The following is a 57,671-nucleotide window of genomic DNA, read 5'->3' on the forward strand; positions in this document are numbered from 1 at the left end:
GATTATTCCCGAAGACGACATCCCGGCATTGAAAGAAGCCGGTGTGGCTGAAGTGTTTGGACCCGGCACACCACTTGAAAACGTGGTTAAGTACATTCAGGAACACGTATAGATTACTATTTTGTGTCAAAAATAAAACGCGGGTCGGCCGGCGATATGCCGGCCGCCGGACCCGTGGAGAATTGGGAGTGAGATAGAGGGGATAGGAAATCCACTAAAATTTGGAGGGATCTCGATGATAAAAAAAATAGACCATATCGGGATTGCAGTTAAGGACCTTGCAGCAACGTTAGCATTTTACGAAGGCATGCTTGGCCTTAAATCAGTCGAAACTGAGGTGGTGGAAGATCAAAAGGTGAAGGTAGCCTTTTTACCCACCGGCGACAGTGAGGTCGAGTTACTGGAATCAACGTCCCCCGACGGCGCCATCGCCAAGTTCATCGAAAAGAACGGTGAAGGTATCCAGCACATAGCTTTCCGGGTGGAAAACCTGGAGCAAAGATTGGCTGAACTAAAAGAAAAAGGCGTCCGGCTGATTGATCAGAAACCGAGGCGCGGCGCGGGCGGGGCAAATATAGCGTTCCTGCACCCAAAATCCACCTTCGGTGTCCTTATCGAACTGTGTGAGCGCGACTAGATTGGAGGTAATCACATGAGTATGCAGGATAAACTGGATCTGCTTAATAAACTAAGGGCAGACGTCGAAGCTGGCGGTGGCCAGAAAAGGATCGACAAGCAGCATGAAGGGGGCAAAAAGACCGCCCGCGAGCGGATCAATGAATTGTTTGACCCGGGCTCCTTTAAAGAAATCGACGTATTTGCCAACACAGAGATTGAATACAAAAAGGTGAAGAACCCCGGTGAAGGTGTTGTCGGCGGCTACGGGACCATCGGCGGCCGCAGGGTTTATATCTTCGCCCAGGACTTTACCGTAGTAGGGGGCTCACTTGGACGCGTTCACGCCGCGAAAATTTGCAAGGTACTCGATATGGCCATGACAGTAGGGGCGCCGGTAATCGGCATCTGTGATTCCGGCGGCGCCAGGATCCAGGAAGGTGTCGACGCTCTTGACGGGTATGGCCAGATCTTCTTCCGCAACACCGTCGCTTCCGGTGTAATCCCCCAGATTTCCGTGATCATGGGACCCTGCGCAGGGGGCGCTGTGTACTCCCCGGCTCTGACCGACTTCATTATGATGGTTTCCGGAACCAGCCAGATGTTTATTACCGGCCCGCTGGTGATCAAAGCAACAACCGGTGAGGATGTAAGCCAGGAGGCCTTGGGCGGAGCCTCCACGCACAACCAGGTTAGCGGTGTGGCGCACTTCCTGGCCAACAGTGAAGAGGAATGCTTAGCCCAAATCAAATCCCTAATCAGTTACCTTCCCTTAAACAACCTGGAAGACCCGCCGGTATTCCCGGCAACTGAACCCGCCTTGGACAAAGAGACTTTGCTTAGCGTTATTCCTGATGACGCAAACAAAGGTTATGATGTCCGCAATCTGATCAATGCCGTGGTGGACGCCGGCTCTTTACTGGAAGTACACCAATTCTATGCAATAAACGGTGTCGTAGGCTTCGCCAGGATCAACGGTCAATCGGTAGGAATTATAGCCAACCAGCCGAGGGTCCTGGCAGGCTGCCTAGACATCAACGTTTCAGACAAAATCGCGCGTCAGATTCGTTTCTGCGACTGCTTCAACATTCCCATTATTACTTTCATGGATGTCCCGGGCTTCCTCCCCGGCGTGCAACAGGAATACGGCGGGATTATCCGGCACGGCGCCAAGATGCTGTACGCCTACTCTGAGGCGACGGTTCCCAAGATCACGATTATTACCCGTAAGGCTTATGGGGGAGCTTATCTGGCCATGTGCGCAGCCTCACTGCGGGCTGACTCCACATTTGCCTGGCCCAGCGCTGAAATTGCCGTGATGGGCCCGGAAGGGGCGGTTAACGTCATTAACCGCAAGGAAATTGCCGCGGCTGAAAACCCGGTTGAAACGCGCAAACAGCTGGTGCAGGATTACCGTGACCGCTTTGCCAACCCCTATATTGCCAGTGCCAGAGGCTTCATTCAGGATGTTATCGACCCGCGTGAAACCAGAGCCAACATTATTGAAGCCCTGCATAACCTGTCAACCAAACGTGAGAGCAGGCCCCGGAAGAAACACGGTAACATTCCCATGTAGTGTTGGAGTACCGGCAAGGAGGAGGAATAACACATGTCTGCAGCCACTAAAACAAAGGCCGGTATCAAACCCGAAGTACTGGCCGCTATAACAGCGGCAATTGCCCTTTACGGCTTCTCAGCGCAAGAAGGTTATCAGGTCAGGAAAGTCACCAAGGGCATGAGCCCCTGGAGAAAAGCCGGCATAACTGAGATTATGCTAGGTCGTGATTTAAACAGGGACTATATGTAATTAATACGGCAGCTAGAACAGGCCTACCATTTAGGAGGGAAACTGTATGCAAAAGTTTAAGATTACGGTAAATGGCGAAGTTTATGAAGTTGAAGTTGAAGCAATTGGTGGAAGCGCAGCAGCAGCGCCAGCCCCGGTAGCTCCGCCGCCGGCTCCTGTTGCGGCTCCCCCGGCGGCGCCGGCCCCGGCCGCTCCCGCGGCAGCCCCGGCTCCAACCGCGGCCCCCAAACCTGCCGCAGGTGGTGGCGGTGGCGGCGCTTTATGCGCCCCTATGCCCGGCACCATTCTTGATGTTAGAGTCAAAGTGGGCGATGCTGTTAAGGTTGGCGATGTGTTACTGATCCTGGAAGCCATGAAGATGGAAAATGAGCTCCAGGCCGACAAAGCCGGAACAATTAAAGAAGTCAAGGTAACCAAGGGACAGGCTGTTAACGGTGGAGATCAACTGATCATAATCGGCTAAAACTTAAAGGTCGGAGGCGCTGCTATGGCGCCTCTGCCGGAGCATCACCGGCAAGACAAATGTAATACTATTTATTTTAGGTTGGGAGGGATATTTTATGATGAAAAGAAAAAAGATTACCGTCGTTGGCGCAGGTAACGTCGGCGCAACATGTGCTCACTGGGCAGCGGCAAGGGAACTGGGCGATGTTGTTCTGGTTGACGTTGTCGAAGGGGTTCCCCAGGGTAAAGCCCTCGACCTGATGCAAGCTGCTCCAATTTATCGCTATGACAGCATCATTACCGGGACCAATAACTATGAGGACACAGCTGATTCAGACGTGGCCATCATTACCGCCGGTATTGCCCGTAAGCCCGGGATGAGCCGGGACGACCTCTTGAATATCAACTACAAGATTGTCGTCTCGTGTGCGGAGAACATTGCCCGCTATTCACCGAACTGCACGATTATTGTCGTATCCAACCCGCTCGATGTCATGGTCTATGCTGCCTATAAGGCTACCGGCTTCCCGGCCAACCGCGTTTTTGGCCAGGCCGGCGTGCTCGATTCGGCCCGTTTCCGCACCTTCCTGGCGCTGGAACTTGGTGTTTCTTTTGAAGATGTCAGCGCCATGGTGCTTGGCGGACACGGGGATACCATGGTGCCCGTACTAAGCCATTCCTTTGCGGGGGGTATCCCTATTACACAATTAATACCAGCCGAACGGCTTGCTGAGATCGTCAAGAGAACCGCCCACGGCGGCGCGGAGATTGTGAGCTTCCTTAAGACCGGCAGCGCTTACTATGCTCCTTCTGCTGCCTGCGTGCAGATGGCTGAAGCGGTGCTTAAAGATAAAAAACGTATTATGCCCGTAGCCTGCTATCTGAATGGTGAATATGGCGCCAAAGACCTTTATACCGGTGTGCCTGCATTGATCGGCGGCAATGGTGTAGAAAAGATATATGAACTTGATTTGACTGCGGAAGAAAAAGCCGCCCTGGATAATTCCATCCAGGCCGTTCGCGACCTGATGAAGGTAGTTGGGCTGTAGTACCTTGACTAAAGTCCAGCCAGCGAGAAAAGGGGAGGATAATAAGATGGCAACTAAAGGCCCAAAAGCTGCTTTGATAACCGATACAACATTCCGGGATGCCCACCAGTCGCTGTTGGCGACCCGGATGAAAACCGAGCACATGATTCCCATCGCGGAAAAACACGATGAAATCGGCTTCTATTCCATGGAAATGTGGGGTGGGGCCACCTTCGATACCTGTATGCGCTTTTGTGGTGATGATCCCTGGGAACGTCTACGTGTAATCAGGCGTCACCTTAAAAAGACCAAGACTCAAATGCTTTTGAGAGGGCAGAACATCGTCGGTTACCGGAACTATGCTGATGACGTTCTAATTGAATTCATCAAAAAAGCCGTTTTTAACGGCATGGATATATTCCGCTGCTTCGACGCATTAAACGACTACCGCAACCTGGAAGTAGCAATCAAAACTGTTATTGATGAGGGCGCACACGCGCAGGGCACCATTTGTTACGCCATCAGCCCGGTGCATACAGTTGAATATTATGTAAAATTGGCTAAAGAACTGGAATCGATGGGGGTCCATTCAATTGCGATCAAGGATATGGCCGGCATTATTGCACCTTATATAACTTACAATATTGTAAAAGGGATGAGGGATGCCGGAATAACCGTACCGATCCAAATTCACTGCCACTATACCAGCGGCATGGGCGCCATGGCCTATATGAAAGGTATAGAAGCAGGCGCCAATATCATTGACTGTGCCATATCGCCTATGTCTGTACAGACTTCGCAGCCATCCATTGAAGTCATGTGTGCAGCTTTTGAAGGTACTGAGTATGATCCTGGTTTAGACCTTAAACCCATGATTGAACTTGCAGATTATTGGAAGAACATCCGGCCGCTTTACGCTGCGTTCGATCTGGCGCAGAAATATCCGGACGCCGGCATCCTGGTATCCCAGGTCCCAGGCGGCATGATGTCCAACTTCCTCTCCCAGCTGCAGCAGGCTAACGCTCTGCACCGGCTGCCCGAGGTGCTTGAGGAAATGCCGAGAGTGCAGGAAGACTTCGGTTGGCCGCCTCTGGTAACCCCGTCCAGCCAGATCGTTGGCTCTCAGGCGGTGCTGAACGTCCTTATGGGCCGCTATAAGATGTGCACCAACGAAGTCAAACAGTACATGCGCGGTTATTACGGCCGTCCTCCGGCTCCCATCAATGAAGAAGCACGCAAGATGATCATTGGTGATGAACAGCCGATTACCTGCCGCCCGGCCGACATGCTGGAACCGGAACTGCCCAAGGCCAAGGAAATGATCGCTCCGGTCATGGAGAAAGAGGAAGATATCATTTCCTGCGCCATTTACCCGCAGGTAGCGCCCAAGTTCCTGGAAGAAAGGATGTCCAAGAAGCTCAACGTTGATGTTGAACTAGCCAAGAAAAGCTCTGAGTTCTATCCCGTTTAGTTTGAATTTCGTGAATATATACAATAGACTGACGGGAGGTTGACGGACCGCCAGTATAGCGGTCCGCAAAAACTTTTTCAAAATAACGAATAAACGAACTGTTTAAAATTTATAGTGTTCCAACAGCCTTGACATGTGGTAAGATACTAAATGTATTAATTCTATGCCGAAATTGCAAAAGTTTTATTTTCCTGGGCTTATATTGGCTTGAACCCGGAACTCAAAGGAGGTTAACTAATTAATGGCAAAAGACAAGATGAAGACGATGGACGGGACTAAGGCGGCGGCATATGTGTCCTATGCATTTACCGAATGCGCCTGCATTTTCCCCATCACTCCATCCTCTCCAATGGCAGAATATGTTGACGAGTGGAGCGCACAGGGGCTGAAAAATATTTTCGGTCAAACGGTGGACGTTACGGAAATGCAATCTGAAGCAGGCGCTTCCGCAGCCATGCACGGCGCTTTATGCGCGGGCGCGTTAACAACAAGCTATACAGCGTCACAAGGCTTGCTCTTGATGATCCCCAGCATGTACAAAATAGCCGGCGAACTTCTCCCCGGCGTGCTGCACGTGACAGCCCGCAGCATCGCAACCCATGCGTTGAACATTTTCGGTGACCACTCCGATGTAATGTCAACTGTCCAAACGGGCTTTGCTTTACTGTGCTCCAACAGTGTTCAGGAAGTAATTGATATCGGTGGCGTCGCCCACCTGGCCGCCATCAAGTCCAGGGTACCTTTCCTGCACTTCTATGATGGTTTCAGAACCTCCCACGAGCAGCAGAAGGTAGAGGTCATCGATTATGATGATTTTGCCAAACTGGTTGACATGGATGCTGTCAAGGCATTCCGGGACAACAGTTTGAATCCGGACCGCCCGGTTATCAGGGGCTCCAACCAGAACCCGGATATTTTCTTCCAGGCCCGAGAGGCTTGCAGCCCGTTCTTCGAGCCAGTCCCCGATATCGTAGCAGAATACATGAGGGAAATAGGCAAGATTACCGGCCGGGAATACAAACCGTTTGATTATTACGGCGCGCCTGATGCGGAAAACATCATCGTGGCAATGGGATCTGTCTGTGATACCGCTGAAGAGACCATCAACTACCTGATGGCCAAGGGAGAAAAGGTTGGTATGATCAAAGTACACCTGTACAGACCTTTCTCGGCGAAATACTTCTTTGACGTATACCCGAAGACTGTAAAGAGAATTGCCGTACTTGACCGGATTAAGACCCCTGGATCTCCTGGAGAGCCGTTATATAATGACATTTGCAACTTATTCTTCAACTCAAATCTTAAACCTCTCGTTGTCGGCGGACGTTACGGTCTGGGCTCTAAAGACACCCTGCCCTCCGATATCGTAGCTGTATATGAAAACCTGAAAGCGGATGAACCAAAGAATAATTTCACCATCAGCATTATCGACGACGTATCCTTTACATCCCTTGACAGGGGAGAGGATATCGACGTTGCTCCGGAAGGGACCATCCAGTGCAAGTTCTGGGGGTTAGGTTCTGACGGTACAGTCGGCGCCAACAAACAGGCTGTCGAAATCATCGGTGATCACACCGACCTTTTTGCGCAAGCCTATTTTGCCTATGACTCCAAAAAATCAGGAGGCATCACCGTTTCCCACCTGCGCTTTGGCAAAAAGCCCATTAAGGCGCCTTACCTGATTAACACAGCTGACTTCATTTCCTGCAGCAACCAGTCTTATGTTAACGTTTATGATTTAACTGCAGGTCTCAAACCTGGCGGCGCCTTCCTGCTCAACTGTGTCTGGTCACCGGAAGAGTTGGAAGAAAAACTGCCGGCAAAGATTAAGAGATATCTTGCTAAAAACAAAATTAACTTCTTTACAATCAACGCTGTGGAAATCGCCAGGGAACTTGGCTTGGGCAACCGTACCAATATGATCATGCAGGCGGCTTTCTTCAAACTGGCAAGAGTCATTCCTATTGACGAAGCTGTTGGTTACATGAAAGACCAAATCATGAAAGCTTACGGCAAAAAAGGCGATAAGATCGTCAACATGAACAATGCTTCTGTTGATGCCGGTATCAGCAGCCTGGTGAAAATTAATATACCTGACTCATGGGCTGACGCTCCTGATGAGCCGGTTGTAGAAAAAGACGAGCCCGATTTCATTAAGAACGTCTTGCGGATCATGGCCAGGAACGAGGGAGATACGCTTCCCGTCAGCGCCTTTAAAGGTGTGGAAGACGGCACCTTCCCGCCCGGCACTGCCGCATATGAAAAACGCGGTGTGGCAGCGTTTGTACCCAGGTGGATCAAAGAGAACTGCATTCAGTGCAACCAGTGTTCGTTTGTCTGCCCGCATGCAGCCATCAGGCCGATCCTGTTGACCGAGGAAGAAGCCAAGAACGCTCCGGCTACGTTTGAAACCAAACCAGCCATCGGCAAACAGCTCTCCGGGTTAGCTTATCGCATGCAGGTCACACCGTTGGATTGCATGGGCTGTGAAGTCTGCGTGAATACCTGCCCGTCGAAGGAAAAAGCCCTCGTTATGGAACCCATTGACAGCCAAAAAGAAGTTGAAGCAGCCAACTGGGAATTTGCCATGACGATTCCTGTAAAAGACAAACTCTGGAACAAATTCAGCGTAAAAGGCAGCCAGTTCTGCCAGCCCCTGCTGGAGTTCTCCGGCGCCTGCGCCGGCTGCGGCGAAACTCCGTACGTAAAACTTCTCACCCAGCTCTTTGGAGACAGGATGATGATGTCGAACGCCACGGGCTGCACATCCATCTGGGCTGCCGCCGCTCCTTCCATGCCTTACACCACAAATGCGGAAGGCAAGGGCCCGGCCTGGTCCAACTCCCTGTTTGAGGACAGCGCGGAATTCGGCTTCGGTCTGTATCTTGGTGTTAAGAAGATCAGAAATAAGGTTGCCGAGCTGATGCAAGAAGCCATATCTCTTGATATTCCACAGGAACTTAAAGAGGCGTTCCAGGAATGGCTGGAAGGCATGTACAATGCTGAGGCGTCCAAAGCTGCTACAGCCAAGATCCTGCCTCTCTTGGAAGGGCAGACCCATCCTGTAATTCAAGGGATTATCGACAGAAAAGACTTCCTGATCAAGAAGTCCAACTGGGCCTTCGGTGGAGACGGTTGGGGCTATGACATCGGTTACGGCGGCTTGGACCACGTGGTGGCATCTGGTGAAGATATCAACATCCTGGTCTTAGACACCGAAGTTTATTCCAATACCGGCGGCCAGTCCTCCAAATCAACACCGGCTGCGGCTATCGCCAAGTTTGCCGCCGCAGGTAAGAAGACGAAGAAGAAAGACCTCGGCGCCATGGCTATGACCTATGGCTATGTATATGTGGCGCAGGTTGCCATGGGCGCCGACCAGGCCCAATGCGTTAAAGCCTTCAAGGAAGCTGAAGAGTATCCCGGGCCGTCCCTGATCATCTGCTATTCCTCCTGCATCAACCACGGCATCAATATGACCAAGAGCCAGCAAGAAATGGCCAAGGCAGTTAAAGCCGGTTACTGGCACCTGTACAGGTACAATCCTCTACTCAAGCAAGAGGGCAAGAATCCGTTTATCCTCGATTCTAAAGAGCCGGATCTGGATTCCTTCAGAGACTTCATTATGAGTGAAACTCGTTACAGCTCACTTGCGAAACTGTTCCCGGGCCAAGCAGAAGCTCTCTTCCAAAAAACACAAGCAGATGCCAAGGAAAGATACGAATTCTACAAAAAACTCGCAGAAGGTTAAAAGTTTGCTGATGGCCTGAATAAAAAAAGGAGGACAATGTGTCCTCCTTTTTTTTCTTAGTTAAAGAATGTTATTCAGTTTGTTCTGTACAAAATTAAAACTTGCATGCCAGGTTAAATGCAGGTGCAAATTTACTCGCACCTGCATCTTAGTATTTTAATAGTCTCTTTTGGCTCCCCAAAGACATATGGAGCCTTGGTTTATGGCCGATTTATGTTTTGGGCCGTTTCAAAACCGATTTTAAATGCCTTCTGGTTTAATTCTAATGCTTTTTGTGGTACTACTTTAGTAATAATTTCCTCAAATGTTTCATGGGGGATGGGCAAGTACCCGGAGCCTGCCAGCGCGCCAACCATGATGATATTTTGCACAACTGGATCTCCTGCCTGCGCCGCTAGTACTGTGCTCTCTATAGCCAGCGTCTGAGCTGTTATCTCTTTAATTTTTTCCAACAAATCTTCTACATGTGGGTATTCGCATTTGCCCATGAGAACGTGAACGGGGAAGACCGGGCGAGGGTTGACAATTATTTTTACTTTCGGGCTGCCCAGTTCGATAGCAATCCTAGCCGCTTCTACAGGTTCAAAACCGACAATAATATCGACATGGCCCGCCGGTATAATCGGTCCGTAAAGGCAGTTGCGTGAAAGACGAATATGGGAGGATACGGAACCGCCACGCTGAGACATACCGTAAGATTCACCGACCGTAACCCTGAAGCCTTCTACTGAGGCAGCCTTCGCCAGGATTTCAGAAACCAGTATGTTGCCCTGGCCGCCAACTCCAGTTATGACCAGATTGATAGGATCTTTCATTATTTATCAACCTCCCCGGCAATGATAGCCCCGGCAGGACACAAAGTTGCGCAGACGCCGCATCCGGCACAGACCGCTTCGTCTATGGATGCCTTTCCCGCAACAGGATCCCAGATATTGCCCGGACAGCCCCACACTGAAGTGCAAAAGCGTCCACAACCGCAAGACTCACCCCTGCAAAGTGACTGATCGACATAAACACGCTTCTTTCGTTGGCTCTTGCGTGCTGCTACCAAGGCACACTCCTGGCGTAGAATCAATACTTTCACGTCGGGTTCTCTTAGCAGGGAGTTGATGGTTTCAGCTGTTTTGTCGTTTTCAAAAGGATCTGCAATGGTGCAAGGTATACCCAGTCCACGGACGATTTCTTCGATTGGGATGGCAGTAGTAGGCCTGCCGTGGTTACTTATACCTGACCCGGGATGTGGCTGGTGGCCAGTCATTGCCGTTACGTTGTTGTCGAGGACAATACAAAGAAAATTAGAACCGCTGTAACGACCATTGATAAGGCCAGGTATTACCGCATGATAAAATGTTGAATCTCCTACAATAGTTAGGGTAGGTCTCTGAAGGCCGAATTTCTCCAACTTGCTTAAACCGCTGGCAATACCCGGTCCGGCGCCCATGCAGTGCAGAGTATCAAACAGGTTATAGCCTGTATCCCATGCGCCAAGACAGTAGCAGCCTATATCCCCCGCGACTATACAATTCCTGTTGTCTACGGCAATAGCCGTTTTAACAGCCCAAAAAGAAGCACGGTGCGGGCAACCAGGACACATAGCGTATTCTCTCGGAGGCAGCAGGTTGGTAAATTCAACTATTGTTTCTGGAGAATAGCCCGGCGCTTCGTATAGAATACCCTTGACTTTGGCAAGTGCTTTTATAATGATATCAGGGTTCATCTCACCGCAGTAGGGTCCACGTACTCCAGAAATATCACCTGATGCTTTACCATAGAATCGGATATTACCAATATTGTGCCTGGCATAGATGAGCATTACGCCTTCCTCTATAAAAGACCGTGTTTCTTCGGCAAAAATAACATTTTTAACTCCCTGCAGGTTGTACAGGATAAATCTTTCCGGCAGGGGAAAGGTAGTCCCTATCTTTACAAGTTTTATTTTACCTTGAAGACCAAGAATGTTAATGGCCTCACGGGCGTACAACAGGCTGGTGCCACAACAAAATATTGCAGTATCTGCACGATCCGGACCTTCGGTATAATTAAACTTGCATTCTTCGAAAATAATGGCAGCCTGCGTCAACCTGTCCCTGGCCTTCATATGGAATAAGGTTTTAGTCAAAAAACGTTGGCCGACAGGAAATTCCGCCTTTCTCTTTTGATGCGCCAGTAAGCCAAGCCTGACCAAACCTCGTGAGTGTGAAACTCTGGTAACGGAACGGAGTAGGACTGGTCCTTTTATTTGCTCAGATATGTCAAATGCCTTGATAGCCATCTCTCTGGCTTCCTTAACAGTAGACGGTTCCAGTACCGGAACCATAGCCGACTTCGCCAAATATCGTGAATCATACTCTTTCACGCTGGAATGACCCTGTGGGTCATCTGCGACGGTAAGTACCAGCCCGCCTTTACAGCCGCCTAAATTCATACTGGTAAGGAAATCATAGGCTACATTTAAACCATCAGCTTTCATGGTACACAGAGCCCTCAGTCCGGCAAAAGAAGCTGCCGTAGCTCCTTCGAGTGATACTATCTCATTTGCCGACCACTCCGCATAAAGATCGGATGCCGGGACTCTGGAAAGGGTTTCGGTAATTTCCGAAGAAGGTGAGCCAGGGTAGGAAGAAGCGTAGCGTACCCCTGCTTCGAGGGCGCCTCGTGCGATGGCTTCGTTTCCATTTAATAAAACCAAATCTCCCGGTTTGCCTTCTATAGCGTCTTTCCAACCCATTTAGTCGTCATCTCCCGTAGACAGAAAATATTCTCTTTCCTGCGCAGAAAGGTTTAGGTAAGTGAAGTCCGGACGTTCAAGAACTCTCTTTTTTCTACGAAAAACAGCTTTTCTTAAAATTGGCAATAACTCTGGGGGGTAAGGTTTGATCTCGATATAACCGCTGGCGCACGCTTGTTCGACTAACTCAGAGCCCTTTGTAGTACGTAAAATCAGGGCATTCCAATCAGGGTCATATTCAGTTGAACCAACCGATATATCAGCCAGTTCCGAGAGTGGATCATAGCAGGAGAGGCATGCATTGCGGATAAACTGGCGCATCTCTTCAAAAGGTATAATTATTTCTTGACCGGAACCACGGAAATGAACATCTTTTGGAATATCCATACGGTCGTAGCTACCCAAATCCTTCATATTGATAAAAGTATAGAACTCAGGTGAAAACGAACCCATGCAAAACAGTCCAATCACGAGCGATATACACTGCCCATTAATCTCTGAAGCCTGCTGCATCTTACGTGATGCAGTAACCTGGCAAGGCCGGCCAACAACGCCAATCTTTTGATATCCTTTCCTTACAGCATCCTGGAAAAGGCGGAGGGTAGGGGCGGCAGTATATTTTGAGCCGGCGCACTCAGTTACACCGCTGGCAGATGAAACCAGAACCGGTTTTGTCCCTTTCACATTGCCACCTGTCATCAGAATGCTTTCAATAAACCCCTCTTTAAGAGCAAAGACAGAAAGCGCTGAGACGACTCCTCCGTATTGGCCGCACGATCTTATTTTTTCTTCAGCGGCACGGGCAAAGTATATCTCTTTATGGGCTCCCAGCACAGGATCAAAGTCAGCTGCTCCAAAAACCTCCCGTCGTAAAGACATGTATTGTGTAAAACCACGAGGGCAGATCCGGTAGCAAATACCCTCACAGATCTGGCAATTATGGATAATAGCAACTCGCTCGTTATAAGACTTTATATACGGGCAAAAACCGACACATGCGCCACAACCGCTGCAAAGGCCGGGATCAAGCACACCTTCCTTTAACCTAGCCGCTGCCCCATACTCAAGCTCACAGTTTTCCATAATACCCCTCTTCCATATTTTGATATGTTTTATTTTATTTCTTTTTAAGAGATGGTAATTCCTTTCAGATTGGTATTTTTTTTATTTTTTTTGATCTAATTTGCATTTTTGCATGTTAATAAGTAATATTTAAGCAAGGTGTGGGATATATTACCATCATTGTTCAGGATCATTAATAACTGTTTATAGGTAAATATGAAAAAAATTGAGGGGGGATAATAATGGGGCCAACCTCATGGAATGCAGTAAAACTGTTTCTAGCTGCGGGAACACCAATTCAAAAGCTTGTTTCCGGCAAAGGCGATACCCATCTTTTTTGCATCAACCAAGCTTTGCTTATACTAAAAAACGACGGGGCTATACAATACGCCCGTAATATAAGCAATTACATAGAATTCTTAAAGCAGGGAGTACTGTGGGCAGACAAAGGATGGAAGAACTTTTCGCATTACTTTGATCCAGTTGTCAACCAAGGACTGGGACCCTGGCCTGATGCAAGACTGGAATTTGATAATTGTTTTAACAAAGCCATAACCAATTGGGAACGCGGTGATAAGGGGAGGTACTACTTTTATTTAGGAGCAGCTTCACATCTGATCCAGGACCTGTGTGTTCCGCACCATGCTAAAGGTGCAGCTTTTTCAGGCCATAAGGAATACGAAAACTGGGTATTGAAAAATTATAATAATTTTGTTGTAGAGGCAGGAGGTATATACAACAAAATTTTCACCCCGAGCGACTGGCTATTGTTTAACGCCAGATTATCAAGATGCTATTTCCCATATGTTTCTAATATAGGTACTGATAGCTCATATAAGCTTGCTACCAGTGTACTGTTACCACTGGCCCAACGTTCGACAGCAGGATTTCTAAAGTTTGCCATTGACTTTACCAGAAAACACGCAAATAAATGATTGACATGAACTTAAGACATTTTGCCGCTCTATTTACGCATTAAGGATTATTTATAATCATTTTAAGAACAAAATAATGCATTATAAGTTGGAACGTTATAGAATATAACTATGTTTCACAATTACATTTAACTTACTGACAAGGATGATTAGCAATGCATAAAGGTGGCTATGTAAATTCTGACGTATTATCTATTAAATGTATTTTAGAGGAGGATAAGATTTGCGATAATTGTTGTGAATGTTTTGTATGTGATCTGGATCCTGGAAAGATTTGCGACAATTGTGCTAAGTGTCTCAAAATACCGGATTACAAAGCTATTATTATAGATGATATCCTAATGTTAGAGGAGAGTAGAGTCAAGAAAAAAAAGAAAAAATCAGGAAAGAACCCTGCAGACCGGTAAAAGCCGGCCTTTTAATTGCCTAAATAGTGCAAAAACATGAAGACAAGCGGGGAGGATAATCTTTTTGACAACAGAGGTGATTTGTTAATTTTTGGCGTTACAAAAAATATATTAAAAAAAGTAAACTAAACATATAATGAATTTTTTGTATTACTGGTTGAGCATAAAATTATAGGCCCTTCTTATTTATAATTCAAAATATAATTTTTGGTGGTAACGCTAACACAAAACCCCTTTTCGGGGTCCATATTTTTGTTCCGATAATATATATTATGTAAACTTACCCTGATCTGAAGTGGCCCCCGGTACGCTTTGTACCATCCAGTTAGGCGGATTTTTCTTTTACTGGCATTAACGTTTTTGTTATCGCCGCCCGCAAGGCTAGTCTTCGACGGCATCCTACCTTAGCGGGTTTACAAAATAGATATCTCTATGTAAAACTCTTAAAACTCCCAAAATATATTTCCATTCATACCAGCCTTAACTTTTTCGTGTCTTAAAACGTCTCCTATGGCCTTCTATGATCAGATTGTTAAGTTGGTGTTGCCCGCCAGTATTCAGCCACATTAAGAAAGGTGATTTTTTTTTTGCACTTATATTATCCGCTTACTTGGATAAAATAAGCGTAAATGGAAGGGGAATGAATAATTAATGGAAGAAAAAAACAAAAGTAGGCGTCTAAAATCTGATGATGATAAATCTTTTGATTCAAACATAGTTGTATCATCTGAATGTACCGGATTAATTCCAACCCCGCCACTATCAGTGGCTGAAACAGAATCATATACTGAGATTTATCACATTCCACAAACTAAAATCAAAGCAGATAAAGATCTACAACATAAGTAATTTTTAGACTCCTTGTTATAGGTGTTTTTTTGCTGCGAAGTACCCGATATGGGGTGCTTTTTTCTTATATTTTTTGTAACTGATAAACTAAAAAAGGACAGCTTTGTTTTTCTTCTATAATCTTGATCTTGGCCATTTGGCCGTCACCGAGAGGCTGTTAATTGACGCTGATGTACAATAAATGTTCCTTTTATCCCACTGTTAGGTAGCCGGGTTTGTTCCTTTCTTCTCCATTTCTGCGGTTTCTGCGGTGTTGTAGACAGGTTATGTAAACAGATTAAGCTTATCTTGGTTAAGCTTATCTTTAGGTTATCCCATTGCTTCACGTACAACGGCTAGGAACACCAAAGGCGCCCTCCGGTGCGGGCGCCTTGAAGTGGTTCATTTGTGTTTTGCTATTCCTGCGACAGGCTGTTGCCTGACAATCGCTTTGTTTTTGCAAAGCCCGGGCCTTACAGATTTACGATCAACTATATCGATTAGCGGCAAAGTCATTGTGTACATCAGCCTGCGATGGGTTGTTCATAGATCAGCCCTTCGACCTGCAGTCTATGGAATATCCACCAATCGCCCACCAGGGATATCTTAATCCCCTCCGGAACACTAACGGCCTCCTTAAAAATATAAACCTTAATCCCGTCAACAATAACTTCGTCAAATTTTTCGGGCGCATGCGGTTTACCTGCCGACACGGCAGGCTCATTAACTACGCCCCCTCACCCGCCTAACATTAACAGGTCCACAGTAATGGCATCAGTCGTTTTGAGAATATAGTCTCTGGCTTCTTTACAAATCTCGACCTTGATCATTTTATTAAGCCTCCAGACGTTTTTAATTTTTAATTACCCATAATTACCCACATTTGACGTCAACGGTATGTAGCGTTTCAGTGATACTGTTGTATCATGGTGATATTCTATCATATTTACAATCCCTTTTACTACTAAATTCTACAAAATAACGTATGTTGCGTCATTTTTTACGAATATCATAAGCTACCTTATCAACTATTTTAATGTTGTTTACCCGGAACACTTGGACATGGCATCAGGCCATAAATGCCGCTGATCGAATGTTTTGAGGGAAGTGAGAAATCGAGCCTTAAAATCAGGGAAACGTTTGACCATGTCTGCAAGAAATTTCTTCACTACCTCCCTGTTTGTAAAACCATTGGCAGGACATGTATTTTGGATAAATGGCAATTTCTCTGATTCCACATAAGAAACGATTTCCTCTACGTGATGGTATACCAGAGGCCTGATCATGGTCAAACCGGTTCGGTCAAGAAAGGTAACCGGTGAAAAAACGCGCATCTGCCCGGTATAGATCATGCTCATAAAAAATGTTTCCATTACATCGTCCAGGTGATGGCCTAAGGCAATTTTGCTACAGTCAAGTTCAAGCGCTTTACTGTGTAAAGCTCCACGGCGCAAGTGTGAGCAAATAGCGCAGGGATTGTCATCCTCCCTGTCCTCAAACACGATCTTGGCTATTTCCGTTTCCACAACGTGGAAAGATATATTTAGAGATTGGCAGAAGTCTTCTAATACCGGTATATCCATCGGCCAACCGGTTTTAATAAAAACTGCTTCCAGTTCAAACTTGACAGGAAGCGAACGTCTTAGCAGGTGAAGAGCATGCAGAAGGGTGACGCTATCCTTGCCGCCGGAGAACCCCACCGCTATCCTGTCTCCGTTTTCAATCATGCCGTAATCATAGATAGCTCGTTTGACTTTTTTTAAAAACTTCTGTTGAAAGTTTTTGGTCACGTTGAAACCCCTTTTATTGGAACATGTTCTACGAATTTGTCAAGTATATAATAATAGGGTTTGATTGTTTAAACAAGTCCCGGCTTAAGCTGCAGTACATGAGACGAAAAAAGGCCATTGCCGGCCTTTTTAAAAATAAATTCAATTTTAATTATCGGGCGTTGGTATTCTAATTGTCCAAGCAACTGTTAAATCCGGGTCAGTAACAACTTCACCGGTTTTTTTATTACGATACTCGCCTTTTGCAGCCTCCGCAAAAGCTTCAACAACAGGGGGCAAAGTCATTTCATTACCTGTACTCTTTATTTTGACAACGCAAACTCTCTCATTAAAATTAATAATAGCGCCAAATAATTGTTCCTGATCGATCAAATTATCATCTTTATCAATGTAGGAAAAACCAATGACTACACTTTTTCCGATAAGCGATTTAGCTTTCGCTGCATCAAATTCCGATTTCATTTAATCAACTCTTTCAATTTTTTGAATATCATTTTCCATAATTAACCTGAAATAGCTTATTATCTTTGCTCCTTTATTGTATCCAAACTGACCGAAGTCATTCTCCTACAGTCTATACTACCAAAAAAATTAGCAAGAAACAAACGTTAAATTGTGTAGAGAAACGGTGATATGAAGAGATTTATTGTATATAATTTCATTAAATAGCAGCAGTAGTATATTGTTCTAAGAAACAAATTTTTAATATATTGATCTTCCCTTTAGCGCAGTATCATTGCTTCTTACAAACCAAACCATACCCCTTAAAATATATTTTATTAATGGTAGTATGAACTAAATATTACATGAGCCACTAGCGTCTGCTGTATCCTCCAATAAACACGCTGTACTTTTTTGAGACTAACGATCTCGAAACTGCGGCTAATAATTTCTTTTAATATTCCACAAACTGCTCAATGTTTGACACATAATTCCATCATTATTATCAAGCATTTAAAAATGCTCAAGGTTAATTTTTTAAAAGACACCTAAGGGTTGTCTTTTTATATTTACATTATAGAGGTTTGTCCTACATTCATTGACTTATGAAGGATAGCATGTTATAATTATTTGGTTCTAATGGTTAGGTTATGAATTTTCCCTCTCTCGTTAAATTGGTTAGGGAATAAATTTTATTTTTTCCTATACCAATGGAGCTAAAAAAATCGAGGGAGTGTTTTCATGTATCAAGATCGCTATCTGACATGTCGTGACTGCGGCTGTGAATTCGTCTTCTCTGCATCGGAACAAGAATTCTTTGCGGAGAAAGGATTTACGAATGACCCGGGACGTTGCCCGGATTGTCGCGCAGCACGCAAAAATCAGAATCGTCGGACTGATAATCGCCAAAACCGCCAGATGTATCCGGCGATATGTGCGAACTGCAATAAGGAAACCCAGGTTCCCTTTCAACCAAGCGGAGACCGGCCTGTTTATTGCAGCGATTGCTTCCGGCAAATATCAAACCGCTAATACAAGAAGAAGGGGTAGTTTAACTGCTCCTTCTTCTTTTACATGTATTTGCCTCATTTGATTTTTTATTCTTTTTCCGATGAGTTTTCCTTCGCTAATGCCGCCTTCAATAAATCGCCCAAATTATTTCCAATAGAGCCATGGTCACTGTAGCGGGCAATTAATTTTTGGTTGGCTCTACTGGCTCCTTTTGAGCTCTTATAACCGAATTCATCCTGTTTTTCAGGCTGCCGGTGACCACAGGCCCGGTCCTGACAGATCAGCATTTTTCCCCTTTTACCATTCACAAGCAGCATAAACTTACCACAAACCGGACATTTTGTTTTCGAAATATTGTCAGCCTTATACACGGCTGTGTCTGCAACGACGCTTTTAACCAGTTCCTTAGCGCTTTGACGGATGTCAACCATGAATTCTGCTTTGCTGCCCTTACCCCTGGCAATATTAGAAAGCCTTTGCTCCCACTGGGCAGTTAATTCAGGGGTTTTGAGTTCCGGCGCTACCAGCTTGATCAGCTGTTTTCCTTTTGAAGTAGGGACTAATTCTTTACCCTGTCGTTCGATATAATTGTTATAAAGCAATTTTTCTATTATATCAGCTCTGGTTGCCGGTGTTCCCAACCCGCTTCCCTTCATAATTTCACGTAATTCCTCGTCTTCAATAAACTTGCCGGGGCTTTCCATAGCCGTTAATAGGGTGGCTTCGTTATAACGGGCCGGTGGTTTTGTTTTTGAACTATTTATTTTACAACTTTTAACCTGTTTATGCTCGCCTTTTTGTTGCAGGGTCAAGGTCTGCTCCGGCAGCACATCCTCATTCAACTCATTTTTTTCTGGCGGCTTGGAGGTCACTGCCCGCCAACCCTTATCTTTTACAACTTTGCCCCGGGAGTGAAAGTTCTCACCGTTAATTACTGTAATCAAGGTAATTTGTTCATAGCGGTAAGGAGGGTACAACACAGCGATAAACCTTCTGACTATTAAGTCATACAAGTTTTTTTCCTCTACAGACAAGGACGCTAATCTGAGCGGTTGTTCCGTGGGGATGATGGCATGGTGGTCGGTAACCTTACTGTTATCAACAAAACGTTTTGTCGGCGTTATTGGTTTCTGTAATAGCGGTTTTACCAGCTCCACATAGGGCGCCACGGCGATGCTTTTCAACCGGCCCGGAAGAGTAGGGACAATATCAGAAGGAATATAGCGGGAGTCGGTTCGCGGATATGTTACCAGCTTGTGCTGCTCATATAAATCTTGCAGGATAGACAGGGTTTTTTGCGCTGAAAGCCCGTATCGTTTATTGGCGTCTCTTTGTAATTCGGTTAAATCGTAGGCCAGTGGCGCCGGCTCACTCTTGCCCTCAGTACGGACCTCTTTGATAACCCCCGGATGACCATTAATTTTAGAGATAATTTCTTCTGCCTGGGTGCGGTTAAATATCCGGCTGTTTCCGGCCTGGTTCCGCCAATCACCAAAGTAGTCCCCGAAATCCGCCCGAATGGTCCAAAAATCTACCGGAACAAATTGCTTAATTTCATCCTCCCTGTTTACTATCATGGCCAGCGTGGGAGTCTGAACCCTGCCCGCTGTTAACTGGGCATTAAACTTACAGGTCAACGCCCGGGTAACGTTCAGCCCGATCAGCCAATCCGCTTCGGCCCGGCAAACTGCCGCATCATATAGATTATTATAGGCGGCGCCACTCTTTAAATTTGCAAAACCCTCCAATATTGCATTATCAGTCTGGGATGAGATCCACAAGCGTTTAAAGGGCTTCTTCCAATTGGCGAGGGTCATAATCCAGCGAGCTACCAATTCTCCTTCCCTACCGGCGTCGGTGGCTATGACCAGTTCCTTAAGATCTGACCGTTTCATTAAATTTCTGACTACTTGGAACTGATGAGAAGTTTGCCTGATTACTTTTAATTTCATATTGGACGGCAGCATTGGCAAATCTTCCAGACGCCACTCCTTGTATTTCTGATCGTAATCATCCGGTTCGGCCAGGGTAACCAGATGCCCCAGCGCCCAGGTCACCACGAATTGTGGCCCCTCCAGGAATCCCTTGTTTCTGATATTGCATTCTAACACCCTGGCAATTTCCCGTGCCACGCTGGGCTTTTCAGCCAGTACAAGCGCTTTCACTATATCTCCTCGATTCCTATTAGCTATACCTAATATTGTAAATACTTTTTCGACTGCACTATTATTATAACATATTAAAAATACCTCTCATTCTCTTTCAGGGTTTTCCCCGGTCTTCCCTCGTCCGGAAAGAAGCTCAAATCACCAGTAAAAGGAAGAGAACCAAACCACACTAATGGTTTGGTTCTCTTCCTTTTACTGGTCGCTGGGTTGAAGAATTAAGCAACTATATTGCACTCAGATTTTCTATTATATAAACCGCTATATAAAACCGCCCCAGAAACCTACACCGAAGATTATCAGAATAAAGATTAAGAAGATGATAAATGCCCAGTTGCCAAAACCGGCGCCAACACCTTCAGCTGCAAAGTCGTCCATGCGACACTCCCCTTTCCTTTTTTACCATCATATGATGTAATGCTGCATAGTGACTCTGTAAAAAAAGTTTTGATTTTCCCTAATGAATCATTAACAAAAAATACAGCTGAGCTATATACTAATAGAAACACTTGATATGGTCTATATATGAATACAAGCGCTGTTTCCGGCGCTTAAATACATTATAAAAAGGAGCCTGTTCCATTGCTGTATCTATTATCAAGGTTTTTTCGAAATAGGGAAAATGCCGACAAGCTTGCAGAAATATATTATGAAAATGCTGAAATGCTTTTAGAACTAAAAAACCGCTTTCCTGATTGGGAGAATTATATAAACCAGTATTTGTCAGTAGAGGTCCGAACTAAACTATTAGCTAAGGGTGTTCCAATTTAGTATGTTTGATTATTTACGGTGTCGAGAAAATTTTACCGTGTTACAAAAAATATAGAGGGTATTTACCCTCTATATTTTCGCTTAATTAAGGAGATAAAATCAAGATTCAATTATTAGACAGGCTTGTTAGCCAGAGCGCTTTCACCTAGTGAAACCAGCCTCTTAGTAATGTTGCCTCCAACATACCCATTGGCCCTGCTCGGCAGGCTGCCTTTATCAATCTGGTCATAGTTGGCAAAACCAAGCTCAGATGCAATTTCAAATTTCATTTGATTTAAACTATTGCGAGCCTGTGGCACCAGAATCTGATTGTTGTTGTTGTTCGCCATATATTTTACACCTCCTTTCTTTTATCTGATATTAGAGTGACCATCTTAAATATTTTTATGTCAGGTAATAATTCGCACAATTAACATGGTTATTTTTGAGTTAAGTAAAATAATTTAATTATATACTAACTCTTTGCTTCTAATACCAAATATTTAAAGGGTTAACATAATTAACCCTTTAAATATTATAAGTAATTATTTTTAGACAAGCCTATTATTGCTGAGGTGTCTCCAAATTAACGGATTGGGTAGCAGATATTACTTGTCCACCACTATTAGCCAGTGCAGCTTCACCAAGTGAAACCAACCTTTTGGTAATATTACCTCCAACATAACCATTGGCCCTGCTGGGGAGACTACCTTTATCAATTTGGTTGTAATTTTGGAAACCAAGCTCAGATGCAATTTCATACTTCATTTGATTTAAGTTTTGACGGGACTGGGGAACCAGAATTTGGTTGTTGTTGTTATTGGCCACCGATATTCCTCCTTAATAATTATTTTTTGCAACCTGTTATTATAATGACCACATCGACTATTTTTATGTTAGGTAATAATTCGCAATATAGCTATATATAAATACCAAGCTTTTAGAATACATCTATTTCTAGTGTGATATGGTAAATATGTGATATAACTTTACATTCATGTAGAATTATATGATTTTATTGTATTCCATATAAAAAGAACCCAATGTTTTTCACGTTAGGGTTAAATGTTCACAATCAAGCCGTACTAATTTTTTTGAAATTCAAGCAATTATTTGTTCTCACTCAAATACTTATTCTCGTACATCCGCCGATCAGCAATATTCAGCAATTGGTCGGCATTATCTCCATCCTCTGGATATCCGGCTATGCCAAAACTCAAGCTAATTTTAGAGTCGCCCGGCAAATCCAAATTACATACTGCTTCCTGCAGCCTTTTAATTATTATTTTGGAACTGCTGGATTCCGTCTGCGGCATAAGAACTACAAATTCGTCTCCTCCATATCTGGCCAGGACATCAGTTGCCCGAACTGATTCAAGTAATTTCTCAGACACCTTACGCAAAACCACATCACCAATCGAATGACCCATCAGATCATTGACATTTTTAAAATTATTAAGGTCAATAAAAATTATAGAAAGGGGCAACCCGTATCTTTTTGAGCGTTTGAGTTCGTGATCTAATATGTTATGCAAAAACCTATTATTATATAATCCTGTGATTGGATCAGTATTAGCCATGCTTATCAACTGTCTAACAATCATCATAATTCCGATCGTGAAAACAGACATTCCCAAAGCCATAAAGCCATTCTTCGTATAATCAATTATAACCGGGGTCTCACTGTTAAACTCAAACATAAAATTGATGGTCGTTCCAATGGCATACAAACCTATTCCAATAAGAGAAAATGCCCAAGATCTCTCTCTTATGTAAACCCGGTAAAGTTTCCACAATGAGAAAAAAAGGATAAAGGAAGAAAGCATCAATATTGGTTTTAAAATGATACTTTCAAGATCTAAATTGCTATTGAAAGGAAATGCCATAAAGAAACCACTCCTGGTATAAATCCGCCGCATTATCTCAAATATTCAACATACTTCTTTGTGATAATTTCCCTTCTTAATTATCATTCAGATCGTGCCTTTTGAATTCAAGCAACTTGCCCATCTTTTGGGATGGTTCAAAGCTCTCTGGAGAAATGTGCTCGATCTCCGGGAAATAGATTTTAATCTGCTCCATCACTGACCTGGTCGTTGCCTGTGTATCCTTATCTCCACCTTCGCCGGCAAGATTGAGAGCCAATCCAAACAAAAGCATTTCATCGTGGGACAGATAAAGCTCATAATTATTGACTGCCAGTTCATTAATTTTAGCCATGGCCATCAGGCATACCCCTGAAACCATAGAAAAAGATTCCTGGCTTATTTCACTTCTTTTCATTTTATCCTGGTTTTGTTTAAGCACTGTAACTATGGCGTTGAAAAGTATATCACCTTTGTCCGGTTGAATATATAAATTAAATAGAGGCGAAATAACATAGCTTTCCACCCCAGTACGTAAAATTAACTCACCCCGGTCACCTACCAGACATACGATGCGACCGTCTTGGATTTCGATCTCCACCAGTGAACCGTTAATAAAGATACTCGTGGGAAAATTATTTCTTAACAGATAAGTAAATTCCTGATCTTCGGCTTCTTCCTTTAGATAATTTTTCTTAAAAAACCTACCTGCTTCTCCGGGATCATAATCCAGCTCTACCTCTTCCAGAAGTATAACGCTGGATTCCAACAATTGATCCTCAAGGTAGTGTTCCATTAATACATATTCATCAAGATTTTCTTCCAACATCTCCACTATTTCATCTACATCATAGATAATATGGCTGGTGATTAACGAGTAGTTCAACTTATACCCCTTTCCTATTCAGGTACACAAAATACCGGTTTTCTCTTCAAATTTTCAACTTCAACCTCTCACTATAAATTACCACAGCTTCCACCCTGTGGCAAATTGATTTGAGACCTTTGCAGTGGTAAACGTTCATCTTACTTCTTTCTGCTGCCCGTATCTAACAGGGAAGCCGCCAAAGCGTCATCCAATGTAAACATCTTTTTGTAATACATCATTACCAGTAAAAGGCAACCAATGGCTACCGCAGCTGTAATCATCAGCATAACTACAATTTGATACCGCACTGCCTGCTGCGGGTCAGCTCCTCCCAGGATCTGACCGGTCATCATGCCGGGAAGACTTACCAGCCCAACCACCATAAGAGAGTTTATGGTGGGAGTCATCCCTGCACGCAAAGCGACCTTGGCACAATCCCTGACAGCCTCCCAGGGTGTTGCCCCAAAGCTTAACAATGACTCCACTTCGGCAACTCTAGATCTAACTTCTGATACCAGCCGGTCCATTGCAAGTGAGATGCCGTTCATTGAGTTTCCAAGGATCATTCCAAAAATAGGGATAACGATCCTTGCAGTGTACCACGGTTTGGGGGCTATGATCAGAGCTACCACAATTGTGCCAACCAGAAAGGTGCTGGCTAAAAGGGATACAAAACCCAGTACCAGCGGGAACTTCCCCACTGAAAGCGTCTTGTTTACGGCCGTTTTGGAAGCGACACCACACATGAGGACAACAATCGTGATAATTAGGGCAAGGTTATTAAAATTAAAGATAAAATTCAGCACGTAACCAATCAGCGTTAGCTGTACAAAAGTCCTGACCGTGCCCCAAAATAGCGACTTTAGCAGCCCGAGCCTCAATACTGCCGTAATTAAACCTGTTATGAAAACCAAAATCACACTGAGGGCCAGTTGAAGATCAGTAATGGGAATAACTCCGGCATCTACTTGCCCCACCCTCATCACCTGCCTATCTCAAGAACATTTGCCGATGGGAATGTCGTGCTTTCATCAGTATGGGAAACAAGTATAATACCACGGTCAGGTTTCTGTTCCAGCCAATCCGTGAGAAGACCCAGGACTGCCTGTTTGGCCTTTTCATCAAGAGCTGCTGTTGGTTCGTCCAATAGCAGTATATTGGGGCTAAGTATGATTGACCTTAAAAGAGCTATCCGCGCGGCTTCACCACCGGATAGTGTGCCCGCGTTCTGTTCCATTATATTAAAATCCAGCATCAGTTTATCCAGTGCCCTTTGTATTGTCTCCAGGTTAAATTCTTTTGACCTGTTAATTCTAAGGGAATAGGGTCTTAGCAGGTTATCGTGAACGGTACCGGGAAAAACAGCAGGCTTTTGCGGGACGTAATGGACCTTACTGCGCCATACCTGGGGTGTGAAAGAAAACATGTTAACCCCCCGGAAAAATACCTGGCCGTCAACCAGCTCTTGCAGCCGTGACAAAACCCTGAGCAACGTGGACTTACCTGACCCGGACGGACCTCTTACAAGCAACACAGACCCCTCCCGCAGGGAAGCAGAAACTTCAACACGCCGGAAACTTGAGCCCAGGAGATAGTTTATTTTATGAAAACAAAAGAAATCTGCCAAAGCGTAATGACACCCCTGCCTGGCATAAATTTCAATACGCATCGATACTATCACGCCAGTTGCAAAAAATCAATTTTCAAACAAAAGCAGCAGGTTCATCCTGCCGCCTTAATATGATAAAAGTCGTTCACTGTCTATTCAGTTTTGTATTGCAATACTTTGGGATCCATCTTGCGGGCCAGATTATGAATCGCCCTGATAAAACGGACTGTCCCGGTCTTGACCCGCATGACCACGGAGTGGGTTTCAGCTCTGTCCCCGCCATAAAAGCGGACACCCTTCAATAGCTCTCCGTCGGTGACACCGGTAGCCGCAAAAATAGCGTCGTCGCCCTTGACCAGGTCGTCCATGGTGAGGATGCACTTTGGATCGCTAATGCCCATGCTCAGGCAGCGTTCATACTCCTGCTCATCTTCCGGATAGAGCCGCGCCTGCATTTCCCCGCCCAGGCACTTTAGTGCCGCTGCAGCAATGACACCTTCCGGCGCGCCTCCGATTCCGGCGCAGATGTCGATACCGGTATCGTCAAATGCTGTGGAAATAGCCGAACTGACGTCACCGTCCCCTATTAGTCTGACTCTTGCCCCTGCCCGGCGCACCGACTCTATTAATTCCTTATGTCTGTCACGTTCCAGGATAATTACAACACAGTCCTGCACTCTCTTGTTGTTGGCTTCTGCAACAATTCTAAGGGTCTCTTCAATGGGATCGTCAAGATGAACCTTGCCCGCTGCTCTTGGGCCTACAGCAAGCTTCTCCATGTACATATCCGGCGCGTGCAAAAGATTTCCCCTATCTGCGATGGCAATAACAGACATGGCATTGGGCAAGCCTTTTGCCAGAATATTGGTACCCTCCAATGGATCTACAGCCACATCCACCGCAGGGGTAGCAGCGCATCCCACTTTTTCTCCGATGTAGAGCATCGGCGCCTCATCCATCTCGCCTTCCCCAATAACAACAGTACCGTCGATGGATACCGTATCAAACATTCTGCGCATGGCGTTGGTAGCGGCGCCGTCGGCCTCGTTTTTTCGTCCCCGGCCCATCCATTGTGCCGAGGCTATTGCCGCCGCTTCCGTTACTCTTACCAGTTCCATGGCCAGTTCCCTATCCACAATTACCACTCTCCCAAAATAATTTCAAAAGGCGTCTGGATGCAAACTCCTTATAAACTATATTAACTTAATAATATACCTATACTGGCTGATTGAATAGGTATTACATGCAATTTGATTGTTCTTTTAAGGGAGATACCCTGCATGTCTGTGTCTAATAATATATTTTTCTTAATCATTGGGTAATTTAAGAAAGAGAAATGGGTGAGGGGGATTGGGATGGCAACAGATAATAACGCGACACAAAAACCAGCTAATAATTTTTGGGTGGCAGTGACTGCCCTTGCAGGTGTACCGCTGATCATGGTTCTTGGCAACTCAATGCTGATACCCGTCCTGCCGGATATCAAGGATGCGCTGAAGCTAACTTCAGTGCAAGTGAGCCTGTTAATAACTTTATTCTCCGTTCCGGCCGGTATAATAATACCTTTGGCAGGATTCCTTTCCGACCGTTACGGAAGGAAGCTGGTCATAATTCCATCATTGGTCATATACGGCCTGGGGGGGATAGTCGCTGCATTAGCTTCAATTTTTTTAAAGGATGCTGCATTTTTTGGTATTCTGGCTGGAAGGGTGTTGCAGGGTGCAGGGGCAGCGGGTACCGCTCCGATAGCGATGGCCTTGTGCGGAGATTTATTTTCCGGTAAACAGCGCAGCCAGTCCCTGGGAACCATTGAATCATCCAACGGTCTGGGCAAAGTGATTAGCCCGGTTCTGGGTTCCGCCGTGGGTTTAATCACCTGGTACGCTGCCTTTATCTTTTTTCCTATCATTGTAATCCCTGTAGTTATCGGCATGTGGTTCCTGGTCAAGGAACCAGATACTAAACGGAACAAGCAAAAGCTGGACATATATCTTAAAAATTTCACCAAGGTCTTCAAAAAACAGAAGGGCCTCTTGCTTTCCTCCTACCTGGCCGGGGCTATTGCCCTGATGGTCCTTTTCGGAGTTTTATTCTATCTTTCAGAATTTCTTGAGCAGCAATACGGACTGGACGGGATCAAGAAGGGTCTTGTCCTGGCCATCCCAGTCCTTTTTATGAGCGCTACATCATTTGCAACCGGATTTATAATTAAAGGAAAGGAGACTCTGATGAAAATCCTGGTTGTGTCCGGGTTGACAATAATGACCGCGGCGCTCATTTTACTGCCGCTTTCCAGAAATGTGATTTTATACTTTGTAGCGATTTCGGTGGTAGGGATCGGTACCGGTATGGTCCTACCCTGCCTGAACACCCTGATCACCAGCGCTGCTTCTACTGATGAACGAGGTCTGGTTACCTCTTTATACGGTAGTGTCAGGTTTTTTGGTGTGGCTTTTGGCCCTCCTCTTTACGGTTTTCTGGCAAACAAGGGAACCGGGCTGATGTTCTGGTCTTCCTCCGGATTGACCCTCTTGGGAGCTATCCTGAGCTATTTCTTCATAAAAGGCCGGAACCAAAAGCTTACATCCACATTCAACTTTGCACCCGCCCCAGCGAAGAAACCAAAGAACTAGAATAAAAGGCTCGAATTCCCGGCCTTTTTGTTCTTATTACTTTATATTTCTCAATTTTTCTTTTTGCTCATCCAGTACCTGCTCATACTGTAAGTTCAAGCGACTTACCACTTTATTCCATTCATCCCGGAAACCGGGCTGTTTTTCTGGATCTATCTTAAACTTTTGTCCGGTTCTTTTCTCCATTGCCCTTATTGAAGGGCTTAGCTTTTCTGTAAATTGTTGTTTAAACTGGCTGTATGTCTGAGTCAAGGCCTGCTCATAGTATTGAAAAAGGTTTTCCAACTGGCCCAGGACCTCCTTGACGGCGTCCTTGTCCTTTTTAACGAGAAGAAGTCCCTGCATTGCCCTCAGGTTGTCTTCAAGTGTGTTTTTATCTATCGGTGGAAGCAGGTTGCTTAAAAGTGTCTTCTGGATACCTTCGAGAACATATCCCTGAAATTGTTGGGGATATTTTGCAACCTCAACCATCATGTCAAAATCCTTTTCCCTTAGAAAAATGGCGGCAACGCTCTTGCCCAAAGGCTCATACTCCATCCTGTCCATTTCTGCCTGTGGTACTTCTTTTCTTTGCTTAAACCGCTCGAGGGCCATTTCATAAGCAGATTTGATTCTATCCAAAGCGAACCCCTCCTATATTACTTTAGCACCAACCGGCACAATAGAAAAATCGGCGCCGGTATTATCATTAAGGCAGTATTTACTTTCTTTTTTGCCAATATTATTATATCTTTCCATCCCGGCCCGGTCAAACATGAAAGGCAGCACAAAAATACGGCCCAATACTACCATATTGTTCCAAAATGAAGAATGTTAGGGTTCTGAGAAGAGGATTAAGCGTGGTGTTGTAGAAAAAGAAGAAGAGTAAAAAAGAAAAGGCACAAGGAGGGTTCTCCATTGAAGGTTTTTGAGCTACATAAGAGAAACGCTCCACATACACAGCGTACAGCTTTACGCTATCATGGCGAAACAATTACCTACGCTGATTTGGAGCACAATGTTGAACAGTACGCCAGGTATTTCATAAAAATGGGGTTAAAGCCCGGCGACCGGGCAGCTATCGCATTGCCCAATTGCCCTGGGTTTATATACACTTACCTGGGGATTACGCGTGCTGGCGGTATTGTTGTTCCGTTAAACCTGTTGCAAGCGCCTCGTGAGCTCGCTTTTATGCTCCAGGATTCAGGTTCCCGTTTCCTCATTGTAAATCCCGAGATAGGCCAACACATGGGGCGGCTGCCACTGCGGGGTCTTACCGTAGTGCTACTTGACGATAAGTGTAGACAGGAGATTGCTGACTCACCCCAGGTCAGCTTCCCAGATGTAACTGACTTCAGTACTTGTACCTTTCTTTATACCTCTGGGACTACCGGACAGCCCAAGGCAGCGATGCTTACTCACGCCAATCTTATAGCTAACGTTAAAGCCATGGAAGATGTCTCCGGCTTTACCAGCGAAGATAATTTTCTGGCTGTGTTGCCCATGTTCCATAGCTTTGGCTGGGCAACCAGTGTCCTGTTTCCATTATACCTCGGCGGTGCCATCACTATCCTGGATAGCTTTAAACCCAAGGAGATATTGCAGGTGTTGGTAGATGAAGGAGTTACCATATTCTGCGGAGTTCCCAGCATGTTTTCACTGCTGTTGAAGTCCCGCCGTCAGGTTGTTTTTCCTAAGCTCAGATTTGCCTTCTCAGGTGGGGATTCTATTTCCGGGGAAAACCTGGTGGAATTTGAAAAGAAATTTAATACCCCGATTGTTGAGGGTTACGGCCTCTCAGAAGCCTCTCCGATTGTGTGCCTGAATCCAATTCAAGGAACACGCAAAATCCGCTCTGTCGGTGTCCCCCTGCCAGGGGTGGAAGCAAAGGTAATAGACGACGAGGGCCGGGAGATGCCGTTTGGTGAAATCGGCGAACTGATTGCCAGAGGTCCGAACATCATGCAGGGTTACTTTAACCGGGAGGAGGAAACCTTGTCCGCCCTGCAGGGCGGATGGCTGCATACGGGCGACCTGGCCTACCAGGATCAGGACGGCTTCTTTTTTATTGTTGGACGTAAAAAAGAGTTGATTATAAATGCAGGTTTCAACGTTTACCCCAGAGAAGTAGAGCTCGCTCTCGAGGAACACCCGGGGGTGGCGGAAGCTGCCGTGATCGGGGTGCCGCATCCCCTCAAGGGACAGGTAATAAAGGCTTTCGTTATTCCCGACGAAGGACATAACCCGGACAAGCAGGAATTATTTTACTTTCTAAAAGATCGGCTGGCGGGATATAAATTACCGGAAGCATTTGTCTTCACCAGTGAACTCCCCCGCGGAGCAAGTGGGAAAATATTGAAACGACTATTGCAGTAAGACCTCCGCCATAAAGGCGCACAAAGCGCTTCTCAAAAATGTGGGTACGAAATTCAGTTGAATTTCCGAATGCTTCGCTGTGCAATTGTAATCCGCACCCACTTTGCTAAGTATATTGGCTATTATACATTGCGATACGCGGCGCTGCTGGCGACAAGCGGAACTCGCCTAAAATTACGCACAGAGCACTTGACCGGTAAATGAGGGTGCGAATGAATTCACACCCTCATTTTTTATGGTAATTATTCCAAATGATTTACTTGTTGTGTGTATTTTATCTAATGTCGTCTAGTTTGTAACTTCCGATAAGGTCCGTATAACATTTAACAAGTTGTGCGGTACAGTTGGCTGAAGATAGCTTTGTGGCATTAGACCTGGCCCTACTGCTCATCTGCTCCCGCAGGCTGTCATACTTCAGCACGTGACAGATATGTTTAGCCAGTTGTAGTGGCTCCGGTTCCGTCAGGTAGCCATCCATACCATGTTCGACCATCTCAGACACTCCATAAGCCCCAACGGCTACAACAGGAAGCCCGGCCGCTTTAGCCTCCGCAATAACGATCCCTTGGGTTTCGGAAATAGAAGAGAAGACAAATAAGTCAGACCCTGCATAGCAGTTGGCAACTTCATCCGGCGAGAGTGTACCGGTAAAGACAACCCGTTCTCCAATGCCGAGGTGGTCCGCTTCTGATCTAAGCTCCTCCTCCTCTGGCCCACCCCCGACGATTACCAGGGTTGTCTGGTTAATCTCACTGTTAACCAGGCTAAAACTCTCCAACAGAAGGCCGATATTCTTTTCCCGCCCCAATCTTCCCACGAAAAGAAGGATTTTCTCCTGTGGGCTAATGTTAAAACGTTGGCGCAGCCAAGCCCTGTCAGCAGTTTGGAACTTGTCAATTTTGATGCCGGTAGGAACCTTGCTAATATTTACCGTTACTCCGATTTTTTGCAGATAATCAGCGATAATGGCTGTGGGAACAATAACCAGGTCGCACTGGTTGCAAAAATCACGGCTGACCTTTTGGGCCATTTCTTTGGTAAAGGATCTGGCAAATGGTACATAGTGGACATACTCTTCATAAAGGGTATGGTAGGTAAAAACCAGAGGGATACCCTCTTTTCTTGCATACTTCGCGCCGAGCCGCCCCAGCAGGAAGGGGGAGTGGACGTGTATTAAATCCAGTTGCAAGCCCTGAATAATTGGCTTTAAGCGCAGTGAGAAAGGAACAGCCAAGGTGAATTCACGGTTCGTCAGGGACGGGATGGAGGCAAAACGAAATACCCTGCTTTCATGATTGCAGTTTTTGTAACTTGGCGCAAAAATAAAAACGTCATGCCCAAGGCTGGTTAGTTCCTCCTTGAAGGTCTGTATTGAACGCACGACGCCACTGGTATAGGGCAAGTAGCTATCGGTAAAAATGCCGACTTTCAAGTTCCCGGCTCCTCCTGTAGTTGCATCTGTGGCTAATTTTAACATATGAGTCATAAAGAGTACAAGTTTTCCACCAGGCTATATCATGCATCTGGATGCTGTAGCAAAGCCTTCTGCCTGAACACAGTTTATTCCTTGCATTTTTTAATCTAGGGCTTTACTGGATAAAACCCGATCCTTCTTAATATTGTAACCCTGAAAAATTTTCTTAAACAAGTGAAGCGCTCCACTTGCCTTTCGCTAGCCGGGGGCGCCAATTTGTGGTGCACTGTTACCAGATCTTGCAGGAATCAGCCTCCGAAGGAAATACCGATTTGCCTGGCCGCCCGGACCAGGTCACTGTCGGTGGGAACCACCCGCATTTCACCCACCGCCTCAGCCAGAGGCACTGATTTTATATAGGGGGTCTGCAGACAGACCATTTCACCAAATTTTCCTTCCATAACCAGGTTTACCGAAGCAACACCAAAACGTGTAGCGAGGACCCGGTCAAAGGCAGTCGGGGTACCACCCCGCTGCAGGTGGCCAAGCACCGTCACCCTGGTTTCCATTCCGGTACCTTCTTCGATTTGCCTGCCGACCAGGTTTCCAACACCCCCCAGACGCACCGGCTCAAAACTATCCGGGACCATCCTTTGGACAACCATATCCCCCCCAACAGGTTTGGCCCCTTCCGCCGCTACCACAATGCTGAACTTTTTACCGGACTCGAACCTCTCCATGATTTTGGCGTTAACTTTCTCAATGGAATAAGGTATCTCAGGAATAAGTATGACGTCGGCGCCGCCGGCCAGACCTGCCTCCAAGGCAATCCACCCGGCATAACGCCCCATTACCTCCAGGACCATCACACGGTGGTGCGATTCTGCAGTCGTGTGTAGCTTGTCAATGGCTTCAGTGGCTGTATTTAAAGCAGTATCAAAGCCAAAGGTCTGGTCGGTTGCTGATAAGTCATTGTCTATAGTTTTGGGCACACCCACCACCGGCAGGCCTTTCTCAAAAAGCTCCTTACCGATGCTGAGGCTGCCGTCCCCACCTATAATTATCAAAGCATCGATTCCGTGGATACTGATGTTCTCCATAACCCTGTCGGAAACATCCCTGAACACTTTCTCACCGTTTACTATGGTCGGATAATGAAAGGGGTTGTCTCTATTGGTAGTGCCGAGGATAGTGCCCCCTCTGGGCAGTATACCTACTACATCCTTTTCAGACAGGTCACGGGCCCGGTTCTGGAGCAGCCCGCCAAAACCGTTTTCAAACCCGACCACTCCAAGAGAATAATCCCTTACGGCTGTTTTCACAACCGCTCGGATTACTGCGTTTAAGCCGGGACAGTCACCCCCGCCAGTTAAGACTCCCAGGCGTCTAACCTTGCCAATACCCATAACCATACCCCCTATTTTTTGTTACAAAGAGCTGCCGGCATACCGCCGGCAGCTCTTTTAGCGCACATTTGATAAGGCTGGCGGGCATCTAATGCCTTGCCGGTAGATACCACTTTGTTTCAGTCCCCATCCTTTACTGGCCTGATTTATCCACCAGTTCTGATAGAGTCTGCTTCAACCTGGACAAAGCATCACCATAGCCGGTCCAATCCCCAGCCTTGAGCTTGCTTTGGGCTTCGTCATAGAGTTGGTCAGCCTTTTTGGCCAGTTCTGCGACACTTGCATCCGGCCGCTGAGTCCCGGGCTCGGTTTGCAACTCAACGGCAGGTGTACCTGCGCCCTTCCCGCTTCCAAATATTCTATCAAGAGCCAGCTCAAGGGTCGGCTCCATAACCACGGTGTCCCCGTGCGCTACTATAACCCTCCTCAGTTCAGGCATCTTGCTCTGTTCAGCCTGCAGGTACAGCGGCTCCACATATAGCAGGGCATCATTAATTGGAATTGCCAGCAGGTTGCCCCGTATAACCTTTGAGCCCCGCTGATCCCAAAGCGATATCTGCTGGGATATGACTGTATCCTGGGTTATCCTGGCTTCAACCTGCGCCGGCCCGTAAACCAACTCCTGTTTGGGGAAGCTGTAGGACAGGATTTTGCCATAATCTTCTCCATCTGAATTGGCCGCCAACCAGGCAATCATGTTCTTCTTATTTTGCGGTGTAAAGGGCAGAATTAAAACGAACTCAGGCTCATTCGAGCCAGGCAGCTCAATAATGGTGTAGTAAGGCTCCATCGGTGTTTCTGTTTGTTCCGCAACTTCAGTCGCAACATTCCATTTGTCTTCCCTGTTATAAAAAACCTGCGGTTCTTGCATGTGATAAACAGCGTACATATTGGCCTGAATCTTAAAATAATCAACAGGATAGCGGATATGCTTCCTTAGCTCCTCGGGCATATCCTCTAATGGCTTAAACATTCCTGGGAATATCTTACTGTAGGTCATAACTATGGGATCATTCTGATCGCTGATATAAAAATCCATCTCTCCGCTATATGCATCAATCACAATTTTTACCGAATTTCGGATGTAGTTGTTGACTTTATCGTAAGGTTCTGAATACGGATACCTGTCGGTGTTGGTGTAGGCGTCCCACATCCAGTAAAGCTTGCCTTCACTCAATACAATATAAGGATCGTTATCAAGTTGAAGAAACGGAGCAACTTTGGTTACCCTTTGCTTAATGGTACGGTAGTACAGCACACGGCTGTCGTTGTTAACCTCCTTGGACAGGAGCAGCTTATAATCACCGAGTGAAAAAGCAAACATAAACCGGCGCCAAAAGTTGGATATCTTTACTCCACCGTCGCCCTGGTAGGTAGAGTATTCGTTCTCGTCACCCCTGGGATAATTAAACTCCTGTGACGCCGTGTTAACAATTACATAATTATCGGTAACTTCACCGTAATAAATTTCCGGTCGATCAACTTTTAAATCTGTTTGGGTAACAGGGGGGATATCTTTAAGGAAAAAAGTAGGCAGTCCCTCACCAGACAAGGAGTTTACAGGGCTCATGGCTATCCCGTAACCATGCGTGTATATCAGCCGCTGGTTGACCCATGTTTTGGCCTGACTCAACAGGCGTTCCTGGTTCAGTTCCCTGGCCCCCAGCATAACCTGCCGGTATTGACCATCCACTACATAACGGTCAATATCTATATCCTTGAACTCATAATAAAGCCTCATTTCCTGCAGTTGAGCATAAGTCTGCATGAGCGGCGCCCAGTCCCACAACCTGACATTATCAATAGTATCCTTGTTGGCCTTGATATCGTCAGCGCTTAATATACGCCCGGCCGGAAAATCCTTTTTTTCAACAGCGTCAAGGTTGTAAGCCATCCTGGTATACTGAATATTTCTCTGCAGGTACGGGCTTTCCATGGCAATCTCATTGGGCTGCACCACAAATTTTTGCACCACGGACGGGTAAATTCCACCCAGGAGTATGGACGCCAGCAACAGCACTCCGATGCTGTACACCACCAACCGGAAGCGCTGTAGAAAAAGGTTGACCAATATGGCCAGAGCGCACAGCAGCGCAATTACCGATAATACCTTGTAAGCCACTATCGTAGCGTGAGTGGAAGTATAGCCGGGTCCCCAGACAGCGCCGTGGTGGGTATAAAGCAAAGCATATTGGTTCAACTGATATCCCAGGGCTTTAAGCCCGAAGAAAATAGCTGCCAGGAATGAAAGGTGGTAACGCGCCGAAATGCTGTTCAGAAGCTTTCCCGCTTGACCCTGGACAATATTGACCAGGAGGTATACCATAGAAACCCAGAAGGCTATGATTATTATAGCCCAACTGGCTAAATTATATAGAAACTCGTAAAATGGGAGCTTGAAAACATAAAAACCTACATCTTTTTGAAAAACAGGTTCAATGCTCCCAAAGGAGGTGGGATGGAGAAACTTTTGCAAAGTTACCCAGTCGCCTACCACACTAAAGCTAAATAGAAATGCCATAACAAGGCTTAAGGCAAAAAACGCTACAAGTAAGAGTTTTTTTGTAAGGAAGTGGCTCCAGGGAGAACTTTGGATGGTAAGAACATTCTCTTCCTTATATACGGCAGCATTTTGTGCAGCCTTCAGCAGCGGCCCAAGAGTAAAAAGAAGATTAAAGAATAAAAGCAGGAAAAAAGTCACACCGACAATAATCCGAAGTCCAATATCCGAGACAACTATGGTCATAAAAACGCTCTGGTAATTCAGAGACTGGAACCACAGCCAATCAGTATAAAGACGGGCTCCGGAAATTGCAACAATGACCAGCACAACCACCAACGCTAAAACAACATTAAACACACGTCGAAAATTATGTTGCAAGCAACTAACCTCCCAAGTTATCCATACATCAGTACGTAATTATATCCCGCGTTTACATCGGCCTTGGTATCTTTTGCGAATCGTCCGCTTCATGTTTGAGCTTGGCCTGGCACATCAGGCAAACTGACAGTGGTTTCTTTTGGGGTAGATCGTCATCATAATCGTCGTCTAAAGGATCAGGATTGGACACAAGCTCTTCCTCCATAATCTTGCCACAGAGCATACACCGCAATTTCATATCCGGCACCCCCAATTAAAATAGTTGAGCGATAACCTAGATATTTCGTTGCGGCTTAATCTAATTCCTGCCCAATAAAAAAAATAGGGACACAATTCAAGCTAATTCCAATATTTAAGACATATTAATAGTTTAACCTCAATTCATAATAATTTACATTTATCACATTAGACTTTTAACATTGATATAAAAAAACCTGGCTATTAACCAGGCTGTATGTCAATTAAATGAGAATGCTCTAATAATATGGACGCGCCGGAACTGGTGCCAAGGCGGTTAGCGCCTGCTTTGATCATGTTTAAAGCAGCCTGGAGATTACGAATCCCCCCGGCTGCCTTAACCCCGAACGATGGTCCCACTGCCCGTCTCAAAAGGGCCACATCCTGAATTGTCGCGCCTCCCTTTCCAAATCCCGTTGAGGTTTTTACAAAATCAGCGCCAGCCTCAACAGCCAGCCGGCAGGCGACAATTTTCTCCTGGTTATTCAGCAAACATGTTTCCAGTATAACTTTTACCGCGACCTGAGAATTCTCTCTCCTGGCCGCCTGCACTACTGCCGCCAAATCGTCTTGTACTTGGGTCAACAGGCCCCCCTTGAAAAAACCAATATTCATCACCACGTCGACTTCCAAGGCTCCGGCCCGTACAGCGGCTCCTGCCTCTACCGCCTTAAGCGCAGGGTCACCGGCCCCCAGGGGAAATCCGACCACCGTGCAAATAAGTACTCTTGAGCCGGTAAGTTCCCTGTGCACCAAAGGGATATAACAGGGATTGACACAAACCGCTTTGAATCCGAAACTTACTGCCTGACTGCAAAGTTCTATAATATCCCTTGGAGTGGCATCCGGCTTCAAAAGGGTGTGGTCAATTAGCCCGGCCAACTCAGCTTTGGAAAGGAACGCCTGATCTTCCATTGTCATCTCTAACTTTCCAGGGCCAGTTTTAAAATCCGGTCAATCAGTTCCGGAAATTCGATGCCTTCGGCACGGGCAGCATCCGGGAAGAGGCTGGTTGCAGTCATACCCGGGATGGTATTAACCTCCAAAATGAACGGATTGCCTTCGTGATCAAGCATGAAATCAACCCTGGCCAATCCCCTGCAGCCTAATGCTTTAAAGGCCCGTACGGCAAGATCCTTGATAATCTCCTGCTGCTCTCGTGAAATGCGTGGCGGTATAATATGATCACTCAAACCGGCTGTATACTTGGCCTCATAATCGTAAACCCCGGTCGTTGTGACAATCTCAATCAGGGGCAGCGCCACCGGTTTTTCGTTGCCGAGCACTGAGGCTGTTATTTCCCTGCCATCAATAAACTGCTCTACGAGGGCTGTGCGATCATAGCGGTAAGCCAGTTCCAGAGCGCTAACCAGGTCATCTTTCTTGTGAACAAAACTGATACCTATAGTAGAACCCTGGGTTGGCGCCTTGACTACTAACGGCAGCTCCATTTTGCTGTAGATTGTTTCCGCAGCAGCCTGCAGACCCAGTCCTTTGACAGCATTATTTTCCAGTTCCAGAAAATGCGGCGTCGGCAGGCCTTCGTAGCTCAGCATCTTTTTGGTAGCTATTTTGTCCATGGCAAGAGAACTGGCAAGGACCCCGGAACCCGTGTAAGGTACGCCAATCATTTCCAGCAACCCCTGAATGGCCCCGTCTTCTCCATACTTGCCGTGCAACGCCAGGAAAGCCAGCTCTATACCCTCTTCCTTTATTCTTTCAACAACATCAAGTCCCACATCAATTTTCACTGCCGGGCGACCTAGTTTTGCAAGCGCATTATAAACGGCCGCTCCTGTCTTTAGCGATATTTCCCGCTCGGGGGAGCGGCCTCCCATCAGGACACCAATTTTGGGCGACACTGCTTTCACCTCACTCTTTTTGTTCCATTAAACTGGTTTAAATATATTCGTGCCAATTCCATAAAATCCTTTAGGATAGAGTTTTCTCTTGACGCAAGGCAATTATTTTTATATAATATTTATTGCTGATACACTTAGGGGTGTAGCTCAATTGGTAGAGTAGCGGTCTCCAAAACCGTTGGTTGGGGGTTCGAGCCCCTCCACCCCTGCCATATAGTGTTATAAGGGTTTTCGGTCTTGACCGGAAGCCCTTTTTATGTTAATAAAAAATGGTCCGACTTGACCAATTATAAACCACACCATGGGAACAAGTTGTTCGATGAATTTATTCAGTTTAAACAGGCAGAAGGGCGGACTCCACGCACGTTAAACGATTACCGATATATTCTTACCGCTTTTTTCACCAAGTACTACGAAAGCTGGAGTGATTCGCCATCCTGAAAGCTTCCATTCGAAAACATTTGGCTGGTCTCTCCGCAAAAGCATCGGCTTCTAAACGCTCCGGCAGCTCCATTACTGAAACCAGCAGGCGATGAACCTCTTTAGCGAAAATCAGTTTGTAATTGATTCCCTTCTGGAAACGCCGTCGTAATTAAGCGCTCTTTTCTTGCTTTCGCTTATTTAATAAGGCGATCCTGGCATTGGTACGCTAATATGATCACTAACTGCTGTTGACAATATTAAGCTGATTTGCCAAGGTCGGTTGTGACATAAAAAAGAGGTTCCTGAATATGCCGGGTCAAACTGAACAGTTTGACCGCTGAGATTGAACAGTGTCTCCGTTTGAAACTGGACACCCTTTCCGGCAAAGTTGAACACCGGATATGACCTTTCTGCTAAATTGAATTTATGCATCTGAAAGGTGCAAATAAATTCAAGGAGGGTCATAGAGATGACCAGTTACAAAGAGATTCTGCGGCTACATAGCCTCGGAATCAACAACAGCCGCATTGCGTCTGGATGCGGATGCTCTCGAACCACGGTTATTAACGTGCTTCAAAGAGCAAAGGATCAAGGGCTAAGTTGGCAGACAGTGGCCGAAATGTCCGACAAGGAGTTGTCACAGCGCCTTTTTTCTTCGGAGAGCGCTAAGCCCGCGTACAAAATGCCGAATTACGACTACATCCATCGTGAGATGGCGAAAAGCGGTGTGACCTTAACTCTGTTATGGCTTGAATACTGCGACCAGTGTCGCGAATCCGGGCAAGTACCGTACAAGTCGACCCAGTTCAACAAATATTACGCTGACTATGTGAAAAGCACCAAGGCAACCATGCACATTCACCGTAAGCCTGGGGAAATCATGGAGGTAGACTCGGCGGGACAAACCGCCAGGATCATCGACACAGACACGGGAGAGATTATCCAAGCCTATGTGTTTGTGGCTGCCCTGCCATACAGCGGCTATGCCTATGTGGAAGCCTTCCTTTCACAAAATCAGGAGAGCTGGATTACCGCCCATATCAACGCCTATCGCTTCTTCGGTGGAATCACTCGCATTATGGTACCGGACAACTTAAAAACCGGCGTGGAGAAGGTGACGAAAGGCGAAGCAGTTATTAACAAGACCTATCAGGAGATGGCTGAACATTATGGTACAGCGGTTATTCCATGCAGAGTTAGGGCTCCCAAAGATAAACCCACGGTAGAAGGATCGGTCGGCATCATCTCAACATGGATACTCGCTGCTCTGCGTAATCAGCAGTTTTTATCGTTACGAGAGCTGAATGCTGCCATTCGGGAAAAGCTAATGGTTTTTCTAGAGAAACCTTTTCAGAAGAAGAACGGGAGCAGAGCCACCTTGTTCGATGAGGAAAAACCCTTCTTGCTGCCGTTGCCCTTAAAGCCATTTGAATTGGCGACCTGGAAGATTGCCACTGTTCAATACAATTACCATATCAGTGTGGAGACCCAGAAGTATTCGGTGCCGTTTGAATACATCAAGCAGAAAGTTGATGTCAGGATTACCCGCAATGTGATTGAGGTCTTCTTCCAAGGCAATCGCATTTGTTCTCATCCCCGGCTCTATGGTAGGAGCAATCAATACAGCACCCTGGAAGCCCATATGCCACCAGATCATCAAAAATATGTGTCTTGGAACGGCGACCGCTTTAAATCCTGGGCAGCCAAAATCGGTGAGAATACAAGCGCTGTCATTAACCTGTTTTTAGGAAGTCACAAAGTCGAGCAGCAGGGCTACAAGGCTTGTATGGCTCTTTTGAAACTGGCCGACAAATATTCGGTGGAGCGCCTTGAATCGGCCTGCACCAAAGCATTGTCCTACACTGTACAGCCTAGCTTGAAGAGCGTTCAGGCCATCTTAAAATCCGGTCAGGACAAGCTGCCGAAAGAAACCCCGGGCCATTCCTCCTCTGAGTTTGGACTCACACGAGGAGCCGATTACTACAGCAGGAGGGATGGAAAATGCTAAACGATTCAACCGTAGCCAAGCTTCACGAAATGAAGCTTAGTGTCATGGCTGCAGCATTCCGGGAACAGCTCAAAAACGCAAACTTGTCTGACATGGCTTTTGAAGAACGCTTCGGTCTGCTGATCGATGCCGAATGGGCAGCCCGTAAAAACAATCGGCTGTCGCGCTTGATCAAAAACGCGGGTTTTGCCTTCAATGACGCTTGTATTGAGAACATTGAGTATCATGACGATCGCAAACTCGACAAAGCTCAAATCATCCGCTTGGCTAGCTGTAACTACATCCAAGAAGCCCATAACATCATAATCCTTGGAGCCACGGGTAGCGGAAAAACCTACCTCTCAAATGCTTTTGGCATGGCTGCCAGCCGAAACTTTTACACGGTTAAATATGTACGGCTTCCCGATCTGCTGGGTGAATTGGCCATTGCACGCGGTGAGGGGACATACCGCAAGGTCATCAAAGCTTACAAACAGGTAAAGCTGCTCATTTTGGATGAATGGCTTCTGTTTCCGCTCAAGGAAAGCGAAGCCCGCGATCTGCTTGAGATCGTAGAATCTCGTTACAAAAAAGCTTCTACCATATTCTGTTCCCAGTTTGAGATCGGCGGTTGGTATCATAAAATTGGCGAACCGACACTGGCCGATGCCATTTCAGATCGCATTGTGCATGATTCCTACACCATTTTTATCGACGGTAAAAACTCTATGCGGGAGCGCAAGGGTATTGCCAACAGATAATTCAAAACAGCCTTACGGCTATTGAGGGCTCTGCCCTCAAACTCCCGAGGTTTATCGCTTAGTTTTCCAAAGAGAGTGATGTTATGTTGCTTTTAACAAAAAAAGAGCGACGCTCACCGGCATCACTCTCCCCGCAAAACTCTTAAGCCGCTCGGGTCACTCCTCAGTGTTGCCCTATCCTGCTTAAAAGTAAAAGCAGTTTGAGTATACCATGTGATCCTTTAGTTATCAATGTACAGCCACTACGGAATGATTGTTCAATTTAAACGGTCTTAGTGTTCAACTTCGGCGGTCTAGGTGTTTTTTCTTAGCGGAATATACAGGTTCCCTCCAGTTCACGGAAGGAAACCTCTTTGTTTTTCTATCTTCAAGTATTAATTATATCTTTTATTTTTCAAGTATTGGATTATATATTCCGTAATTACTCCAATAATAGCCCCAACCATACCGCCCAACAGTGTACCAAGTATTGGACTACCCATAAAACCCCAGATTAATCCAAGGTTAAGCCCTACTGTCATTCCAATAAATAAACCATTAAGATATGTTTCTTTTGAGAGATGGTCTACCTTCTCATAGCTAAGCTGGTAATTAATGCTTTTTGCTTCATTATAAGCATGCCAAGCAGCGAAAGCATAAATGCAAGGATAAAACATGGCCCATTGAAAGTTCAAAATTTGATGTGCTCTAGAAAATTCTCCATTAAATGAAAAATAAATAGAGAGATTTATTTTACCTAAATTATTCACCAATAATTCCAAAACCAAAAAAGTAATAGCAAAAAGGTAATTTTGATTATACAAATGTCCAAATCCTGGAATTAATAGCGAACATATAAACGATACCCAAGGAGTTTTGTATGAATTTATCTTATGTATATTTATCATTGAATATCCTTATTAAAAGAGGCTTCTTAATGCACCCAGTAGATAATTTTAGTGTGTTTTACCAACTTTATTGCCCTTATACACCTGCGGTGGTTCTTCCATCCAACCATTTTCCATCATAATCTTTGTACCTTTTTCTGCGTACATCCCTGCGTTTGCCATGAATTTGACATACTTTGCACCAATGTCGTGCCTCGGCGATGCCGCCAATGAAACCCCGTATGCTCCTACCCCTGAATTATTTAGCAGTCCTACATGATACATCATTAGCTTGTCTGAAAAAGGTGCAACAGTTGAATCAGTGACACCTGCATCCCATGGTAACGGGGTGGGGATACCGTCTTCTCGAAGTATCGAGGTAAATTCCTCGATTATACTATCTGATATTTTTATCCCTCCCAACATGTAATCCCTTACTTTTTCCGACTTCGCTACCTGAGCGAAACCAGTTAAGAGAACACGCCCAATATGGTTAATCAATATATTTAGGTATAAGTGGGATATTTCTTCAGCTAAAAGCGGTCGTTTTTCTCCTATAAACCCGGTTAAAAAGCTGGTTTGCCTGGTTATAGCCCTTTGATCAGAGATAGGGATGTAAGGATGCCTCGGGAGAATGCCTTTTGACAACATAACGTTAACAACTTTTCTATTTAATTCGGTTGTAGTAGCAATTGATTTTTCATAAAAATCAATAATGTCTGAGCGCGTAGAAAGATTTAGATTCAAGATATTCCTTGTAAGGCCGAACTCACACATATTTCTCATATAATAAAGATGGTAGGAGTCGGTGAAAAGCCTGGGAGCTCCCAGGTTAAGATCTTTTTCTGTAAAACCCATGGGAACATTGACATTGTCCTTATTAAATATTTCAGCGACTCTTCTTATGCGTTTCTCGCTTAATCCTAAGATTTCAGACATTAAGGGGCGGATATCGCTTTCATCAGCCTCAATCCTTTCAAAATACCTAAATACACACGTAAGCAAACTATAATGAATGTAAGTATTCCACAATGACGAAACCTCTGCTGAAGTAAGTTCTGTGTCTTGATATGTAGCCGTTTCTGAAACATAATCCTTTGTTTTTTCTAACCACTGCTTCGCCTCCATTTAGTTACGCTCATTCCTTTCTATGATTAATTCTCAATATAGCTTTCTCAAATGTTTGATTTTTTAACAAGAAAATTCTTGGAAGCCTGGTAAAATCCAGGCAAGTTTGTCGTAGATAGAATAGCTCTGGCGATCCAAGCAGCTAAGTCACTTCCTTTCCCCGTACTTCCCAAGCCTTTCGGTTTTTCACGGGGAAACAATTCGATCCGTGGCGTATCACCCATGAGTAACGATCCGCTGCCTTCCTTCATCCGGTTTCTTGATTTGCCGGTCCCTCTCCGCGACGATGAGTTACCAAAAAACAACAACCTTTTGATAAGCATTTCCTCATTTTTTTCTATTATTGACTTAATTTATAAATAACCATAAAATATTATAAAATGAATTACAATTCAACTTATTCATAATTCAGGAGGCGCCTCTAACGCATGGCTTACCGGCAAACTGATAAGGTAAGAGAAAAATTTGATCTTAAAAAAAAAGAAATAATTAAGGCAGCCCGTGAGGTTTTTGCCGAGAACAGTTATCAGGGAACATCTATTAAGGTGCTGGCTCAAAAAGCAAAAATCGCTACCGGCACCTTCTACCTTTATTTTTCCAACAAAGAAACCTTGATTAATATGATTGTCGATGAACTATTCCAGGAACTCCTTAACTCAATAAAAAATGAACGGGCGAAATTTACCGATGGATTTGATAAACTTAAGGCTTCCATGGAAGCATGCATTAAACTTTTTGTAAGAGAAAAAGGCATGGCAAAGATCCTGCTGGTCCAAGTACCTAGTGTAAATAATGCCTTCAATGCCAAGCTTATCGAGCTTGAAAACGAGCTGATTAAACTAACCAAAGAGGACCTGGATGAATTAAAAAGTCTGGGACGACTGCCCGATGATGATACCCTGGTCAGCGCCATGGCTTTTGTGGGCAGCTTCCGGCAGGTAATCATCAACTGGCTGCGGGAAGGAAAACCGGAAAACCTGGAAGCGGCCTTTGACACTTTGATGAAATATAATATCAGGGGATTGGGGCAATAAAAGTGCAGGATTATTTCCTATCAATAAAATCCTTAAAAGTCCTTTACGAGCAAAAAGGAGAGACAGTCACAGCACTTGACTCTGTTAATCTCTCTCTGAACCAGGGCAAAAGAGGTGTTATTATCGGCCCTTCAGGCTGCGGTAAAAGCACCCTGATTAGCGTATTGGCAGGTCTGAATTCAAACTATTCCGGAGAAGTGTTAATCGACGGCAGACCGCCTACTATAGGTGGAGAAACAGCTATGATTCTACAGGATTTTGGTCTCCTGCCCTGGAAGACGGTTTGGGACAATGTGGTTTTGGGTCTTAAACTTCGGAAAAGGACCACCGCAGAAATTAACGTGGCAGTAGCCACGCTCCTGGAAAAACTGGGCCTCTGCTCCCTGGCCAAAAGATACCCAGCCCAATTAAGCGGTGGTCAGAGGCAACGGGTAGCCATTGCCAGGGCTTTGGTGCTGGAGCCTAGACTCTTATTGATGGACGAGCCTTTTTCTTCGCTGGACGCCCTGACGCGAGAAGAAATCCAGGATTTCCTTCTGGAAATCTGGGAAGAAACCCGGCTCACAATCTTATTGATCACCCATAATATTGAAGAAGCTGTTTTCCTGGGCCAAAAGATCTTTATCATGTCTTCCGGCCCAGGACATATTCAACAGGAAGTAGAGAACGGATTAGCAGGGGCCTCCCACCTGAGGGGAAAGGTACAATTCCTTGAAATGTGCAGTTCCCTTCGATCATTTTTGCGCGGGAGGTACAGTGATGCGGCAACCGCTTAAAAAAGGACTGGGAACGATGTCACTCGTTATTTCTATCATAATTCTCCTGTTCGTCTGGTGGCTTCTCGCCCTGGCTTTAAAAAGCCCGGCTGTTCCTCCCCCTTTAGGCGCCTTAAAAAGCTTTTTGACTAGCCTCCGGGGGGAACTTCTTATTCACCTGGGCATCAGCCTTTACCGTGTTCTTGTGAGCCTCATTCTGGCGGCAGCCATTGGAGTGCCATTGGGTATTTTCTTGGGTAAAAACCCGGAAATCGACGCCAGGATCGCACCCATGATTTACCTGACTTATCCAGTGCCAAAGGTTGTCTTTATGCCTATTTTTCTTATCCTTCTGGGAATCGGGGATATTTCCAAAATCGTATTGATCACCCTGATCATATTTTATCAAATCCTTGTGACAACACGGGATGCAGCAAAAAATCTGGCAAAAGGATATATTTCTTCAGTTCGTTCACTGGGGGCCTGCTCCCGGGATTTATACCTGCACGTTTTTCTTCCAGGCTGCTTACCGTCCATACTCACCTCTCTGCGACTGGGGCTGGGGACAGCCATGGCCGTACTCTTTCTGGCGGAAACTTATGCCACCCAAAAGGGTATCGGTTTTTTTATTATGGATTCTCTGAGCCGGATGAATTATGAAGAAATGTTCGCAGGCATTATCGCCATGGGGCTAATGGGATTTATTCTCTATATCATGCTGGATAAGATGGAAAAGGCGCTATGCGAATGGGTTCATTTATAACTTATCTATTAGATAACCAATAGAAAATAAAATACTGAAAATTAACGAAAAACGGGCTGTCCCGGCCAGGGTAGCATTCAGAGCGACACCTTTTTTTGTTTGCACATCACGGACCAGCGGCCTGATAAGGGGTAAGGAAATCCAAGACATGATCATCCACAGCGAATATTCACCGCTTAACCACATAATTAATGGTACCAATTGAGAGGCCATAAGAAAAAAGTAATATTCCAACCGGGTGCAGGAGGGTCCTAAGCGGACGGCCAGAGTCCTTTTGCCTCCTTTTTTATCAGTTTCCATATCCCGGTAGTTATTTACTACAAGTATCGCACAAATTAAAAACCCCATGGGAATGGATGCCCACCAGGCTGAAGCGCCGATAAATCCTGCCTGAACATAATAAGTGCCGCAGACAGCTACCGGTCCAAAGAAGATAAAGACGAAAATCTCACCCAGACCGTGATAACCAAGGGGATATGGACCCCCTGTATAAGCAATGGCGGTAATAATGGACAAAACCCCAATTAACAGGATGGGCCATCCCCCAACCCAGATCAGGTATGTACCAATCAAAAAGGCCAGTGTGAAGACTGTCCACATCCCCGCCAGTACCTGACGGGGGCTTAATAGGCCCGCCTGGGTAACTCTCATGGGCCCGGTCCTTTCTTTGGTATCCATTCCTTTTTTAAAATCAAAAACATCGTTGGCCAGGTTGGAACCGATCTGTAAAAGCAAGGCCGCCAACAGGGCCGCTAGGGCCGGCCCGATTCTGAAAGCCTGATCGCCGGCAACGAGTGCCGTACCTACCAACACAGGTCCAACAGCTGCAGGTAATGTCTTCGGACGAACGGCCAGCATCCATATTTTCAGAATACTCTGTTGTTGTTGAGGGCTTACCATCATATCCATAATATTCATATATTCGTATTCCTTAGACATAATCCTTCTTTTTGCTACAAAAGGTTCATATTGACTTTTGATTAATGTCAAATTAACATAAAGTTAAAGAAGTGAACCTTGGTTCATTGTATTACGCTGAAGGGCCTAAGGAGGTTGGTAATGTGAAAAATACTGTGAGGTTGATAGGCTTAATTTTGCTGGTTTTATCTCTTCTTTTGCTGGCCGGATGCGGGCAAACGAAAGTGACAGCAGTAAAAACAGCGCCGGAAAAATTAAAGATCGGAATATTGCCCCTTGAGGACGCCATGCCTGCAGTAGTGGCGGAGAAAAATGGTTACTTTGCTCAGGAAAACCTTGATGTTGAACTTGTTCGTTTTCAGAGCGCGGTGGAACAGGAAAGCGCCATACAGTCCGGGCAACTGGACGGCATTGTCAACGATTTGATAGTGGCGGCACTTTTAAAAGAATCCGGCCAGAATATCAAAGTCACTTCAATAGCACTCGGGTCAACTCCCGAGGAAGGAAAATTCGCCATTGTCGCTGCGCCAAAGTCCGGCATTAACACACTCGCAGACTTAAAAGGTAAAAAAATAGGGATCGCTAACAATACCATCATCGAATATGTTACGGACGGTCTGCTGGAGGATGGCGGGATTGACCCGTCCCTGGTTGACAAAGTGTCCGTGCCTAAAATCCCCGTACGCATGGAGATGCTTTTCAGCCACCAGGTTGACGCCATTGTGGTACCCGATCCCCTGCTGACCTTTGCCGAGTTTAAAGGCGCCAAAATCGTAGTCCGGGATACGGCTCGTAACCTTTCCCAGTCTGTGGTGATTTTCAACCAAAAAACATTAAACGAGAAGAAAGGTGCTGTAGAAGCATTCTACCGGGCATATGCCAATGCAGTGGACGACCTCAATAACCATCCGGTTGATTACCAACAAGTAATGATTGATAATGTCAATATTCCCGAACAAATTGCCAAAGACTATCAAATCCAGCGCTATCCCAAACCCCAGCTTCCCGCAGAGGAGGATGTCAACAATATTTTGAAGTGGATGACAAAAAAAGGCCTGCTGAAAACAGATTTAAAATACCAGGACCTGGTTGAAAAAATTTAATTGTACTGAGCAATATACAATGATTGCAGGATTCTTTCCCCAAAATGGTCCTTTAAACCAATTCACGTATTTAATATAGCGGTTTTAATATACTTACCGTATTTCAAACCATGGGAAATTATTGGCCCCGTCCGGGTGAAAGCTGGTTGTGTAGATACTGTCCAATCTAATCTCAAAAAGTTGTATTCCGCTTTTCCCATATGGGTAATTTTCAGTACTATAAATTTTATTACCTCTAATCTCAAACCATGGCTCTTGGCCTGGTCCATCCGGGTGTTTTTCTGCAGGGTAGATTTTATCATTTTTAATCTCAAACCATGCTAAATTCTGATCAACATCCGGATGATGCACTGTGGTGTAAATCATACTCAAAACTTGCTACCCCCTAATCTTTTTTAAAAAAATTCTAGCTCGCTGCACGGGCTAGAATTTTTTTATTTCTTTCTTGAACTTTTTATGGCAACTATGGCAACATGCCCGTTCACTTTTCAGTATATAACCGTGCTTCACAAACAAATGCTTTCATTATACCTGAAAAATTATTTTTCCTTCTCAGCTTCAGCCTCAGCCTTGGCCTTCTTGATTATATCTTCAGCCTGACGCCCGGGAACTTCCTCGTAGCTGCTGAACTCCATCTTGAAGGAACCTCTGCCCTGGGTTATGGACTTAAGGTCTATGGCATAACGGTACATCTCAGAGAGAGGACACGTTGCTTTAACAATGGTTTGCTTGCCTTCGGACTCAGTGCCGAGGACACGCCCGCGCTTGGTGTTAAAATCACTGATAATATCTCCCATGTTATTTTCCGGTACCCGCACCTCAACATTCATGATTGGCTCTAAAAGCACCGGTTTGGCCAGCATGGCGCCTTTTTTAAAGGCAAGGTGAGCCGCAATCTTAAAGGCCATTTCGGAAGAGTCCACGTTATGGTAGGAACCATCATACAAAGTTGCTTTAAGACCGGTAGTAGGAAAGCCCGCCAGTACCCCGTCATTTATAGCTTCACGCAAGCCCTTCTCAACTGCGGGGAAATACTGTCTGGGGACAGAACCACCAAAAACCTCCTCAGTGAAGGTAAATTCTTCTTCCGGGTTTGGTTCAAAGCGGATCCAGACATGACCGTACTGCCCGCGTCCACCCGATTGTTTTTTGTGTTTTCCTTCTACTTCTACCTTGGACCTTATTGTTTCCCTGTATGGAACCTTGGGTTCGGCCAACACGACATCAACACCATACCTGCGCTTAAGTTTTTCAACCAAGATGTTGATGTGCAGTTCTCCCATACCGGTAAGAAGAGTTTGTTTTATTTCGGTGTTCTTCTCAACGCGCATAGTCTGGTCTTCTTCAAGCAGCTTGGAAATGGCATCGCCCAGTTTATCCTCATCGTTCTTACTCTTGGGGGATATGGCCACAGTCAGGGTGGGCACGGGGAAGTCAATTCTTTCCAGAACCACATGCTTATCCCTGTCACACAAGGTGTCGCCGGTCCCGGTATCCTGGAGTTTTACCACCACTGCCATGTCGCCGCAGTTTACCACATCAGTCTGAACCGTGTTTTTACCCCGGACAAACAGGACATTGCCGATTTTTTCGTTTTTTTCCTTACTGCTGTTGTAAACAGTTGTATCACTTTTGAATTTTCCGCTCATAACCTTCAGGAAGTTCATTTTACCAACGAATGGGTCTGCGATGGTCTTAAATACAAGGGCTGCCATCGGACCTTCATTTTCCTGTGGAGCCGGCAAATAATTTATGATGACATCGAGCAGTTGGGCAACTCCTGTATTTTTGGTTGCCGATCCTGCCAGCACTAAAACCGCCTTACCAAGAGCAACGGATTTCTTCAACCCGTCCTTAATCTCGTCCGGGGTCAGCTCCTCCCCTTCCAAATATTTCATTGTGAGGTCGTCATCGCCCTCAGCTGCCGCTTCAATTAACTGTTCCCTGTAGCTGGCGATGTCGTCCTCCAGATCGCCGGGAATCCCGGTCTCCTTGCCTTTTCCTTCACCCGTATAGGCCTTTGCGTTAATGATATCAACCACGCCGTTAAAGGTGCTAAATGAGCCGATGGGAATTTGTACGGGAACAAAATTAGCTTTAAATTTTGACTTCAAATCATCCAGAACTCTTTCGAAATTAGCATTTTCTCGGTCCATTTTATTGATAAATACTATCCGGGGCAGATTATATTGGTCGGCAATGTCCCAGATAATCTCGTGCTGCACCTCAACGCCGTCAACGGCTGATACCACGAACATGGCTGCATCGGAAACCCTTAAAGCACCTTTTACTTCACCGATAAAATCAGAAAAACCGGGAGTATCCAGCAGGTTTACCTTTACACCGTTTGATTCACACGGTACCAGGCTGGTGTGAACGGTAATCTGCCTTGACGTTTCCTCGGGATGGTAATCCGAGGTAGTTGTCCCGTCCTCAACCCTGCCGAGGCGTGATAATACACCGGTATTAAACAGCAAAGCCTCAACCAGGGAGGTTTTTCCTGCCCCACCGTGGGCCACTACCCCGAGGTTGCGTATTTGTCCGGTTTGATAGTTCTTCAATATGTATGCCTCCTTTTGTAAATAATGGTTTCCCTAAAACTGTCATTCTATACTTTATTAGAGCATAAATGGGCATTTTTGGAACAAAACAAAAAAATAACCCCCCCTAAGGATTAACTAAAACAACGTTGATCAACCCTCAGGGCAACAGGCAAAATGACATAATATTTTCAAATTACCAATTCTACAGGCATAATCCAAATTCCTTGTTATTTTAAAAATAGCGTCTTATTTTTTAATACTTCAGTTCCGTCAGCAAGCTTTTTTCATAGGTAAATTTAGGCTGCATAGATATTATCAGGAAGCTTTAGAGCTCTCAACTATTAATGGGAAGGATTTACCTCATATGAAACAGCAGTCCTTTATTTATGGTACCTTCGTTTTGCTGGCAGCAAGTTTATTGAACCGAATTATTGGTTTCACTTACCAGATTTTCTTAATTCGTTTGATCCGCCCGGAAGGGATCGGCTTGCTTAACATGATTTACCCAATTTACGTTATGATACTGGTGATGGCCAGCGCGGGTGTGCCGGTGGCCATATCAAAACTGGTGGCGGAGGAAGTGGCCAGGCATAACTGGCGGGGAGCCAACCGCATATTTAATATTTGTTTTACCTTCCTTATAGTAAGCAGCTCAGTTTTTACCTTGCTTTGCCTCCTGTGTGCTCCATACCTTCTTAAGCACGTCTTTCCCAATCCTAAAGTATTCAATATTTTCTTAAGCCTTTTGCCCGGGATTATTATTGTTTCTCTTTGCTCTGCTTTTCGCGGCTACTACCAGGGTTTGCAACAGATGAAACCTACCGCCGTAACGCAGGTCCTGGAACAACTGGTCCGGGTCGTCGCCGGACTCACACTGGCCACATTGTTATTGCCTCGCGGGATTGAGTATGCGGCGGCTGGCGCCTCAACAGGTGTAATCATCGGCGAAATTGCAGGCCTTGCAGCAATCGTCACTATTCATTTACAAAAACGTCCCCACTTCCCTGCAGGCCTTCCATCTGCCACGGATGAACCTCTGCTGCGTTCATTGGGCAGAATCTTCAACCTGGCCGTCCCTGTTACCCTCACTCGTTTTGTTGCAACTTCGCTATTGTCGATAGATGCCGTCTTAATCCCGCTCCGCTTACAAGCTAGCGGTCTTCAATTGGTCGAGGCCACATCTGTCTTCGGGCAATTTGTGGGAATCGCGGAGAGTCTTTTGTTTGTCCCGGGTATAATCACGATCTCTATGGCGACCGCGTTAATCCCGGCGGTTTCGGATGCCGTTGCCTTACAGAATATCCCCCTGGTACGCTCACGTTGCGAAGAAGCCATCAGAATAACCCTGCTGGCCGGGTTGCCCAGCGCCGTAATCCTTATGTTTTTGGCAGAAGAATTATGCGGCCTGATTTTCGGTTACCCCGAGGCCGGAGCAAGTCTCAGAATTTTAGCCCTCGGGGGCCCATTTCTTTATCTCCAGCAGACCTCAACTGGTATTCTCCAAGGGTTGGGTGAAGCATTCCGGCCTTTTCGGAACCTGGTATTCGCTTCATTTATTAAGATTACCGGTATATACTACCTGACCGGGTTAAACCATCTGGGGATAAAGGGTACGGCTGCAGCACTGGTTGCAGGCTATTTTGTAATGGCAGTGCTGAACCTTTACGACATCCGCCGCCTGACCCGGCTAAAACCTGATTGGCACAATAACTTAATGAAACCCTTAATTGCGACCATCGGTATGGGGCCAGCCATCCTTTTATCAAAGAATTCCCTTTACGGATATACGGGTTCAGAAGCCGCTGCAACCGCAGGCGCCCTATTTGCAGGGATTTCTTTTTATCTATTATTATTATTCCTTACAGGTGGTATTAAAATTTATGACCTGCTACGGCTAAGGGCTGCCTTCAACTCAAAAATTGACGCTTGATTAGCTTGGTTCACCCTCCAGCTTTTTTATCATCGTTTTCAGGTTGCTGATAAAGCCATGGTCAGTAAAGTCAAAGTGGAGCGGTGTAATGGAAGTATACCCTTCCCTCACCACCCACACATCTGTATCCGGGTCCTTCTCGTCCAAATCAAAGGGCTCACCGCCCATCCAAAAATACACTTTTCCCCTTGGATCAATTCTTTTATCGAAGATGTTGATATAGCGCCTTTGGCCCAATTTGGTCACTTTGATGCCCCGCGGCCGGCATGGCGGAATATTTATGTTGAGCAGGCTGTTCTTTGCAATATCCCGGCCGAGTTTGGCAACAAGCTCCTTAATAAACTTCCCTGCTTCGGAGAAATCGTGGTACTCATAACTGGCCAGGGAAACAGCAAGGGCAGGCACCCCGTTGATGATACCTTCTATGGCCGCGGATACGGTACCTGAGTACAGGACATCGGTACCCAGATTAGGCCCGAAGTTAATTCCCGATATAACCAGGTCCGGAGGCGCCGGAAGCAAAGCCTCCAACCCAAGTTTCACACAGTCCGCAGGCGTCCCGTCTACGGCCCACCCTTTTGTTTTGCTGCCGGGATAGATACGTTCCTTGACCCTCAGCGGCCGGTCCATTGTAATTTTATGACCTGTGGCGCTTCTCTCCCGGTCAGGAGCGACCACAAACAGTTCGTGGTCCTCCTGAAGGAATACTCTCAACTGATTGATTCCTTCAGCCTCAATACCGTCATCATTGCTTATTAATATACGCATTAATTGTCTCCGTCAGCTTTCATAGATGGATATTGTCACTGTTCCGTTGGCAGAATCTTTGGTAAGACCGAATATGAGTTTTTTGTCCTTTAAGGTATTGTTCAAAAAATTGACCACTTTGTACATTTCATCATAATTTTTAAAGGTCTTAACAGCAATTAATTCAAGTTTGCCCGTCAAGCTGCCTTCGTTGTTTTCCAATCAACCCACCTCGTTAAGTATAAACGCAAGATTTCATACTGTAACAAACCTTACAATGAGGTTTCAGTCTTGTATTCGATCAAATTTCGCACCCACTGTTTCATGATATATGCCCGCCAGCGGCGCCATATATCATGAAAACACAAGTGATGTGGTGCGATTTTAATCGCACAACGGCGCGTCAGCGCCCCACTTGGGGCATCTATCCCGAAAATCAAATTTTCATCTTCTGCTGGTGCCGTGTTAACGGCATGGTTGTCTAAATTAACTTTTGTACGAATGAATTCGCACCTCATGCTTGGATCTCACTCGCATGTGTTTTCAGGACGGATCCATTTTCCTTAACTTTTTATCAGCGCAAAGGCTTCCGCCCGGGTAGCCTTATTGCGGCGGAAAAGGCCCCGTACCGCAGAGGTTACAGTCTTTGAACCAGGTTTTTTAACTCCCCGGAAGGTCATACACATATGCTCCGCCTCCACTACCACCAGGGCGCCCTGGGCATTTAGCCTGTTCATAATGGAGTCGGCGATCTGGGAGGTAAGTCGCTCCTGCAGCTGTGGCCGCTTGGCGTAACCCTCCACAACCCGGGCCAGTTTGGACAGCCCGGTGACTTTGCCGTCCTTTGGAATATAGGCGACATGAGCCTTTCCGTAAAATGGCAGCAGGTGGTGCTCACACATTGAATATAACGGTATATCCTTCACAATGATCATCTCTTCGTGTTGTTCGCTGAAAATTTTTTCCAAATGAGACTCGGGATCCTCCCAAAGCCCGCTAAAGATCTCGTTGTACATACGAGCCACCCTGTCCGGTGTTTCCGTTAAACCCTCCCGCTCCGGATCTTCTCCTATGGCCTCCAGGATCATCCTGACCGCTTTTTTTATCTTGTCTTGGTCGACCATCTCTCTCGCCCCTTTGGTTGTTAGCTACAGCATACCCATTAGTTTATGGGTCTGAGGTATGACTCTTACATCGTCCAAAACCTTTAATGCCTGTCTCTGCAGTAGGCTCAAACGAGCTGGCGATATACCCATCGCTCCTTTGGTAGTAAGGGGCTGGATAACCAAAGGCACACCGGGAGCTGTACTTTTAATTAGACCGGCAGCCATTTCTATCTCCCGGCTGGGTGTCTGTTCAGCCACTACTACTTTTACATATGTTTCTTTAGTGGCAGCAATCTCAAGGAAACGACCGTGTTTGCTCCAGAGGGGAGGAAGGCCGCTTACACTTGGCAGTTTAAAATCCATAGCCACCATATCAACCAGATCAATAACCCTGGATAACTCATCCGGCAGAGTGCCGTTCGTTTCAAGGTAAATTCCCCTGCGTGACCCGCGAAGCGCCGGCGCCAGTTCCCTGATAATATTGGAATGCAGCAGCGGCTCACCACCAGTAAGGCTGATTGAGTGATGCAGGCCAACAGCAAGGCCTTCCAGGACCTTAACAATCTCTTCGATTCCTAAGGGATTTGGCAGATACTCAAAAATTCCACATCCTGGAGCCGTTTCTACCCGGCAGAAAGCGGGCTCTTCGGTCAAAACCGTATCGCAGTAGGAACACCTGAGGTTGCAACCGTACAGCCTGATAAAAATTTGGCGGCGCCCTACCAGCAATCCCTCCCCTTGCACAGAAGAGAAAATTTCGGTTACCGGAACAGCCATTTACGTGGTCCCTCGCACTTTACAACGAGCCATCCCGATTTCGTCCATCTCCTTTGTATATCTGCTGCTAATAAGTTTGCCCAGGGACTCGATTTCTTCCTCCTGCAAGCCAAGGTCGGCCAGCCCGACCGTTTTAACCGGTGTGTCCTTGCTTAAAATATTAAGTCCCGTGTGAATCATGGTGGAAACCGGAGTCAAAGTAGCGATGGAGACAGATAATTTTTTTTCACCGGCATAGAGGTCGTCTCCACTACGGGTAAACTCTGCCCGATGGCTTTCCCACAGAATATCTTTAATAATCGCAATCAGCATACGTTGACGCAAAATCGTCTTCTCGAGGTCCATGTCGAAATGCTCCACGATGAAGTGCAGCATATTGTGGCTAAATATAGGAGCGTTTTTTCTCACATCCTCCAGGTCCACCATTTCCGCCAGCATAACCCGGCAGGGTCCTCGAAAAGACACAATGCTGTCTCCCAGAAGTCCCATACTGCGAAAAGCCCAGTGTGATGAAAGCTGGGTACCGTCGTAGGTGATTGTTTCGGAAATAAAACGTTGCAGCATTTCAACCTCCGCGATATAGAAAAATCATTTTGATATATACGCAAGCAGCCTTAGACAAAAAAAGCAGTTGTATCCAGGCCGGCCTGTTCTGATGCCCGCTTGAAGCGCTGGCAGCTTTCACAGCTGCCGCACATTTTTTCATATCCCCTGTAACAGCTCCAAATGTGTCTAAATGGAATACCCAACCTTAGGCCGAACTTGATAATCTCAACCTTATCCAAACGCTGGGTATAGCTGACGACTTTAACCTTATTCATAGTTGAAAAACTGAGGGCATGGCCGGCAGCAGCAACGAAGTCCGTGCTATTGTCGGGGAAGGTTACTGCTTCCTCGCGATTAAAACCTGTTACAACCAGCCCGCATTGACGGGACTCGGCAAAGGCAGCGGCAATATTGATAAATACCCCGTTGCGGTTAGGAACCCAAACGGCGGCAGCGCTGGCGGTTGATGCTGCGAAATCATCAAGTCCGGTCCGGTCTGGTTCCGGCAAATCCAAATCACCCCTGACGAGGGCTGTTGAGGTAATATCCCTTAAAAAAGGCAGTTCCACTACCAGGTGTTCAACCCGGTAGTGGGCCGCCAGCGCTGCGGCGGCTTTCTTTTCCTGGTTGGCTGCCCTCTGTCCGTAATCAAAAGTCAGGCACAGGGCGACTTCGCTTTCTCTTAACGCATGGGCGAAAGAAACTGTGGAATCGAGACCGCCTGACAGAAGAACAACACTTTTCATGAAAGCGGTTGCACCTCCTTGTAAACAGCCGAGGCGTCAGGCGACTCCCAGACACGCACCAATCCTACCCGCAGGTCCCCCTGCATGGCTGTAATTTCAGGCTTGAGCTGTTCAAAGATATAACGGGCCAGGTTTTCCGCCGTGGGGCTTTTCTCCCCCCCGCCCTTGAACGGTTCCAGCTCATTCAGGTTTTGGTGGTCAAGTTTATGAACAATATTTTTGAGAATTCTTTTAAGGTCCTGAAAGTCAATCAGCATCCCCAACCGGTTTAACTGCGGACCAAGCACGGTAGCTTCGATTTGCCAGGTGTGACCGTGCACCCTGCTACAGGGGCCTTTATAATCTTCAATACAGTGCGCCGCTGCAAACCGGGTTCTAATACTAAGCTCGTACAACAGCTGGGCCCCCTTAGACTGTTTAGAACACCGACTTTATTTTTCCTTAATCTAAAACCTCATATCCCGCGCCTTTTACTGCCACTACCATCTCGTCACGTCCAACAACCGAGGGATCATAAGTTACTGTAGTTTCGCCGGAAGGTAAATGTATACTTACGTCATTCACTCCCTTTGTTTCCCTTAGAGCCTTTAGAACTGCGGCCTTACAATGACCACATTCCATTCCCCATACCTTAAGAATAATTTTCTCCATAAACCCACGTCCTTTCAATATGTTCTTAACTCACCACAACAAAAATATATTGAAAAATCCACTTAAAGATAGTATACCGGGTAAATACTAAAATAAAAGAAGGAGGTTAATAATTTGGCTAAATTTCGCAAAGGCAACACCTTTATTAAAGAAAAAACCGGATCCGCTACAAAAATTAACCTTGACGGCCAGTGGGAACACGACTTTGTTGACGACAATACTCCCTCGGGACGGACGCCCACGGCTGCTCACGAAGTTAAGGCCAAGCTAAAGAAATAAGCAGAACTCTTGCCCGCTGTCATATGCAGCATCCCTCAATACATAAACATAATTATAATAAGATCAAGGGGGTGTTGCAATGTCTTCCACTAATATGGGGAGCCTGAGAAGTTTGGTTAATATCAGCGCGGTGCTCAAGGGGACCTTTCTGACCCTGGCTGTGTCCTTGCTATTAAGCATTGGGACCGGTATTGTCTACCATGTAAGTTCAGTAACAGAGCAAACTCTACCATGGTTTACCGGCG

Annotated in this window: 57 protein-coding genes and 1 tRNA gene (2 of these 58 cut by a window edge); 24 read left to right on the forward strand and 34 right to left on the reverse strand. The window is 45.8% G+C overall.

What is annotated here, in order from left to right:
* The 8 genes from Psch_RS01985 to nifJ form a co-directional block, all read left to right on the forward strand.
* Window positions 1-112 carry the 3' portion of a cobalamin B12-binding domain-containing protein gene (locus Psch_RS01985; RefSeq protein WP_134218288.1) on the forward strand. Its footprint begins 281 nt before the window's first position, so 112 of the gene's 393 nt are visible here — the last part of the coding sequence; the start codon falls outside the window, past its left edge; its stop codon occupies window positions 110-112.
* Between the two features lie 123 nt (window positions 113-235).
* A complete protein-coding gene (gene mce, locus Psch_RS01990) occupies window positions 236-637 on the forward strand; it encodes a methylmalonyl-CoA epimerase (protein WP_190238982.1) in 402 nt (133 codons plus the stop codon).
* A gap of 15 nt (window positions 638-652) precedes the next feature.
* On the forward strand, window positions 653-2,191 hold the full coding sequence (locus Psch_RS01995; protein ID WP_190238983.1) for an acyl-CoA carboxylase subunit beta: 1,539 nt from the start codon (window positions 653-655) through the stop codon (window positions 2,189-2,191).
* Between the two features lie 33 nt (window positions 2,192-2,224).
* Window positions 2,225-2,422, forward strand: coding sequence for a hypothetical protein (locus Psch_RS02000; RefSeq protein ID WP_134218285.1), 198 nt, complete (start codon window positions 2,225-2,227; stop codon window positions 2,420-2,422).
* A gap of 46 nt (window positions 2,423-2,468) precedes the next feature.
* Complete coding sequence (locus tag Psch_RS02005) at window positions 2,469-2,885, forward strand: biotin/lipoyl-containing protein (protein ID WP_134218284.1); 417 nt, start codon at window positions 2,469-2,471, stop codon at window positions 2,883-2,885.
* Window positions 2,886-2,985: 100 nt separating this feature from the next.
* Complete coding sequence (mdh, locus tag Psch_RS02010; protein ID WP_134218333.1) at window positions 2,986-3,915, forward strand: malate dehydrogenase; 930 nt, start codon at window positions 2,986-2,988, stop codon at window positions 3,913-3,915.
* Between the two features lie 46 nt (window positions 3,916-3,961).
* Window positions 3,962-5,365: a pyruvate carboxylase subunit B gene (locus Psch_RS02015; RefSeq protein ID WP_190238984.1), complete on the forward strand. Its 1,404-nt coding sequence runs from the start codon at window positions 3,962-3,964 to the stop codon at window positions 5,363-5,365.
* A gap of 241 nt (window positions 5,366-5,606) precedes the next feature.
* A complete protein-coding gene (gene nifJ / locus Psch_RS02020) occupies window positions 5,607-9,116 on the forward strand; it encodes a pyruvate:ferredoxin (flavodoxin) oxidoreductase (protein WP_190238985.1) in 3,510 nt (1,169 codons plus the stop codon).
* Window positions 9,117-9,316: 200 nt separating this feature from the next.
* Here nifJ and Psch_RS02025 read toward each other — a convergent pair whose 3' ends face one another.
* The 3 genes from Psch_RS02025 to Psch_RS02035 are packed head-to-tail and all read right to left on the reverse strand — an operon-like array spanning window position 9,317 to window position 12,927.
* Window positions 9,317-9,931 carry an indolepyruvate oxidoreductase subunit beta gene (locus Psch_RS02025; RefSeq protein WP_190238986.1) on the reverse strand — a complete coding sequence of 205 codons (615 nt, stop codon included), beginning with the start codon at window positions 9,929-9,931 and terminating at the stop codon, window positions 9,317-9,319.
* Window positions 9,931-11,844 (reverse strand): thiamine pyrophosphate-dependent enzyme, encoded by a 1,914-nt coding sequence (locus Psch_RS02030; protein ID WP_190238987.1) that lies wholly within the window; start codon window positions 11,842-11,844, stop codon window positions 9,931-9,933. The genes Psch_RS02025 and Psch_RS02030 overlap by 1 nt, the downstream gene beginning before the upstream one ends.
* Window positions 11,845-12,927 carry a Coenzyme F420 hydrogenase/dehydrogenase, beta subunit C-terminal domain gene (locus tag Psch_RS02035; protein WP_190238988.1) on the reverse strand — a complete coding sequence of 361 codons (1,083 nt, stop codon included), beginning with the start codon at window positions 12,925-12,927 and terminating at the stop codon, window positions 11,845-11,847.
* 221 nt (window positions 12,928-13,148) lie between these two features.
* Here Psch_RS02035 and Psch_RS02040 point away from each other — a divergent pair, with 221 nt between their 5' ends.
* The 3 genes from Psch_RS02040 to Psch_RS02050 all read left to right on the forward strand — a co-directional run bounded on the left by Psch_RS02040 (window position 13,149) and on the right by Psch_RS02050 (window position 15,097).
* Window positions 13,149-13,841, forward strand: a complete 693-nt coding sequence (locus Psch_RS02040) for a zinc dependent phospholipase C family protein (protein ID WP_190238989.1) — start codon at window positions 13,149-13,151, stop codon at window positions 13,839-13,841.
* A gap of 155 nt (window positions 13,842-13,996) precedes the next feature.
* Window positions 13,997-14,248 (forward strand): hypothetical protein, encoded by a 252-nt coding sequence (locus tag Psch_RS02045; protein ID WP_190238990.1) that lies wholly within the window; start codon window positions 13,997-13,999, stop codon window positions 14,246-14,248.
* Window positions 14,249-14,899: 651 nt separating this feature from the next.
* Complete coding sequence (locus Psch_RS02050) at window positions 14,900-15,097, forward strand: hypothetical protein (protein WP_190238991.1); 198 nt, start codon at window positions 14,900-14,902, stop codon at window positions 15,095-15,097.
* A gap of 503 nt (window positions 15,098-15,600) precedes the next feature.
* Here Psch_RS02050 and Psch_RS21335 read toward each other — a convergent pair.
* The 3 genes from Psch_RS21335 to Psch_RS02065 form a co-directional block, all read right to left on the reverse strand.
* On the reverse strand, window positions 15,601-15,906 hold the full coding sequence (locus tag Psch_RS21335; protein ID WP_264175343.1) for a CC/Se motif family (seleno)protein: 306 nt from the start codon (window positions 15,904-15,906) through the stop codon (window positions 15,601-15,603).
* 213 nt (window positions 15,907-16,119) lie between these two features.
* Window positions 16,120-16,866, reverse strand: a complete 747-nt coding sequence (locus tag Psch_RS02060) for a PP-loop family protein (RefSeq protein WP_190238992.1) — start codon at window positions 16,864-16,866, stop codon at window positions 16,120-16,122.
* Between the two features lie 147 nt (window positions 16,867-17,013).
* A complete protein-coding gene (locus Psch_RS02065; RefSeq protein ID WP_190238993.1) occupies window positions 17,014-17,328 on the reverse strand; it encodes a hypothetical protein in 315 nt (104 codons plus the stop codon).
* Window positions 17,329-18,048: 720 nt separating this feature from the next.
* Here Psch_RS02065 and Psch_RS02070 point away from each other — a divergent pair.
* Complete coding sequence (locus Psch_RS02070; RefSeq protein WP_134218495.1) at window positions 18,049-18,339, forward strand: zinc-ribbon domain containing protein; 291 nt, start codon at window positions 18,049-18,051, stop codon at window positions 18,337-18,339.
* A 65-nt stretch (window positions 18,340-18,404) separates the two neighbouring features.
* Here Psch_RS02070 and Psch_RS02075 read toward each other — a convergent pair whose 3' ends face one another.
* The 8 genes from Psch_RS02075 to glpX all read right to left on the reverse strand — a co-directional run bounded on the left by Psch_RS02075 (window position 18,405) and on the right by glpX (window position 26,711).
* A complete protein-coding gene (locus Psch_RS02075; RefSeq protein ID WP_190238994.1) occupies window positions 18,405-20,483 on the reverse strand; it encodes a DNA topoisomerase III in 2,079 nt (692 codons plus the stop codon).
* 884 nt (window positions 20,484-21,367) lie between these two features.
* Window positions 21,368-21,583: an alpha/beta-type small acid-soluble spore protein gene (locus Psch_RS02080; RefSeq protein WP_134218493.1), complete on the reverse strand. Its 216-nt coding sequence runs from the start codon at window positions 21,581-21,583 to the stop codon at window positions 21,368-21,370.
* A gap of 214 nt (window positions 21,584-21,797) precedes the next feature.
* Entirely contained in the window at window positions 21,798-22,061 is a 264-nt protein-coding gene (locus tag Psch_RS02085; protein ID WP_190238995.1) for an alpha/beta-type small acid-soluble spore protein, read from the reverse strand.
* A gap of 281 nt (window positions 22,062-22,342) precedes the next feature.
* Window positions 22,343-23,119 (reverse strand): GGDEF domain-containing protein, encoded by a 777-nt coding sequence (locus Psch_RS02090; RefSeq protein ID WP_190238996.1) that lies wholly within the window; start codon window positions 23,117-23,119, stop codon window positions 22,343-22,345.
* 76 nt (window positions 23,120-23,195) lie between these two features.
* A complete protein-coding gene (locus tag Psch_RS02095) occupies window positions 23,196-23,984 on the reverse strand; it encodes a hypothetical protein (RefSeq protein ID WP_190238997.1) in 789 nt (262 codons plus the stop codon).
* A 140-nt stretch (window positions 23,985-24,124) separates the two neighbouring features.
* Window positions 24,125-24,943: an ABC transporter permease gene (locus Psch_RS02100; RefSeq protein WP_243123925.1), complete on the reverse strand. Its 819-nt coding sequence runs from the start codon at window positions 24,941-24,943 to the stop codon at window positions 24,125-24,127.
* A 5-nt stretch (window positions 24,944-24,948) separates the two neighbouring features.
* A complete protein-coding gene (locus tag Psch_RS02105) occupies window positions 24,949-25,593 on the reverse strand; it encodes an ABC transporter ATP-binding protein (protein ID WP_427910083.1) in 645 nt (214 codons plus the stop codon).
* A gap of 134 nt (window positions 25,594-25,727) precedes the next feature.
* Window positions 25,728-26,711, reverse strand: a complete 984-nt coding sequence (gene glpX / locus Psch_RS02110) for a class II fructose-bisphosphatase (protein ID WP_190238999.1) — start codon at window positions 26,709-26,711, stop codon at window positions 25,728-25,730.
* Window positions 26,712-26,930: 219 nt separating this feature from the next.
* Here glpX and Psch_RS02115 point away from each other — a divergent pair, with 219 nt between their 5' ends.
* The gene (locus tag Psch_RS02115) at window positions 26,931-28,208 is read left to right on the forward strand and encodes an MFS transporter (protein ID WP_207670216.1); all 1,278 of its coding nucleotides are present in this window, start codon (window positions 26,931-26,933) and stop codon (window positions 28,206-28,208) included.
* A gap of 36 nt (window positions 28,209-28,244) precedes the next feature.
* Here Psch_RS02115 and Psch_RS02120 read toward each other — a convergent pair whose 3' ends face one another.
* Window positions 28,245-28,829, reverse strand: a complete 585-nt coding sequence (locus tag Psch_RS02120; RefSeq protein WP_190239000.1) for a DUF6657 family protein — start codon at window positions 28,827-28,829, stop codon at window positions 28,245-28,247.
* Between the two features lie 276 nt (window positions 28,830-29,105).
* Between Psch_RS02120 and Psch_RS02125 the strand changes: the two genes are divergently transcribed.
* Window positions 29,106-30,563 carry a long-chain-fatty-acid--CoA ligase gene (locus Psch_RS02125; protein WP_243123926.1) on the forward strand — a complete coding sequence of 486 codons (1,458 nt, stop codon included), beginning with the start codon at window positions 29,106-29,108 and terminating at the stop codon, window positions 30,561-30,563.
* A gap of 274 nt (window positions 30,564-30,837) precedes the next feature.
* Here the strand turns inward: Psch_RS02125 and Psch_RS02130 are convergent, their stop codons facing one another.
* The 6 genes from Psch_RS02130 to Psch_RS02155 all read right to left on the reverse strand — a co-directional run bounded on the left by Psch_RS02130 (window position 30,838) and on the right by Psch_RS02155 (window position 38,363).
* Window positions 30,838-31,995, reverse strand: coding sequence for a glycosyltransferase family 4 protein (locus tag Psch_RS02130; RefSeq protein ID WP_134218485.1), 1,158 nt, complete (start codon window positions 31,993-31,995; stop codon window positions 30,838-30,840).
* A 290-nt stretch (window positions 31,996-32,285) separates the two neighbouring features.
* Window positions 32,286-33,383: a 6-phosphofructokinase gene (locus Psch_RS02135; protein WP_134218484.1), complete on the reverse strand. Its 1,098-nt coding sequence runs from the start codon at window positions 33,381-33,383 to the stop codon at window positions 32,286-32,288.
* A 133-nt stretch (window positions 33,384-33,516) separates the two neighbouring features.
* On the reverse strand, window positions 33,517-36,264 hold the full coding sequence (locus Psch_RS02140; protein WP_190239001.1) for a UPF0182 family membrane protein: 2,748 nt from the start codon (window positions 36,262-36,264) through the stop codon (window positions 33,517-33,519).
* 52 nt (window positions 36,265-36,316) lie between these two features.
* Complete coding sequence (locus tag Psch_RS02145) at window positions 36,317-36,502, reverse strand: hypothetical protein (protein WP_190239002.1); 186 nt, start codon at window positions 36,500-36,502, stop codon at window positions 36,317-36,319.
* A 203-nt stretch (window positions 36,503-36,705) separates the two neighbouring features.
* On the reverse strand, window positions 36,706-37,416 hold the full coding sequence (gene deoC / locus Psch_RS02150) for a deoxyribose-phosphate aldolase (protein ID WP_190240199.1): 711 nt from the start codon (window positions 37,414-37,416) through the stop codon (window positions 36,706-36,708).
* Between the two features lie 8 nt (window positions 37,417-37,424).
* Window positions 37,425-38,363: a D-alanine--D-alanine ligase gene (locus Psch_RS02155; RefSeq protein ID WP_134218481.1), complete on the reverse strand. Its 939-nt coding sequence runs from the start codon at window positions 38,361-38,363 to the stop codon at window positions 37,425-37,427.
* Window positions 38,364-38,499: 136 nt separating this feature from the next.
* Between Psch_RS02155 and Psch_RS02160 the strand changes: the two genes are divergently transcribed.
* The 3 genes from Psch_RS02160 to istB all read left to right on the forward strand — a co-directional run bounded on the left by Psch_RS02160 (window position 38,500) and on the right by istB (window position 41,534).
* Window positions 38,500-38,575 (forward strand) — tRNA-Trp (locus Psch_RS02160).
* 680 nt (window positions 38,576-39,255) lie between these two features.
* Window positions 39,256-40,794, forward strand: coding sequence for an IS21 family transposase (istA, locus tag Psch_RS02165; RefSeq protein ID WP_134220420.1), 1,539 nt, complete (start codon window positions 39,256-39,258; stop codon window positions 40,792-40,794).
* Window positions 40,788-41,534 carry an IS21-like element helper ATPase IstB gene (gene istB, locus Psch_RS02170; protein WP_134220419.1) on the forward strand — a complete coding sequence of 249 codons (747 nt, stop codon included), beginning with the start codon at window positions 40,788-40,790 and terminating at the stop codon, window positions 41,532-41,534. The genes istA and istB overlap by 7 nt, the downstream gene beginning before the upstream one ends.
* Window positions 41,535-41,908: 374 nt before the next feature.
* Here the strand turns inward: istB and Psch_RS02175 are convergent, their stop codons facing one another.
* Both Psch_RS02175 and Psch_RS02180 read right to left on the reverse strand, forming a co-directional pair.
* On the reverse strand, window positions 41,909-42,421 hold the full coding sequence (locus tag Psch_RS02175) for a hypothetical protein (RefSeq protein WP_190239003.1): 513 nt from the start codon (window positions 42,419-42,421) through the stop codon (window positions 41,909-41,911).
* Between the two features lie 48 nt (window positions 42,422-42,469).
* Window positions 42,470-43,528, reverse strand: coding sequence for a DUF3231 family protein (locus tag Psch_RS02180; protein WP_190239004.1), 1,059 nt, complete (start codon window positions 43,526-43,528; stop codon window positions 42,470-42,472).
* A 428-nt stretch (window positions 43,529-43,956) separates the two neighbouring features.
* On the opposite strand from Psch_RS02180, the gene Psch_RS02185 reads away from it, so the two are divergent.
* The 3 genes from Psch_RS02185 to Psch_RS02195 are packed head-to-tail and all read left to right on the forward strand — an operon-like array spanning window position 43,957 to window position 46,080.
* The gene (locus Psch_RS02185; protein WP_190239005.1) at window positions 43,957-44,562 is read left to right on the forward strand and encodes a TetR/AcrR family transcriptional regulator; all 606 of its coding nucleotides are present in this window, start codon (window positions 43,957-43,959) and stop codon (window positions 44,560-44,562) included.
* A gap of 2 nt (window positions 44,563-44,564) precedes the next feature.
* Entirely contained in the window at window positions 44,565-45,338 is a 774-nt protein-coding gene (locus Psch_RS02190) for an ABC transporter ATP-binding protein (protein WP_190239006.1), read from the forward strand.
* Window positions 45,322-46,080, forward strand: a complete 759-nt coding sequence (locus tag Psch_RS02195) for an ABC transporter permease (protein WP_190239007.1) — start codon at window positions 45,322-45,324, stop codon at window positions 46,078-46,080. Before Psch_RS02190 ends, Psch_RS02195 begins: the two co-directional genes overlap by 17 nt.
* Here the strand turns inward: Psch_RS02195 and Psch_RS02200 are convergent.
* Window positions 46,075-46,998 carry a 1,4-dihydroxy-2-naphthoate polyprenyltransferase gene (locus Psch_RS02200; RefSeq protein ID WP_243123928.1) on the reverse strand — a complete coding sequence of 308 codons (924 nt, stop codon included), beginning with the start codon at window positions 46,996-46,998 and terminating at the stop codon, window positions 46,075-46,077. The genes Psch_RS02195 and Psch_RS02200 overlap by 6 nt on opposite strands.
* Window positions 46,999-47,141: 143 nt before the next feature.
* Here Psch_RS02200 and Psch_RS02205 point away from each other — a divergent pair, with 143 nt between their 5' ends.
* A complete protein-coding gene (locus Psch_RS02205) occupies window positions 47,142-48,101 on the forward strand; it encodes an ABC transporter substrate-binding protein (protein ID WP_190239008.1) in 960 nt (319 codons plus the stop codon).
* Between the two features lie 93 nt (window positions 48,102-48,194).
* Here Psch_RS02205 and Psch_RS02210 read toward each other — a convergent pair whose 3' ends face one another.
* The gene (locus Psch_RS02210) at window positions 48,195-48,473 is read right to left on the reverse strand and encodes a hypothetical protein (RefSeq protein ID WP_190239009.1); all 279 of its coding nucleotides are present in this window, start codon (window positions 48,471-48,473) and stop codon (window positions 48,195-48,197) included.
* Between the two features lie 167 nt (window positions 48,474-48,640).
* The gene (fusA, locus tag Psch_RS02215; RefSeq protein ID WP_190239010.1) at window positions 48,641-50,662 is read right to left on the reverse strand and encodes an elongation factor G; all 2,022 of its coding nucleotides are present in this window, start codon (window positions 50,660-50,662) and stop codon (window positions 48,641-48,643) included.
* A gap of 346 nt (window positions 50,663-51,008) precedes the next feature.
* On the opposite strand from fusA, the gene spoVB reads away from it, so the two are divergent.
* Window positions 51,009-52,574, forward strand: coding sequence for a stage V sporulation protein B (gene spoVB, locus Psch_RS02220; protein ID WP_134218473.1), 1,566 nt, complete (start codon window positions 51,009-51,011; stop codon window positions 52,572-52,574).
* Here spoVB and surE read toward each other — a convergent pair whose 3' ends face one another.
* The 8 genes from surE to Psch_RS02260 form a co-directional block, all read right to left on the reverse strand.
* The gene (gene surE, locus Psch_RS02225; protein ID WP_134218472.1) at window positions 52,575-53,342 is read right to left on the reverse strand and encodes a 5'/3'-nucleotidase SurE; all 768 of its coding nucleotides are present in this window, start codon (window positions 53,340-53,342) and stop codon (window positions 52,575-52,577) included.
* Between the two features lie 12 nt (window positions 53,343-53,354).
* Window positions 53,355-53,543 (reverse strand): YpmA family protein, encoded by a 189-nt coding sequence (locus Psch_RS02230; protein ID WP_134218471.1) that lies wholly within the window; start codon window positions 53,541-53,543, stop codon window positions 53,355-53,357.
* Window positions 53,544-53,884: 341 nt separating this feature from the next.
* Entirely contained in the window at window positions 53,885-54,445 is a 561-nt protein-coding gene (folE, locus tag Psch_RS02235) for a GTP cyclohydrolase I FolE (RefSeq protein ID WP_134218470.1), read from the reverse strand.
* 24 nt (window positions 54,446-54,469) lie between these two features.
* Window positions 54,470-55,204, reverse strand: a complete 735-nt coding sequence (locus Psch_RS02240) for a 7-carboxy-7-deazaguanine synthase QueE (protein ID WP_134218469.1) — start codon at window positions 55,202-55,204, stop codon at window positions 54,470-54,472.
* Window positions 55,205-55,768, reverse strand: coding sequence for a DUF366 family protein (locus tag Psch_RS02245; RefSeq protein ID WP_134218468.1), 564 nt, complete (start codon window positions 55,766-55,768; stop codon window positions 55,205-55,207).
* 50 nt (window positions 55,769-55,818) lie between these two features.
* On the reverse strand, window positions 55,819-56,496 hold the full coding sequence (gene queC, locus Psch_RS02250) for a 7-cyano-7-deazaguanine synthase QueC (protein WP_134218467.1): 678 nt from the start codon (window positions 56,494-56,496) through the stop codon (window positions 55,819-55,821).
* A complete protein-coding gene (gene queD, locus Psch_RS02255; RefSeq protein ID WP_134218466.1) occupies window positions 56,493-56,891 on the reverse strand; it encodes a 6-carboxytetrahydropterin synthase QueD in 399 nt (132 codons plus the stop codon). The genes queC and queD overlap by 4 nt, the downstream gene beginning before the upstream one ends.
* Before the next feature lie 46 nt (window positions 56,892-56,937).
* Window positions 56,938-57,147: a heavy-metal-associated domain-containing protein gene (locus tag Psch_RS02260; RefSeq protein ID WP_134218465.1), complete on the reverse strand. Its 210-nt coding sequence runs from the start codon at window positions 57,145-57,147 to the stop codon at window positions 56,938-56,940.
* A 114-nt stretch (window positions 57,148-57,261) separates the two neighbouring features.
* Between Psch_RS02260 and Psch_RS02265 the strand changes: the two genes are divergently transcribed.
* Both Psch_RS02265 and Psch_RS02270 read left to right on the forward strand, forming a co-directional pair.
* Window positions 57,262-57,426, forward strand: a complete 165-nt coding sequence (locus Psch_RS02265) for a hypothetical protein (protein WP_190239011.1) — start codon at window positions 57,262-57,264, stop codon at window positions 57,424-57,426.
* Window positions 57,427-57,505: 79 nt separating this feature from the next.
* On the forward strand, window positions 57,506-57,671 hold the 5' end (the start) of the coding sequence (locus Psch_RS02270; RefSeq protein WP_134218464.1) for a TIGR04086 family membrane protein. It continues 227 nt past the right edge of the window; 166 of the gene's 393 nt are visible here — the first part of the coding sequence; it begins with the start codon at window positions 57,506-57,508; its stop codon lies beyond the right edge, outside the window.

Source organism: Pelotomaculum schinkii (genome assembly GCF_004369205.1).
GTDB lineage: Bacteria > Bacillota > Desulfotomaculia > Desulfotomaculales > Pelotomaculaceae > Pelotomaculum_C > Pelotomaculum_C schinkii.

Excerpts from the sequence above, each read along its gene's own strand:
- Psch_RS02035 (WP_190238988.1), bottom strand. The coding sequence starts at position 12,927 with ATGGAAAACTGTGAGCTTGAGTATGGGGCAGCGGCTAGGTTAAAGGAA.
- Psch_RS02040 (WP_190238989.1), top strand. The coding sequence starts at position 13,149 with ATGGGGCCAACCTCATGGAATGCAGTAAAACTGTTTCTAGCTGCGGGA.
- Psch_RS02045 (WP_190238990.1), top strand. The coding sequence starts at position 13,997 with ATGCATAAAGGTGGCTATGTAAATTCTGACGTATTATCTATTAAATGT.
- Psch_RS02025 (WP_190238986.1), bottom strand. The coding sequence starts at position 9,931 with ATGAAAGATCCTATCAATCTGGTCATAACTGGAGTTGGCGGCCAGGGC.
- Psch_RS02050 (WP_190238991.1), top strand. The coding sequence starts at position 14,900 with ATGGAAGAAAAAAACAAAAGTAGGCGTCTAAAATCTGATGATGATAAA.
- Psch_RS02000 (WP_134218285.1), top strand. The coding sequence starts at position 2,225 with ATGTCTGCAGCCACTAAAACAAAGGCCGGTATCAAACCCGAAGTACTG.
- Psch_RS02065 (WP_190238993.1), bottom strand. The coding sequence starts at position 17,328 with ATGAAATCGGAATTTGATGCAGCGAAAGCTAAATCGCTTATCGGAAAA.
- Psch_RS02115 (WP_207670216.1), top strand. The coding sequence starts at position 26,931 with ATGGCAACAGATAATAACGCGACACAAAAACCAGCTAATAATTTTTGG.
- nifJ (WP_190238985.1), top strand. The coding sequence starts at position 5,607 with ATGGCAAAAGACAAGATGAAGACGATGGACGGGACTAAGGCGGCGGCA.
- Psch_RS02145 (WP_190239002.1), bottom strand. The coding sequence starts at position 36,502 with ATGAAATTGCGGTGTATGCTCTGTGGCAAGATTATGGAGGAAGAGCTT.
- Psch_RS02180 (WP_190239004.1), bottom strand. The coding sequence starts at position 43,528 with ATGGAGGCGAAGCAGTGGTTAGAAAAAACAAAGGATTATGTTTCAGAA.
- spoVB (WP_134218473.1), top strand. The coding sequence starts at position 51,009 with ATGAAACAGCAGTCCTTTATTTATGGTACCTTCGTTTTGCTGGCAGCA.
- istA (WP_134220420.1), top strand. The coding sequence starts at position 39,256 with ATGACCAGTTACAAAGAGATTCTGCGGCTACATAGCCTCGGAATCAAC.
- folE (WP_134218470.1), bottom strand. The coding sequence starts at position 54,445 with ATGGTCGACCAAGACAAGATAAAAAAAGCGGTCAGGATGATCCTGGAG.
- Psch_RS02090 (WP_190238996.1), bottom strand. The coding sequence starts at position 23,119 with ATGGCATTTCCTTTCAATAGCAATTTAGATCTTGAAAGTATCATTTTA.
- Psch_RS01995 (WP_190238983.1), top strand. The coding sequence starts at position 653 with ATGAGTATGCAGGATAAACTGGATCTGCTTAATAAACTAAGGGCAGAC.
- Psch_RS02015 (WP_190238984.1), top strand. The coding sequence starts at position 3,962 with ATGGCAACTAAAGGCCCAAAAGCTGCTTTGATAACCGATACAACATTC.
- Psch_RS02260 (WP_134218465.1), bottom strand. The coding sequence starts at position 57,147 with ATGGAGAAAATTATTCTTAAGGTATGGGGAATGGAATGTGGTCATTGT.
- surE (WP_134218472.1), bottom strand. The coding sequence starts at position 53,342 with ATGCGTATATTAATAAGCAATGATGACGGTATTGAGGCTGAAGGAATC.
- mdh (WP_134218333.1), top strand. The coding sequence starts at position 2,986 with ATGAAAAGAAAAAAGATTACCGTCGTTGGCGCAGGTAACGTCGGCGCA.
- mce (WP_190238982.1), top strand. The coding sequence starts at position 236 with ATGATAAAAAAAATAGACCATATCGGGATTGCAGTTAAGGACCTTGCA.
- Psch_RS02070 (WP_134218495.1), top strand. The coding sequence starts at position 18,049 with ATGTATCAAGATCGCTATCTGACATGTCGTGACTGCGGCTGTGAATTC.
- Psch_RS02245 (WP_134218468.1), bottom strand. The coding sequence starts at position 55,768 with ATGCTGCAACGTTTTATTTCCGAAACAATCACCTACGACGGTACCCAG.
- Psch_RS02080 (WP_134218493.1), bottom strand. The coding sequence starts at position 21,583 with ATGGCGAACAACAACAACAATCAGATTCTGGTGCCACAGGCTCGCAAT.
- Psch_RS02135 (WP_134218484.1), bottom strand. The coding sequence starts at position 33,383 with ATGGGTATTGGCAAGGTTAGACGCCTGGGAGTCTTAACTGGCGGGGGT.
- istB (WP_134220419.1), top strand. The coding sequence starts at position 40,788 with ATGCTAAACGATTCAACCGTAGCCAAGCTTCACGAAATGAAGCTTAGT.
- Psch_RS02005 (WP_134218284.1), top strand. The coding sequence starts at position 2,469 with ATGCAAAAGTTTAAGATTACGGTAAATGGCGAAGTTTATGAAGTTGAA.
- Psch_RS02030 (WP_190238987.1), bottom strand. The coding sequence starts at position 11,844 with ATGGGTTGGAAAGACGCTATAGAAGGCAAACCGGGAGATTTGGTTTTA.
- deoC (WP_190240199.1), bottom strand. The coding sequence starts at position 37,416 with ATGGAAGATCAGGCGTTCCTTTCCAAAGCTGAGTTGGCCGGGCTAATT.
- Psch_RS02185 (WP_190239005.1), top strand. The coding sequence starts at position 43,957 with ATGGCTTACCGGCAAACTGATAAGGTAAGAGAAAAATTTGATCTTAAA.
- queC (WP_134218467.1), bottom strand. The coding sequence starts at position 56,496 with ATGAAAAGTGTTGTTCTTCTGTCAGGCGGTCTCGATTCCACAGTTTCT.
- Psch_RS02200 (WP_243123928.1), bottom strand. The coding sequence starts at position 46,998 with ATGAATATTATGGATATGATGGTAAGCCCTCAACAACAACAGAGTATT.
- Psch_RS02240 (WP_134218469.1), bottom strand. The coding sequence starts at position 55,204 with ATGGCTGTTCCGGTAACCGAAATTTTCTCTTCTGTGCAAGGGGAGGGA.
- Psch_RS02195 (WP_190239007.1), top strand. The coding sequence starts at position 45,322 with ATGCGGCAACCGCTTAAAAAAGGACTGGGAACGATGTCACTCGTTATT.
- Psch_RS02175 (WP_190239003.1), bottom strand. The coding sequence starts at position 42,421 with ATGATAAATATACATAAGATAAATTCATACAAAACTCCTTGGGTATCG.